This is a genomic window from Streptomyces sp. NPDC102283 (genome assembly GCF_044766265.1).
Lineage (GTDB): Bacteria > Actinomycetota > Actinomycetes > Streptomycetales > Streptomycetaceae > Streptomyces.
Map to the genome: position 1 here is coordinate 316,982 of NZ_JBIWLQ010000002.1, position 55,165 is coordinate 372,146.

The window sequence follows — 55,165 nt, forward strand, 5'->3', positions numbered from 1 at the left end:
CTGGACAACGAGCGGCCCGCGCACCGGCGCGACGTGGCGGCGTTCCACCTGGACACCTCGCCCGTCACCTGTGGCGCCTACCTCCGCTTCATCGAGGACGGCGGGTACGGCGAGCGGCGGTGGTGGGCGCCCGAGGGCTGGGGCATGGTCCGTGAACACGGCCTGACCGCACCGCTGTTCTGGCGGCGGGAGGCGGGAGCGTGGCTGCGCCGCCGGTTCGGGGTGACCGAGGCGGTGCCGGAGGACGAGCCGGTGCTGCACGTCAGCTGGTACGAGGCGGACGCGTACGCCCGATGGGCGGGACGGCGGCTGCCCACGGAGAGCGAATGGGAGAAGGCCGCCCGCCACGATCCCGCCTCCGGCCGTTCCCTGCGCTACCCGTGGGGCGACGAGGACCCGACGCCGGAGCGGGCCAATCTGGGGCAGCGCCACCTGCGCCCCGCACGCTCCGGTTCGTATCCTGCGGGACGATCGCCCTCCGGGGCGGGGCAGTTGATCGGCGACGTCTGGGAGTGGACCTCCAGCGACTTCCTGCCCTATCCGGGGTTCGTGGCCTTTCCCTACCGGGAGTACTCGGAGGTGTTCTTCGGTCCGGGTCACAAGGTGCTGCGCGGCGGCTCGTTCGCCGTGGGCGAGGTCGCCTGCCGGGGCACCTTCCGCAACTGGGACCTTCCGGTGCGGCGGCAGATCTTCTCCGGGTTCCGCACGGCGAGGGATGCCTGATGTGCCGTCATATCGCTTATGTGGGCGAATCCGTGGCGCTCGGCGACATTCTGCTGCGGCCTCCGCACGCCTTGGTGCGGCAGTCCTGGGCGCCGCGCCGCCAGCGCTACGGCACGGTGAACGCGGACGGTTTCGGGGTCGGTTGGTATGCCGACGGCGATCCGGTGCCCGGACGCTATCGCCGCCAGGGACCGATATGGGGCGACGAGACCTTCACCGATCTGGCCCGGGTGGTCCGCAGCACCGCGCTGCTCGCCGCCGTGCGGGATGCCACCGAAGCGGGTGCGGACGGGGAGGCCGCGGCCGCGCCGTACACCGCCGGGCGGCAGTTGTTCAGCCACAACGGGATGGTGCGGGGCTGGCCCGGATCGCTCGCCGAAGCGGCCGCCGCCCTGCCCGCCGAGAGGCTCCTGGCGCTGGCAGCCCGTAACGACTCGGCGCTGATCTGGGCGCTGATCCGCCACCGGACCGACGCCGGGGACGATGTGCCGCGCGCCGTCGCGGAAACCGTGCGGGAGGTCGCGGCCGCCGCGCCCGGCTCCCGGCTGAATCTGCTCCTCACCGACGGGGAGACGATCACGGCGACCGCCTGGGGCGACACCCTCTGGTACCTCACGACGCCGGGCCGCCGCACCGCGGTCGCCTCGGAGCCGTACGACGACGACCCGCTCTGGCGCGAGGTCCCCGACCACACCCTGCTGGTCGCGACCTCCACGGACGTCCTGCTCACCCCGCTCAAGGAGCCCACCGCGTGAGTCCCTTCCTGCTGACCCGCACCCTGCCGGTGGACGCGACGGACGCGGCGCTGCGCGCCGACGTCCTCAGCGGCCTGACCCGGCATCCCAAGACCCTGCCGCCGAAGTGGTTCTACGACGCCCGCGGCAGCGAGCTGTTCGAGGAGATCACCCGGCTGCCGGAGTACTACCCGACCCGCGCGGAGCGGGAGATCCTCCAGGAGCGTGCCGAGGAGATCGCCGCGGCGTCGGGCGCCCGGACCGTGATCGAGCTGGGCTCGGGGTCGTCCGAGAAGACCCGTCATCTGCTGGACGTACTACCCGGGTTGCACAGCTACGTCCCGGTGGACGTGAGCGAGAGCGCGCTGACCGGGGCGGCCGAGTCGCTGCTCGCCGAGCACCCGGGGCTGTCCGTCCACGCGCTGATCGCGGACTTCACCGGCGGCCTGGCCCTGCCGGGGACACCGGGGCCCCGCCTGGTCGTGTTCCTGGGGGGCACGATCGGCAATCTGCTGCCGGAGGAGCGGGCGGCGTTCCTGCGGTCCGTGCGCTCGCTGCTCTCGCCCGGTGACGCGCTGCTCCTCGGCACGGACCTGGTGAAGGACGAGGAGACGCTGGTGGCCGCGTACGACGACGCGGCCGGGGTGACGGCGGCCTTCAACAAGAACGTCCTGAACGTCATCAACCGTGAGCTGGGGGCCGACTTCCCGCTCGACGACTTCGATCACCTCGCGGTGTGGAATCCGCGGGACCGGTGGATCGAGATGCGGCTGCGGGCCCGCCGGGCGCTGAGCGTCAAGATCCGGGAGCTCGACCTCGTGGTGCCGTTCGAGGCCGGTGAGGAACTGCGTACGGAGGTGTCGTCGAAGTTCCGGCGCGAGGACGTCAGCGAGGAGCTCGCCGCCGCCGGTATGCGGCTGACTCAGTGGTGGACGGACGCGGCGGGGCGGTTCGCCCTGTCGCTGGCCTCTGCCGTCTGACGGGACCGGAGGGGGTCCTCGGGTTCGAGGACGGCCGCTCGTGCTCTGCGGGCCAGGGCGCGGCGGCCGTCGTCGCCGTTCGCGGGGATCGGCGCGAGGACGTCGACCTGGGCGGTGAGCCCGGCCGCCCGCACCACCCGCCACAGGGACGCGGCGAGCGGGTCGGACCCGACGAACGCGACGGCGCCGGCGGCCGGTCCGCAGCGGTGCTCCGCGGTGCGGTAGGCGATGCGGACCGGCCGGACCGTCGCGCCGACGTCGATCGCCGCCTGGAACACGGCGGGCCGGAACGCGCCGCCGTCCCGTCCGCACCAGGTGCTGCCCTCGGGGAAGACCACGACCCGGGAGCCGGAGCGCAGGGCCGCGGCGACGGCCCGTACGGCGGCGGGCAGGGCCCGCAGCCGGTCGCGTTCGATGAACAGGGTGCCGCCGAGCGCGGCGAGGGGGCCGAGCAGGGGCCAGCGCCGGATCTCACTCTTGGCGACCATCCGGCCGGGCAGTGCCGAGGCGATCAGCGGGATGTCGAGCCAGGAGATGTGGTTGGCGACGACGAGTTCGCCGCCCGCGGCGGGTTCCGGAGCGTGCCGCCGGACGGTGACGCGTACGCCGAAGGCCCGGGGGACGGTGTGCGCCCAGCGCCGTGTCAGGCGGCGCCGCGGGGCGGTCCCGAGCAGCCGTACGAGCGGGACGCAGGCCACCCCCAGCAGGACCAGTGCGCAGCCGGACAGCAGCAGGAGGGCGGCGGGCAGCGGAGCGCGTACGGCTCCGGTGTGCCGGGCGCAGCCGTCCGGGGTGCACGGGGCGACGGGCAGCCAGGCGCTCATCGCAACGGGGCGAGGGAGAGGAAGTGGCGCAGGTAGCGCGGGTCGGTGCGGCGCAGCGAGAGCAGGACGTACAGGTCGGCGACGTTGAAGTCGGGGTCGTACGCCGGGGCTCCGCAGACCTGGGCGCCGAGCCGGAGGTAGCCGCGCAGCAGGGGCGGGAGGTCCGCCCGGGAACCGGCTTCCGGGCCGTGCGCGGAGGAGTCCCAGAGGCGGTGCGGGGTGACCCAGTGCTTCTCCGGCGCCAGGTGGCTCTCGCGTACGGTGTTCCAGCTCCGGGCGGCGCTCGCGCCACCGTCGGCCAGCGGGAGGGAACAGCAGCCGGCGATCCAGGTGTGGCCGGTGCGCTCCATGTAGCGGGCGAGTCCGGCCCAGACGAGGGCGATGACCGCCCCGTCGCGGTGTGCGGGGTGGACGCAGGAGCGGCCGACCTCGACGAGGTCGTCGCGGATCGGGGCGAGCCGGGTGAGGTCGAACTCGCTCTCCGCGTAGAGGCGACCGGCGATCCTGGCCCGGTCCGGAGGGAGCAGCCGGTAGGTGGCGACGACCTCGCCGGTGGCGGTCTCACGGACCAGCAGATGGTCGCAGTATGCGTCGAAGGCGTCGCTGTCCAGGCCGGGTTCGGGCCCTTCCAGCCTGGCTCCCATCTCCCCGGCGAACACCAGGTGGCGCAGGCGCTGGGCCGCGGTGACGTCTTCCCGGCAGGTGGCGAGGGAGACCCGGTAGGCCGGCTCCGGGGCGCGGGCTGGACCGGGGGCCGAAACGGACGCGGGGGCGGGAGCGGACGCGGGGGCGGGAGCGGACGCGGGAGCGGGGAGCGGGGCGACGGGCAGCACGGTCATGGCGGTCTCCGGGACGGAAGAGGTGAGGGGCGCTGCCGGGCTGTCGCGGGGTGCGACGGCCCGGCCCCTTACTTCTTCCGTCACCGGCTGGATTCGACGTGACCGCTGTGGGGAGCGGGGATGTGCGACGGCTGAATCCCCAGGGACGCCGTGCCTCGGGGACACCGCGCCCTGTGGACACCGCGCCGCGTTAATTCCGTCCGGGTGGGATCAGCCGCTGCCGGCGAGCATGGCGGTGATGCGCTCGGAGGCGGCCTTGGCCTCGCGGGCCGGGTCGCCGCCTTCGAGCACGGCCGTCATGTAGGGCTTGATCGGGTTCTCCGCCTCGACCCGGGCCCACTGGGACGAGTTGGGGGTGGCCCGGCCGCGGGTGGCGCCTTCGGCCATCGCGGCGGTGCCCTCGTCGCCCTCGATGACATGGGCGAGACTCGGCTTGTTGGGGACGTAGCTCATGCCCCGGGCGAGCTCGGTCTGCCACTTCTCGCTCGCCAGCGCCTTGACGACGGCGATGCCCGCGGTGCGTTCGTCGGCGTCCTTCGGGACGATGAGGTCGGAACCGCCGGTGAACACCGAGCCGGGGGCTTTCGAGGACTTGCCGGGAATGGGGAAGTAGCCGAGCTTTCCCTTGAGTTCGGGATTCTTCTGCTCGATGAGCGCGGCGCTGCCCGGAGTCGAGATGATCTGCGCGACGTCGCCCTTGGCGAAGACGTCGGTCTGCGGGGGCTTCTCCTCGTCGGCATCCGTCGGGCCGTCGCCGAGCGCCTGGAGCTTCTGGTAGAACTCCATGCCCGCCAGGGCCTCCGGAGTGTCCAGCGCACCCTGCCAGTCGCCGCCGTTCTCGTCCGCGAGCTCGCCGCCCTCGTCCCAGATGAAGCCGGCGAGCACGTACCAGTTCTGGCCGGCCAGGTAGATGCCCTGGTTGCCCGCGCTGTTGAGCTTCTCGGAGGCGGCGATCCACTCGTCGCGCGTCTTCGGGACGGAGTCGATGCCCGCCTCCTCGAAGATCTCCTTGTTGTAGATCACCACCCGGTTGGCCGCGTACCAGGGGATGCCGTACTGCACGCCGTTGATGCTGCCGGGCTGGGCCAGGCCGGGCAGCCAGTCCTCGCTGCCCAGGTCGCGCATCGATTCGAGGGTCAGATCGCGCAGACCGCCGCTCTCCGCATACTGAGCGACCTGGGTGTTCCCGACCTCGATCACATCCGGGGCGTCGTCGCCCTCCAGCGCGGAAAGAACCTTGGGGCCGATGCCGCTCCACTCCTGGATCTTGAAGTCCAGCTCGATCGAGGGGTTCTCCTCCTCGTACGAGCGGGTGAACTTGTCCAGGAAGCCGGGCGAGACGCTGTCCTTCATCAGCCAGACAGTCACCGTGCGGTCACCGCTGCCCGAGCCCGGTATGAAGCCGCATCCGCCGAGTGCGACGGACGAGACAAGCGCGATGGCTCCGGCCAGTATGCGGTTCTTCACGTGGTCACCTTCTGCGAAACGGCACAACGAATCGGGACCCGGTGTGGGGGGATTGCGGGCGGCGCTCGCACGGGTGGTTGGCTGAATTTTGGTATGGACCATTCAGTAGGTCAAGGCGGGTGCTCGTCCCGATTCGCCCCACCCTCCCCCTCGCGGGAGGCCTCGGATTGGGGCAACGTGGTCTCAGGAGAGGAGACAAACAATGCCGAATCACACCTATCGGGTCACCGAGATCGTAGGAACCTCCGAGGAGGGTATCGACGAGGCGATCCGGAACGGCGTCGCAAGAGCGGCGGAAACGTTGCACAATCTCGATTGGTTCGAGATTAATCAAGTTCGGGGCCATATCGAGGATGGCCGAATCGCGCACTACCAGGTAGGCCTGAAGGTGGGCTTCCGGCTTGACGAAAGCGCCTGATCAGGTACGCCCCTCGCGTTCCTGGGCATCCTTCAGCGCCGCCGACGGGTCGGCCCAGCGGGCCCGCAACACGGTAAATCCGGCCACCTGGGCCGCGTCGCAGACCAGCTCGTCGTCGTCCACGAGCATGCGCACCTGCTCCTTCCGCCCCAGCCGCCGAAGGACGTCCAGCTTCGTCCGGCGTGCGGGGCGCCGGTCGTCGTTGCGCCGCATGAACAGCGTGCCCTCGGGCAGTTGCTGACGGCTCAGCCAGCGCACGGTGTCGCGACGGCACCGCTCGGGGCGTCCGGTCAGGTAGACGATGCGGCACTCCTCGGCACTCGCGAGCACCATCCGTACGCCCTCCGCGAGCGGCGGATCGTCCGCGGCCGCGGCGAAGAAGCCGGCCCAGTCGCGCTTCGGGCCCTCCAGGAAGTGCTGCCGGTGGGCGGTGTCCGCGAGCGTGCCGTCCAGGTCGAATACGGCCAGCGGCCGTGCGTCGTTGTCCACTCCCCCAGCTTAGGAAGCCCGTCGGTCCCGGCGTCGGCGGTCGCGCGCGAATCCTGGAGGAGCCGCGGCGTTCACGGGAAGCCGGGCGGTGCGGGAATCCTGGGAGAGCGCCGGTGTTGAAGGGAGCGTGAGCTCTGTGATCGCCTCGACCCGCTTCTCCGTCCTGGACCGTTCCCGCACCCGTGAGGGGCACGACGCGTCCCGGGCGCTGCGTGACACCGTCGACCTGGCCCGGGAGGCGCAGAAGCTCGGCTTCCACCGCTTCTGGGTCTCCGAGCACCACGGCGTGCCGGGGGTCGCGGGGTCCGCGCCGACGGTGCTGGCAGCCGCCGTCGCCGCCGCGACCTCCACCATCCGGGTCGGCACCGGCGGGGTGATGCTGCCCAACCACCGACCGCTGGTCGTCGCGGAGCAGTTCGGGGTGCTCGCCTCCCTCTTTCCCGGCCGGATCGACATGGGGCTCGGACGCTCCGTGGGGTTCACCGACGGCGTCCGCCGGGCGCTCGGCCACGGCAAGGAGGACGCCGAGGACTTTCCCGGACGTCTCACCGAACTGCTCGGCTGGATCGACGGCGCCCAGCGGGCCCACCCCGGGGTGCACGCCCATCCGGCGGAGGGACTGCGCATCCCCGCGTACGTCCTGGCGATCGGGGAGGGCGCGTCGGTCGCCGCGGCCGCCGGGCTGCCCCTCGTCATCGGCGATCTGCGCGGCCGGGAGAAGGTGCTGCGCGCCATCGAGGTCTACCGCCGCGACTTCCGCCCCTCCGCCCGCGCCGAGCGGCCCGAGGTGATCGTCGCGGGCACGGTGGCCGTCGCCGGCACCGAGGAGGCGGCCCGTCGGCTGCTCGTACCGGAGGCGTGGGCCATGGCGTACTCCCGTACGCACGGGGACTTTCCGCCCCTGGCCCCGGCCGAGCGCGTCGAGGCCCTCGCCATGACGGCCAAGGAGCGGACGCTGTACGAACGGGGGCTCGACGGCCATGTCCACGGCACGGAGGACCAGGTGGCCGGTCAGTTGGAGCGGGCGATCGAGGAGACCGGGGCGGACGAGGTGCTCGTCACGACCAGTACGCACGACCGGGAGGGTCTAGTGGACTCGCTGCGGCGGCTCGCCCGGATCGCCCGGCTCCGGGACCGGGACGGGCGGGTTCCGGTGCCGAGCCTCGACGTCCGATAGCCGCCGGACCCGACCGCCAGGATCGGGAACGCTGGGGTCATGACGCACTCTCCGACGACGGACTCCCGGGCGGTACTCAGCGCCATGTACACGGCCGAAGCACGTTATCTGGCGGCCGGCGGACCGGGAACGGCCTCCTTCGACCACCTGGCACCCTGCTTCGCCCCCGATGTGGTCCTCCATCAGGCGGCGGGGCTCCCGTACGGCGGAGTCTGGCGCGGGCACCTCGGCCTGGAACGGTTCTTCCTGGCGATGAGCGACACCTGGTCCACGTTCGAGCTGGTGGAACAGGACTTTCTGGCCACCGGGGAGACCTCGGTGGTGCGCACGATCGTCCGCGCCGTGTCCCGGGCGACCGCGCGGGAGCTGACGTTCCCCATCCTGCAGACCCTCACCGTCCGGGACGGCCGGATCACCGAGATTCAGCCGTTCTACTGGGACACCGGAGCCGTCGCCCGCGCCTGCACGCCCTGAGGCGCGCCGCCGGATCCCGGGGGCCCGCCGTCGGCTCCGACGCCTAGAATCGGACTGTTTGTCCTGTCAGGCATCAGAACCCACCCGTACGGAGCCGAGCCCCATGCCCTTCCCCCACGATCCGTACGTCCGGGTGCGCGGCGCCCGCGAGCACAACCTCAAGAACGTCCGGGTCGACATCCCACGCGACACCCTGACGGTCTTCACGGGCGTGTCGGGGTCCGGGAAATCCTCGCTCGCCTTCGGGACCATCTACGCGGAGGCCCAGCGCCGCTACTTCGAGTCCGTGGCCCCCTACGCCCGGCGGCTGATCCATCAGGTGGGCGCGCCCGCCGTCGGGGAGATCACCGGGCTGCCGCCCGCCGTCTCGCTGGAGCAGCGGCGCTCCGCCCCGGGGGCCCGCTCGTCCGTCGGGACGGTGACGACGCTCTCCAACTCGCTGCGCATGCTGTTCTCCCGCGCGGGCGACTATCCGCCGGGCGCCGAGCGCCTGGACTCCGACTCCTTCTCCCCCAACACCGCCGTCGGGGCGTGCCCGGAGTGCCACGGGCTGGGCCGCATCCACCGGACGGACGAGGAGTTGCTCGTCCCGGACCCCTCGCTGTCGATCCGGGAGGGGGCGATCGCCGCGTGGCCCGGGGCGTGGCAGGGCAAGAACCTCCGCGATGTGCTGGACGCGCTGGGCCACGACGTCGACCGGCCGTGGCGCGAGCTGCCCGGAGAGGACCGGGAGTGGATCCTGTTCACGGACGAGCAGCCGGTGGTGACGGTGCATCCGGTGCGGGACGCGGGCCGGATCCAACGCCCGTACCAGGGCACGTACACGAGCGCGCGGCGCTATGTGCTGCACACCTTCGCGGACACCAGGAGCCGGGCCCTGCGGGCGAAGGCGGAGCGGTTCTTGACCAGCGCCCCGTGCCCGGTGTGCGGCGGGAGCCGGCTGCGGCCCGAGGCGATGGCCGTGACCTTCGCGGGGCGGACCATCGCCGAGCTGGCCGGGCTGCCGCTGTCCGCGCTGGCCGAGGTGCTCTCCGGTGCGGGGTCGGGCGGTGAGGAGACGGCCCGGGTGCTGACAGGCGATCTGCTGGCACGGATCGGGACGGTGACGGAGCTGGGGCTCGGCTATCTGAGCCTGGACCGGACGGCCCCGACGCTGTCCTCGGGAGAGCTGCAACGGCTGCGGCTGGCAACGCAGTTGCGGTCGGGTCTCTTCGGCGTCGTCTACGTCCTGGACGAGCCGTCGGCCGGGCTTCACCCGGCGGACACCGAGGCGCTGCTCGGGGTGCTGGGCCGACTGAAGGAGGCCGGGAACTCGGTCTTCGTGGTGGAGCACCAGATGGACGTGGTGCGGCGGGCTGACTGGCTGGTGGACGTGGGCCCGCTGGCCGGGGAGCACGGCGGGCGGGTGCTGCACAGCGGGCCGCCCGAAGGACTGGCCCGGGTGCCGGAGTCGGCGACCCGGCGGTTTCTGTTCGAGGAGGGGCCCGTGCCGCTACGGGAGCCGCGCACGCCGACCGGGTGGATCCGGCTGACCGGCGTGGAGCGGCACAATGTGCGGGGCGTGGACGCGGCGTTCCCGCTCGGGGTGTTCACGGCGGTGACCGGGGTGTCCGGCTCGGGCAAGTCGACCCTGGTCGGCCAGGTGCTCGCCGGGGTGCTGGCGGACCGGCAGGCGGGCGAGGAGGCCGGGCCGGGTGAGCGGTACTGCGCGGCGGCCACCGGTCTGGAGGCGGTCGACCGGCTCGTCCAGGTCGACCAGAAGCCCATCGGCCGTACGCCCCGGTCCAATCTGGCCACGTACACCGGTCTCTTCGACGCCGTGCGGAAGCTCTTCGCGCGGACGGGGACGGCGCGGGAGCGCGGCTACGGCGCGGGGCGCTTCTCGTTCAACGTGAGCGGCGGCCGGTGCGAGACCTGCCAGGGCGAGGGGTTCGTCTCGGTGGAGCTGCTGTTCCTTCCGAGCACCTACGCGCCGTGCCCGGACTGCCACGGCGCGCGGTACAACCCGGAGACCCTGGACGTCACCCTCGACGGACTGACGATCGCCCAGGTCCTGGATCTGACCGTGGAGTCGGCGGCGTCCTTCTTCGCCGGGACGCCGGCCGCCGAACGCGCGCTGACCACCCTGTTGGACGTGGGCCTCGGCTATCTGCGGCTCGGCCAGCCCGCCACGGAGCTGTCCGGCGGCGAGGCGCAGCGCATCAAGCTGGCGGCGGAGCTCCAGCGCACCCGGCGCGGGCACACGCTGTATCTGCTGGACGAGCCGACGACGGGGCTGCATCCCGCCGATGTGGAGGTGCTGATGCGGCAGCTGCACTCCCTGGTCGACGCCGGGGGCACGGTGGTGGTCGTGGAGCACGACATGGCCGTGGTGGCGGGCGCGGACCATGTCGTCGACCTGGGGCCCGAGGGCGGTGACCGGGGCGGCCGGATCGTCGCGGCGGGCACGCCGGCGGAGGTGGCGGGCGTCGCGGGGAGTCGTACGGCGCCGTATCTGGCGAAGGCCCTGCGGCGCTGACCCGGCGGCGGGCATCGCGTCGATCCCGTACGGCTCCGGAACCGTACGGGATCAACGCCGGGATCAACTCCCTTGTCAGCGGCGGACCTTGCGGGTCGCCCGCAACCACTCCTTGTTCATCGCGGCGATCGAGGGCAGCGGGATGCCCTTCGGGCAGGCCGTGGCGCACTCGCCGGTCAGGGTGCAGCCGCCGAAGCCCTCGTCGTCCATCTGGGCCACCATGTCCAGGACGCGGGTCTCGCGCTCGGGTGCGCCCTGCGGCAGGACGTTGAGGTGGTTGACCTTCGCCGAGGTGAACAGCATCGCCGAGCCGTTGGGACAGGCGGCGACGCAGGCTCCGCAGCCGATGCACTCGGCGTGCTCGAAGGCGAAGTCGGCGTCCGGCTTGGGCACCGGGGTGGCGTGGGCGTCCGGGGCGGTGCCGGTGGCGGCGGAGATGTAGCCGCCGGACTGGATGATCCGGTCGAACGAGGAGCGGTCCACGACCAGGTCCTTGATGACCGGGAAGGCGGAGGCCCGCCAGGGTTCGATGTCGATCGTGTCGCCGTCGGCGAAGGACCGCATGTGGAGCTGGCAGGTGGTGGTGCGTTCCGGGCCGTGGGCGTCGCCGTTGATGACGAGGCTGCACGCGCCGCAGATGCCCTCACGGCAGTCGTGGTCGAAGGCGACCGGCTCGTCCCCGGCGAGGGTGAGTTCCTCGTTGAGGGTGTCGAGCATCTCCAGGAACGACATGTCGGCGGAGATGCCGTCGACTTCGTAGGTGGCCATGGCGCCGGGCGTCTCGGGGTTCCGCTGGCGCCAGACGCGCAGGGTGAGCTTCATGCGTAGCTCCGCTGGGTGGGGTGGACGTCACTGAAGACGAGGTCTTCCTTGTGCAGGACGGGGGCGCCGCCGGTGGCGGTGAACTCCCAGGCGGCGGCGTAGGAGAACTCCTCGTCGCGCCGCTCGGCCTCGCCGTCCGGGGTCTGGGACTCCGCGCGGAAGTGGCCGCCGCAGGACTCGGCGCGGTGGAGGGCGTCGAGGCACATGAGCTCGGCGAGCTCCAGGTAGTCGACGATGCGGTTCGCCTTCTCCAGCGACTGGTTGAACTGTTCGCCGGTGCCGGGGACCCTGATGCGGCGCCAGAACTCCTCGCGGATCTCCGGGATCTTCGCGAGCGCCTTGCGCAGACCGTCCTCGGTGCGGGCCATCCCGCAGTACTCCCACATGAGTTCACCGATCTCGCGGTGGAAGGAGTCGGGGGTGCGGTCGCCGTCGACGGAGAGCAGCAGGTTGATCCGGTCCTCGGTCTCCGCCACGGCCTCCGCGACGGCGGGGTGCGCCTCGTCCACGGTATCGGTGTGCGGATTGCGGGCGAGGTAGTCGTTGATCGTGGAGGGCAGGACGAAGTAGCCGTCGGCGAGGCCCTGCATCAGGGCGGAGGCGCCGAGGCGGTTGGCCCCGTGGTCGGAGAAGTTCGCCTCACCGATCGCGAACAGGCCGGGGATGGTGGTGGAGAGGTCGTAGTCGACCCACAGGCCGCCCATCGTGTAGTGCACGGCGGGGTAGATCCGCATGGGGACCGTGTAGGGGTCCTCGTCGGTGATCCGCTGGTACATGTCGAAGAGGTTGCCGTACTTGGCTTCGACGGCCTTGCGGCCCATCCGGCCGATGGCCTCGGCGAAGTCCAGGTAGACCCCTTGACCGCCGGGGCCGACGCCGCGCCCCTCGTCGCAGACGTTCTTGGCGGCGCGGGAGGCGATGTCGCGGGGCACCAGGTTCCCGAAGGCGGGGTAGATCCGCTCCAGGTAGTAGTCGCGCTCGTCCTCGGGGATCTTGTTGGCCGGGCGGTCGTCGCCCTTGGCCTTGGGGACCCAGATGCGGCCGTCGTTGCGGAGCGACTCGCTCATCAGCGTGAGCTTGGACTGGTGGTCGCCGGTGCGCGGGATGCAGGTGGGATGGATCTGGGTGAAGCAGGGGTTGGCGAAGTACGCGCCGCGCCGGTGCGCGCGCCAGACGGCGGTGGCGTTGGAGTTCATGGCGTTGGTCGACAGGTAGAAGACGTTGCCGTAGCCGCCGGTGGCCAGGACGACCGCGTCGGCGAAGTAGGTGTCGATCTTCCCGGTGACCAGGTCGCGGGCGACGATGCCGCGCGCCTTGCCGTCGACCACGATCAGGTCCAGCATCTCGGTGCGGGCGTGGAGTTCGACGCCGCCCGAAGCGATCTGCCGGGACAGTGCCTGGTAGGCGCCGAGGAGGAGTTGCTGTCCGGTCTGGCCGCGCGCGTAGAACGTGCGGGAGACCTGGACACCGCCGAAGGAGCGGTTGTCGAGGAGGCCGCCGTACTCGCGGGCGAAGGGGACGCCCTGGGCGACGCACTGGTCGATGATCTCGACGGAGATCTGGGCGAGCCGGTGGACGTTGGACTCACGGGCGCGGAAGTCGCCGCCCTTGACGGTGTCGTAGAACAGCCGGTGGATGGAGTCGCCGTCGTTGCGGTAGTTCTTCGCGGCGTTGATGCCGCCCTGGGCGGCGACCGAGTGGGCCCGCCGGGGCGAGTCCTGGAAGCAGAACTGGACGACGTGGTAGCCCTGTTCCGCCAGAGTGGCGCCGGCCGCTCCGCCGGCCAGCCCGGTGCCGACGACGATGACGGTGTGTTTGCGCCGGTTGGCGGGGTTCACGAGTTTCGCTTGGAAGCGGCGGGTGTCCCAGCGTTCGGCGACGGGGCCCTCGGGGGCCTTCGTGTCGGCGAGGGGCTCGCCCGTGCCGTACTGCGTGTAGTCGGGCATGTCAGCTCACCACTCCGGTCATGACGGCGACGGGTACGGAGATGAAGCCCACCGTCAGCACCGCCGCGAGGAGGTTGGCGAGGGTCTTCAGGATGCGGTCGCGGGTCGCGTTGCCGACGCCCAGGGTCTGCGCGGCGCTCCAGAAGCCGTGCTGGACGTGCAGGCCCATGGCCAGCACGGCGACGATGTAGATGACGTTGCCGTACCAGGTCGAAAAGGTGTCGATGACGTTCTGGTAGGGGTGCCCGGCCTCGAAGCTGGTGTGCACGGTGCCGGTCGTCAGGTCGAGGATGTGCCAGACGATGAAGAGCGCGAGGATGATTCCGCCCCAGCGCATGGTCCGGGTGGCGTAGCTCGAGCGGGGCCGCTTGTGGACGTATTTGGCCGGGCGCGCCCGGATGTCGCGGCGGCTCAGTTGGTACGCGCAGACGCCGTGCAGCACGACGGCGGCCACCAGTCCCACCCGGACGATCCAGAGCGCCCACTCGTGGTGCAGTACCGGCTCGCCCATGGTGCGCAGCCAGTGGGCGTACCCGTCGAACTCACCGGGTCCGAAGAAGATCTTCAGGTTGCCCACCATGTGGGCGACGAGATATCCGAGCATGACCAGACCGGTCACGGCCATGATCGTCTTCTTGCCGACGGTCGAGTCCCAGAGCGTACGCGTCATCGACGGCCGTCGGTCCGTCCGCGTTGCCAATGCCATGGACACGACGGTAGGGGCGAAGGGCCCGATCAGTCCAAGACATGGCCCACCTGATCTCCATAGGTGTTCACTATCGATCGACGGTATCGTCGGATGGTGCACTTCCAACAGCTCACCTACTTCGTGGCCGTCGCCGAGGCCCGGCACTTCACCCGGGCCGCCGAGGCGGTGCACGTGTCGCAGCCCTCGCTCTCCCAGCAGATCCGGGCGCTGGAGACGGAGCTGGGCGCCGATCTGTTCAGCCGGGCCCGGGGCAACATCGCCCTCACCGACGCCGGCGAGGCCCTGCTGCCGCTCGCCCGGCGGATCCTCGCCGACGCGGAGACGGCACGGCAGGAGGTCCAGGAGCTGGTCTCGCTGCGCAGCGGCCGGGTGCGGCTGGGGGCGACGCCGAGCCTGTGCACCGGGCTGCTGCCGGACATGCTGCGCGCCTTCCACGACCGGCATCCGGGGGTGCGGCTGCTGCTGGAGGAGGGCGGCTCGCACGACCTCGTACGTCAGCTGGCGCGGGGAGCGCTCGATCTGGCGCTGGTGGTGCTGCCCCTGCCGGCCGCCTCGCCCGCGCTGACCACGGTGGAACTGCTGCACGAGGACCTGGTGGTGGTGTCCTCCGCCGAGGAGCCGCCCCCGGGGCGGGGCGGCCGGATCCGGATCGCGGATCTGGAGGGGGCGCCGCTGGTGATGTTCCGGCACGGGTACAACCTGCGGGAGCTGACCCTGGCCGCCTGCCGCGCGGAGGGCTTCGAGCCCACGTTCACCGTCGAGGGCGGCGAGATGGACGCGGTGCTCGGTTTCGTACGGGCGGGACTCGGCATCGCCGTGGTGCCGAGCATGGCCGCCGCCCGGGCGGGCCACGACCTGCGGAGGACTCCGCTGGCCGGCGCCGGGCTGCGGCGCACGATCGCTCTCGCGCACCGCAGCGACGTGGCCCCGCCCCGGGCCGCGCGCGAACTCCAGCGGATGCTGCTGGAGCACCGGCCGGCCTCCGGCTGACCGGCCGACGCCTCCCGCCGACCGGCCGGGGCACGAAGGACCCTCCGCGCCCCGGCCGGGCTCAGACCGCGTCCGCCAGCAGCAGGGCGTGGATGCGGTCGGGGGCCCCTGGGCGGGCGTAGTACCAGCCCTGGGCGGTGTCGCAGCCCAGCAGCCGCAGCTGCTCGGCCTGGGCGCCCGTCTCCACGCCCTCCACCGTGACGGCCAGCTCCAGGCTGTGCGCCAGCGACACGATGCCCTCGACGATCTTCAGATCGACCGGGTCCGCCGGGTGCTGCTGCATGCCCCGGGTGAAGGAACGATCCAGCTTGAGCACGCTCACCGGCAGCCTGCGCAGGTTCGCCAGGTTCGAGTAGCCCGTGCCGAAGTCGTCGAGCGCGATGTCGACGCCCATCTCCGCGAGCTGCCGCAGCGGCTTGAGGAGATCGTCGTCGGCGCCGATCAGGGCGGACTCGGTCACCTCCAGGCAGAGCGCGCCCGGCTCGAGACCGGAACGTTCCAGTACGTCGACCGTCTCGGCGACGAGACGGGGGTGGTGCAGCTGGGTCGGCGAGAGGTTGACGTTGATCCGCAGCGGTCCTCCGTCGCTGTGCCGCTCCTGCCAGAAGTTCGCCTGCCGTACGGACTCCTCCAGCACCCAGCGCCCGAGCGGCACGATGAGCCCGGTGTGCTCGGCGAGCGGAATGAACCGGTCGGGGCCCAGCACCCCGTGCTGCGGATGGCACCACCGTACGAGCGCCTCGGCACCGTGCACCGTGCCGTCGTCCATGTGCACGAGCGGCTGGTACTCGATGAAGAACTCGCCCCGGTCCAGGGCGGCCGGGAGCGCGGTGGTCAGCCCGTGCCGGGTGATGGCGCGCGCGTCGGCCTCGGCGTCGGCGAGCTGGTAGCGGTTGCCGCCCGCCGCCTTGGCCCGGTACATCGTGATGTCGGCGCTGCGCAGCACCTCGGCGGCGCTGCGCTCCCCGGAGGGTCCCTCGACGACGCCGATCGAGCCGCGGACGGTCAGCTCGCGGCCGTCGAGGCGGATGGGCGAGGCGAGCGCGTTCAGGATGCGGCCGGCCAGTTCGTCCACCTCCTCGGCGGTGTCCGGTCCCGTGGTCAGCGCCACGAACTCGTCGCCGCCGAGCCGGGCGACCATCTCGCCGGGCGCGGTGGCGCAGCTCTGGAGCCGGTCGGCGACCTCGACCAGGAGGCGGTCGCCGGCGGCGTGGCCGAGGCTGTCGTTGATGGCCTTGAAGCCGTCGAGGTCCAGATAGCAGAGGCCGAAGCGGATCCCCTCCTGGGCGGCGAGTGCCTTCTCCAGACGCTCGAAGAACAGGGTCCGGTTGGGCAGCCCGGTGAGCGCGTCGTGGGTGGCCTCGTAGCGCAGCCGCAGATTGAGCAGCCGCCGCTCGGTGGTGTCCTCCATCAGCGCGAGCTGGTACTCGGGACGGCCTTCGGAGTCCCGCAGCAGCGAGACGGTGAGGTTGGTCCACAGGACGGTGCCGTCGTTGCGGTAGTACGCCTTCTCGACCCGGTAGTGGTCGCGTTCGCCGCGTACCAGCTCGTCGTAGAACTTCCACACCTGCGGCGAGTCCTCGGGGTGGACCCACTCGTTCACCCTGTGGCTGCGGACGTGGTTCTCCAGCCCGCCGAACATCTTGGTGAGGGTGTCGTTGATCTCCAGGATGTTGCCGTCCAGGTCGGCGACGCCGATGCCGATGGCGGCGTCCTTGAAGACCGCGCGGAACCGGGCCTCCGTCGCGTGCAGGGCCTGTTCGGCGTCCGAGCGGGCGGTCAGCGCCGAGCGGGCGATGGCCTCCTGCTCGGCGAGCGTGCGCTCGCGCAGGGCCCCGGTGAAGCCGGCGGCGAGGGTGTGCTGGATGCGGGCGCAGCGGGCCCGGCCGTCCTCGGTGGACAGCACGCCGGGCCCGTTGCCGCCGCAGTACAGGACGAGGTAGGAGTCGACGACGCCGAGCGTGGAGCTGAGGGCGTCCGGGTCGGTGCAGTGCGCGTCGATCAGGGCCTCGCCGATCCGCTGGGCGGGCGAGGCGTCGAAGGGATGGGCGTGCAGGATGCCGTTCAGCTCGCGTGCCAGGGGCAGCAGATGCTGTTCGAACTCCGGCCGGGTGAGAGAGGTGGCCGTCAGAGGGAAGATGGCCCGGCTCCAGATTCTGGCGAATCTCCGGAGACGGCCTTCCGGACCGTCGGGTTCCGCGTCCGGTTCCCCGGACGCCTGGGCGGGAATGGTCACGCCTTGCGCCCGACCCCTGCGAAGCCCGAGAAGGCGTACGGGTCTTCCTGCTCCGGCGCCTGCGGGGTGTCGGGCCGCCATTCCGGCATCGACACGAGGCCCGGCTCGACCATCTCGTAGCCCTCGAAGAACCGGCCGATCTCCTCGCGCGAGCGCATGATCAGCGGGTTGCGGATGTTCCGGTAGACGCCGACCGTGCCGGCCGCGTCCTCCTTGGGCAGCGGGATGCCCTCGTACGAGGCATGGGTCAGGACGATCAGGCTGCCGGGGGCCAGTGACTCGCGCAGTTCGGCGACCGCGGCGCGCGGGTCGTCGGCGTCCTCGACGAAGTGGAGCACCGCGACCAGCAGCAGGGCCACCGGCCGGTCCAGGTCGAGCAGTCCGGTGATCTCCGGGTTCGCCAGGATCTCCTTGGGGCGGCGCAGGTCGGCGGCGGCGATGACCGCGCGGTCGTTGCCCTCCAGGACGGCCTGACTGTGGGCGACGGCGACCGGGTCGTGGTCGACGTAGGCCACCTTGGCCGCCGGGTCGGCGGCCTGCGCGACCTCGTGGACGTTGCCGAAGGTCGGTATGCCGGAGCCGATGTCCAGGAACTGGTCGATGCCGATGTCGACGGCATGGCGGACGGCCCGGCGCATAAAGGCGCGATTGGCCTGCATGATCTTGGGAAGACCCGGGAGGAACTCCATGGCCTTGCGCGCGGCTTCCCGGTCCACCTCGAAATTGTGCGATCCGCCCAGATAGAAGTCGTACATGCGAGACACGCTTGGCACCGAAATGTCAATGCCCTGCGGTGCCCAGGCGGGACGCTCCATCGATGTCTCCAACAAGTCGCCACGGCGATCCGGCCATGTTCATGGTCAGTGTTGACCAGAGGCTACTGATCGGCCGCCAAGAGAGCGAGTGGAAACGGAAATTAGCGATCCGTTATTGGTCACACTCCGGTGGCATCCACGGCCGGTCCGTCGCTGCGCGTATGCGTACCGCGACGGACCGGCACTCCGGACGCCGTTTCCCGGCGGTTCGGGGCCACTTGGGGCTCCTGGGCGATGGCCCACCGGCCCGATTACCGGAAAACGCCGACCAGTTAGGAATCGGGGAAACGGCGTACCAGGTACCGCCGACCTCTTGTCCGTCGGTGTCGCCGGGCTTGGTGTCGTTCGCGAAGGCGCGGATGGGCCGGCAGTCGATGGTCTGCCGCTCGACGCCGTCGGGGCGGTCGAAGGGGACGAATCCCTTCACCGCGACACCACCCACCGCTTTTTGGCCAGGGGAGCCACTACCGGCCACTCCTTGAGGCAGTCGCCCGTGTGCGCGGTCCTCAACGGCCGGGCCATGTCCTTGGTGAAGCGGTAAACAGGCATACCGCGGCTGTCCACCACGATGTCGCCGGGTTCCGGGTCCTCGCGGACCGAAAGGCCGGCGGGATCGGGCAGGGTCGGCGAGATCGGCCGGTACCGGTACATCGGCCTGTCGTCGACGATGAGTTGGCTCGTGCCGTCGCCGCGGGCGACCTCTCCCAGCACTCGGAGAGGCGCCGGCCGCGGTGGGACGCCGACGGGTTCGCGTTCAAGGAGAGGCCCGGAGGAATTCGGCGGTCCGGGGATCGGGGCCCAAACACGAATGGCCCATTAACCGCACGATCAGGCGAATCACCCGCGAGTACCGCGTGTTCCCCGCCGGCGTGGATCATGCTCGCCGTCGTGTACGGATCACGCATCGCGCGGCTCACCACAGCCGCCGCACTTCTCTGGCTGACAGCCGTACCGCTGCCCGCCACCGCCGACAGCTGCGCGGTGGCCTCGATCGGGCAGGGCGACGGCAGTTCCTCGGTCGCCGTGGCGGGGGACGGGGGCTGCGTCGCGGTCTCCGAGCCGCCACCACCGCCACCGCCCGAACCGCCACCACCACCCCCGCCCCCATCCCCTCCTCCTCCGCCACCGCCACCCCCTCCGCCACCGCCACCGCCACCGCCACCGCCGGTGATCGCGGAACCGCCGCCTCCACCCCCTCCCTCTCCTCCTCCGCCGCCCCCGCCCCCCTCACCCGCACCCGCACCCGCACCCGCACCCGCACCCGCACCGCCACCATCACCGCCACCCTCGCCCTCGCCCTCACCGAAGCCGCCGGAGCGGACCGAGCCGCCGCGCCCCCGGCCCGTCGCGCTGCCGACGTACCGCAAACCGACCCGCAAACAGCCGCGGAGCGGACCGTCGCTGGTGTCCCTGACGCTGCTCATCACCGCCCCGGCGGTGTTCGCCGTTGCCGTGCTCCGGCCACGATCATCCCGCTGACCAGGAGAGATGCATGTCCGAATGGCTCGTACTGAGCATTGCCATGGCGTCCGCCTGCGCGGTCGTCCTCACCATCGCCGTCCTGAACAACCGGCGGATCGGGGATGACGACGACCCGTCCGAGACACCCGACGTCATCGAGTACATGACGATGATGATCGGCGTGGTCTACGCGATCGTCCTGGGGCTCGCCATCGCCGGGGTCTGGGAGGGGCGCAGCGCCGCCCAGGAGTCCGTACGCATCGAGGCGCAGGCGCTGCACGAGGTGCGGGCGCGGGCCTCCGTCTATCCGGTGGAGGTCCGCGACCGCATCCGGGCGGACGTCGACGCCTATGTGAACCATGTGGTGCACGACGAGTGGAAGGTGATGTCCGAACACAACACGCTCACCGAGCGTGGCACCGAGTTGCTGGACAAGGTACGGGCGGACGTCACCGACTACGTGCCCAGGACCGATCACGAGGGGCAGGCCTATCAGCCGCTGGTCGACCAGGTGGCGGCGGCGGACGACGCCCGCAGCACGCGCGCGCAGAACGCCGGGGCGACGATGCCGGGAGTCGTCTGGTTCGGGCTGATCATCGGGGCGCTGGTGACCGTAGGGCTGATCTTCACCCTCCAGATCCGCAGAACGTTCCGCGAACTGCTCCTGGCCGGCCTGTTCAGCGCGTTGATCGCCTTCCTGCTCTTTCTGATCTGGGACTTCGACGCGCCCTTCGGCCGGGGCATCTCTGCCACCGCGGACCCGTTCCTCGACATGTTCCCGGGGGCCGCCCGCTGAGGCCCGCGTCCCCGGGCGGCGGGCGGGGCGATGAGCCGGCCGGGGGACACCGCTGACCCATTCGCCGGACCCCGATCGCGTGCCGGGACGACCGCTCCTAGCGTGTCGGGCATCGAGGTGCATTTTTCCTGCTATGTGGAAATTGGTTCCGCAGCTGCCCCTCGGGGAACCCGGAGGATCCACCATGCGCGCGATACGTGTCGCACCGCTCGCCCTGCTCGGCGCCAGTGCTCTGACGCTGCTGGCCCCGTCCGCCGCCCACGCCGCGCCGGACGGGGCGACCAGCACGTTCAATCCGACGATCGCCCCGTCGGTCATCGCACCGGGCGGCCGGGTCACCCTCGGCGCCGGCGGCTGCACGGGCGAGACGACCGTCACCTCGGGCATCTTCGACACCACCACCATCCCGAGCGGCTCCACGACGGCCACCGCCACCATCGACACGGCCGCCCGCCGGGGTGCCGTGTACGCGGTGACGTTCGCGTGCGGCTCCACCGGCACCTCCCGGAACGTCAACCTGACGATCACCGGCGGCGCCACGAGCACCCCCACCCCGACGCCCACCACCGTTCCGACCGCCAGCTCGACGGCCCTCGTGCCGGGCGGCGTGCGCGGCGGCCTCGGCGGGAGCTCCGCCTCCACCGACACGGTGGAGGTCGCCGCCGGAGGGGCCCTGGTGGTCACGGCCGCCGCGGGCGCCCTCTACTTCGCACGCCGCCGTAGCGCCGACCGCCACCACTGACCGCGAGCATGCGGCGCACGGCAGTCGCCCCGGGTCCTGGTCCAGGACTCGGGGCGACGGGCGTATCGGGCCGGGCGGGAGGTTCGACGCCTTAGAACGCCGCATGGCTCGTCTGCCGACGCCGGACGAGGAAGACCGCGCCGCCGACGGCCGCCGCGGCCACCAGACCGCCGCCGACCTGCATCTCCACGGAGCTCGGACCCATCGAGCCGCCGAGCCCGCCCTGCGCGCCGTTGCCGGCGAGCACGGTGAACTTCTGCGTCGCGATCCGGTCGTTGTCACTGCACTTCACGGAGAGGTGGTACTGACCCGGCGTGGTGTTGTTCCGGACCCGGGCATGGGCGAAGTTGGTGCCGTCGCCCGGCGAGAGGGTGGTCGTCGGGAACGCGTTCGACCAGACCTTGCCGCCGTGACCGCAGCCCTGCGCGGTGATCTTCAGCGTGCCGCCCTGGTGGACGGACTGAGGATTGACGGCGACGTTGACCGGGCCGTTGGTGGCGGCGGCCATGGGGGCCGCGAGCCCGACGGCCGCGAAGGCGGTCGCGGTGACCGCGAGAGCGCGTGAAACACGCATCGTGTGAACCTCCAGCGGGAAACGCCCCCGGGGGCTTGTCCCCCGGGCTGGATCGACGAGAACGCCTCCCATGACGAACACTCACCAGCGGATCGTTGAATCGCACTTCGGTGTTGCTCCACCCCGGTGACGCGACACGCCGTACGAAAACCCGCGAAGCTGACGGAGTCGCAGGTCACAGACCATCAGAACTTTTATCTGCTCATTACTCCGATGGGCATTCATCCGGCAGGGGCCCGATCCCGCCCGCCACCCGTTCGCCCCTCCCTGATCGCCGCCCCGACGCGGCGCCCTTAGCGTTCACAGCGTCGCGACGAAGGGAGAGCCATGGGCCGGGACTACGTTGGCGCCGAGCGGACCAGACGTGTGCCATGGGGTGCGGTCGCCCTGGTACTGCTCAGCGGCCTCGCCCTCATGCGCAACGGCACGGAGTTCGGGGAGGCGGGCCCTCCGCAGCCCGCGGCGGCCGCCTCGCTGGACCTGGGCAAGGATGCCGCGGGGCCGCCGGTGGAGGGCGAACCGGTGCAGCCCCTGCCGTACGCGCCCGCCTCGCGCGTGAAGATCGGCTCCATCGACGTGGACGCACCCGTCATCGACGTCAACCTGGACGCCAACGGGTGGATCGACGCCCCGCCCGCCGAGGACCCCAACCTCGCCGGCTGGTACCAGAACGGCATCGCCCCCGGCCAGCGCGGCACCGCCGTGGTCGTCGGCCACGTCGACAACAGGTCCGGGCCCGCGGTCTTCTACGGCCTCGGCTCGCTCCAGAAGGGACACCGGGTCGAGGTCGCCCGCTACGACGGCCGGGTCGGGATCTTCGAGGTGTACGGGGTGGAGGTCTTCTCCAAGAACGACTTCCCCGGCCCCAGGGTCTACGGCGACACCGGCCACGCGGAGCTGCGGGTCATCACCTGCGGCGGAGGCTACTCCAAGGCGGGCGGCTACGACGGCAACGTGGTGGTCTTCGCCCGGCTCGTGGACACCCGCTGACAGCGGCGCTCCCCGCACGACGGCGCCCCGGCGGCCACGAGGATCCCAGGAATCCGCCGTGGCCGCCGGGGCGCCGTCGTGCGCGCACGCGTGCCGCGGCTCAGAGGCGACGCGGCACGGTGATGCGGTAGCCGGAGTCCAGCAGCCGGGGAAGGTAGCGGCGCAGGGCCGCGACACTCTGCGAGCGGTCGCCGCCCGCGTCGTGCGAGAGGACGACGACGCCGGGCGCCGCTCCGTCCAGCACCCGGCGGACGATCGTGCCGGTGCCCGGCGCCTTCCAGTCCAGCGTGTCCACGGTCCAGGCCATGGGCTCCATGCCCAACTCGGCCCCGATCTCGAAGGAGTTGCGGTTCCACGCGCCATAGGGGGCGCGGTACCAGAGCGGCGGGGCCCCGAGCGCCCGGTCCACCACCTCGCTGGTGCGCCCCAGTTCGTCGCGGATCGCGGGGCGGGAGAGCTTCGGGATCAGTGGGTGCGACCAGGAGTGGTTGCCCACCACATGCCCGTCGTCGGCCATCTCGCGCAGCAGGTCCGGGTTGCCGTCGGCCATCTCTCCGCAGACGAAGAACATCGCGCGGACCCGGTGCTCGCGGAGAGTGGCCAGGATGTCCGGGGTGTAGAGCGGGTCGGGGCCGTCGTCGAAGCTGAGGACCATCGCATGCCCGATGTCGGGGAGATGCTCGAAGGGCCGGACGCGCACGGGCGGCCTGGCCGGTGCGAGGCGGGACGGGGTGTTGGCCGTCATGGGTTCGAGCCGGTACGGGGAGGGTCGGCCGCGGACCTGTCCCGGAGGTCCCGCGGCCGCTGCGGGCGGGGTGTCCGCGGCCCGTACGGGGCGGCCGGGCGCCGATGCGGGGGCGGCGGCGATCAGATGCACGGCAGTGGCGGTTCCGAGGCCGAGGGCGACCCTCAGCAGGGTGCGGCGCTCGGTGCCGGTGTGATCACTTCTCATGGCCAACTGCTCGCACGGCCGGACGTCCACTCCGGCCGCCGACACCGGATGATGACCGTTTTGTACACGATCGACGCAGTATGTTCATCTCCATTCGGTGCGGTCGGCGGCCCGGAACCTCCCCTCCGGAAGGAGCCGATAGCCTCGGAGCCGTGACAGAGCAGCAGCCTCATCGGTTCGAACGCGGCACGGACGGCCCCAAGGTGATCGTCGCGGGGCTCGACGGCTCCGATTCGTCGATGCGCGCGGCGGCCTACGCCGCCGGACTGGCCCGTCGGCAGAACGCCGTGCTGGCCCTGGTGTACGTCCAGCCCGTCCTGACGGCGGGCGCGGCGCTGGGCGTGCCGGTGGGCGACACCACGGGCGAGGTCGCGGAGGACCTGGTCTCCGAGATCCGCGCGGCGACCGAGCGCTTCGGCGACGCGTGGGACATGCGCTGGGAGTTCCACACCTTCCGGGGCGACCCCTACAACGGGCTGGTGACGGCGGCCGACGAGCTGAAGGCGGACGCGGTGGTGGTCGGGGCGTCGGAGTCGGCCGGGCACCGCTTCGTCGGCTCGGTGGCCGTGCGCCTGGTGAAGGCGGGGCGCTGGCCGGTCACCGTGGTGCCCTAGGGAGCGTTCACTTGCCCATGAGGAGCCCGTCTCCCTCCGCTCCCCGACCGAGGACGACGGCGCGGATGCGATCGCGGACCTCACGGAGGTGCTCTGCTCCGTCGTCGAGGGAGGCGTTGAGGTTGACGGCGCGTCCGGTGACGGTGTCGTACCACTGCGGGACGAACTCGGCCTTCTTCACCGTCCAGCGCCCGCCGGGTTTCGCGGGCGGCGCGAAGGTGAAGCGGCCCATCGAGCTCTGGTTGCCGCGCGGGTCCTGGACGCCCTCGTAGTTGATCATCGCTCCGGCGATCTGGTCGCCCATGCCGTAGACGACCCAGGTGCCGTTGACCTTCTCGTACGCCTGCGGCACATGGGCGTGTGTGCCGGCGAGCAGATCGATGTCGGGGCGGCCGCCGTCGGCGGACGCGGTGAGCCGCTCGGCCAGCTCCAGCTGCCGGGCGTCGGGCTCGTCCTGCCATTCGGTGCCCCAGTGGATGGAGAGGACGACGACATCGGCGCCGGCCCGCCGGGCCGCCCTGGCCTCCTCGATGATGCTGCGCTCGTCGGTCACGTTGACCGTCCAGGGTCGGTCGGCGGGCACCGGGATGTCGTTGGTGCCGTAGGTGTACGCGAGGTGGGCGACCTTGGCCGCGCCCTTCCCCGGCCCGGCGGGCAGGATGGTGGGCCGGGCGGCCTCGGCGGCGGTGCGGGCGGAGCCGGCGTGCCGGATGCCGGCCTCGTCGAGCGCGCCGAGCGTGCGCGCGACCCCCTCGGCCCCGTCGTCGAGGGTGTGGTTGGAGGCGGTGGAGCAGGAGTCGAACCCGGTGGTGCGCAGGGCCGCGGCGACCTCGGGCGGCGACTTGAAGCTCGGGTAGCCGGTGTAGGGGCCGCCCTCCTCGCCGTACACCGTCTCCATGTGGCAGAACGCCAGGTCCGCGCCGGAGACGACCGGGGCGACGCCCGCCAGCATCGGGGCGAAGTCGTAGCCGGCGCCGCCCGCGTCGGCGGCGGCCCGGTCGATCACGGAGGAGTGCGGCAGGACGTCGCCCGCGGCGAGAAGCGTGAACGGGCGGGGCCCGTCGGCGTCCTGGCCGCCGGCGCCCCGGGCGGCGGCGGGGTGTCCGCTCGGCGCGGGGGCCGTGGGCTGCTGCCCGGTGCAGCCGGTGGCCACGGCGAGCAGGAGGGCGATGGCCGCCACGGTGCCCGGTCGGATGCGCTGCGTCATCTGCTCGACTCCATGTTCGGATGATTACGACCATCCGACTACACAGATCTTCATACCGGATAAGCAAGAAGCATTGCCGCATACCTAGCTGAACTGGTCGTACCGGCCGACCCCGACGGCCCCTCGACCGCTCACCGCACCATTCGCCGCACTGAGCGACCGCTCGTCGCACGCCTCGGCGCACCGCCTGTTCCCGCGCCGCCGAATGCGTTCGTATACGCCAAGTCGGCAACGAGGCCGCCAGGGGCCGCGGCGGGAGAGGGCGTTCATGAAGACCACCACGACGACCGACGAGCGGACCCTCGCCGAGTTGCAGAGGGAACACGGCCCCGCGCTGTTCCACTTCCTCCTCGGCCTGACCTTCGGGGACCGGCAGCGGGCCGAGGACCTGGTGCAGGAGACCCTGGTACGCGCCTGGCAGCATCCCGAGGCCTTCGACGCGCCCTACGACTCGATGCGGCCGTGGCTGTTCACCGTGGGCCGCCGCCTCGCCATCGACGCGCGGCGCTCCCGGCAGGCCCGCCCGGTCGAGGTCAGCGACACCGTGCTGGAGAGCACCCCGGACGCCCTGGACACCGCGGACTGCGCCGTCCGCGCCCTGGACGTCCGCGAGGCGGTCCGCACGCTCAGCCCCGAGCACCGCGCCGTCCTGGTGCAGATCTACTTCCGCGGGCTGAGCGTCGGCGAGACGGCCGAGGCGCTCGGCATCCCCGCCGGGACCGTCAAGTCCCGCTCGTACTACGCCCTGCGGGTCCTCGCGCGGACGCTGCCCGGCTACTCACGCAGGTCCTCCGCCCGGAGCAGCGCCAGCAGGGCGGAGGCCTCGGCCACCTCCACGTAGATCCGGGCGCACGCGTCGCACCCCCGGAGGTGGCGGGCGACCCTGCGGGTCTCCTCGGCGTCCAGGGCCTCCAGGACATAGGCGCCCAGCAGCAGGCGCATATGCGGGTCGTCGCCGGGGTCGACACTCATTCACTGCCTCGCATCTCCTGGGCGATCCTCCCCTTCTGCCCACGCGGGGCGCCCGCCCCCGGTTCAATGCTGCGTGAAGCCCGGCACCGAGCAAGGAAAGAGGCGAGACGGGATGCGTCCCGAGGATACGGATGGGACCGGTGGGAACGGTCTCCGGGTACCGATGACCTGGCTGTCCACCGAGTACCTCGCCGACGACCTGTTACGGACCGGCGATCTGATGGAGCCGACGACCCTGGAGTTCCGGGCGGGGCGCGAAGCCTTCGCGCTGACGATGTTCCTGTGCGGAATCCCCCATGACGCCGCCGCTCCCCGGCCGCTGCCCGAACCGCGGGTCGACGAGCTGCGGACGCTCACGGCGTACGGGTGCGCCTGGCGTGCCTGGATCTGCGAGCGGCTGGCGGAGGCGGGACGGAGTACCGAGCCCGGCGACCCCGATCTGTCGCTGGCGCGGGCGGCCTGGCGGTGGCTGGAGGAGACCGAACTGCTCGCGGCGGACCTGGACGCGATCGGTCCACCACCGTGGGACGCCCCGGCCGACCGGGCGGGCGATCAGGAGGTCCGTGTCTGGACGCCCGCCTGGCAGTTGGGACTGCCGCTGGTACACCTGGCCGTCCATCTGTGCTGAGCCCTGCTTCACGAACCGTGCACCCCGGCACGGTACTTGGGCAGCCGCAGCGTGATCTTCATCCCGGCCCCGACACCTGTCTCGATGACCAGGCCGTAGTCGTCGCCGTAGACCTGGCGCAGCCGCTCGTCCACGTTGAGCAGCCCGATGCCGGTGGAGGCGCCGCCCTCGCCTCGCAGGATCTGCCGCAGCCGCTCGGGGTCCATGCCGGTCCCGTCGTCCTCGACGACCACCTCGGCCTCCGAGCCGGCGTCCAGGGCGCTGATGCTGATACGGCTGCGGGTGACCGCTCCTTCGAGGCCGTGCTTGACGGCGTTCTCGACCAGCGGCTGGAGGCACAGGAACGGCAGCGCGACCGGCAGCACCTCGGGGGCGACCTGGAGGGTCACGGAGAGGCGTTCACCGAACCGGGCGCGGACGAGGGCCAGATACTGGTCGATGGAGTGCAGTTCGTCCGCGAGGGTGGTGAACTCCCCGTGCCTGCGGAACGAGTAGCGGGTGAAGTCGGCGAATTCCAGCAGCAGTTCGCGAGCCTGTTCGGGGTCGGTCCGGACGAACGAGGCGATGGCGGCCAGTGAGTTGAAGATGAAGTGCGGGGAGATCTGCGCCCGCAGGGCCTTGATCTCGGCCTCGATGAGCTGGGTGCGGGAGCGGTCCAGCTCGGCCAGCTCCAACTGGACGCAGACCCAGCGCGCCACCTCCCCCGCGGCCCGGGCCAGCACCGCCGATTCGCGCGGGGCGTAGGCGACGAGCGCGCCCAGGACCCGGTTCTCGACGGTGAGAGGGACGGCGACAGCCCAGCGCAACGGGCAGTCGAGGTCGGCGCAGCCGCTGTCGAAGGCGGTGCGGCGGCCGTCGTCCAGCAGCACCCTCAGGTGCTCCATGACGTCCTTGCCGTGGTGGTGCCCGGCGCCGTCCCAGACCAGCACCCGGTCCCGGTCGGTAAGGCAGAGGGCGTCGGTGCCGAGGAGGGAGCGCAGCCGACGGGCGGCGCGCCGGGCGCTCTCCTCGGTGAGGCCGGCCCGCAGCGGCGGGGCGGCCAGCGACGCGGTGTGCAGGGTCTCGAACGTGGCGTGCTCGACGGGCGTGCCGACATCGCTGGGGCGCAGCGGCCGGGCGGTGCGGCGGCCCAGCAGATACCCGGCGCCCAGCAGCAGCGCGGCCGTCACGACGAGAACGGCGATCGTGGCCCCGGTCATCGTTCCCGTCCCGCGGCGGAGCGCGGCGAGGAGAGTGCCTCGGGGAGGTGGAAGCGGGTCATGGCGGCGTTGGTGCCCGGGGGTATCCGCCCCGGTGTGGCGAGCGAGACGAGGATCATCGCGAGGAACCCCACGGGGACGGACCAGACGGCGGGCCAGGCGAGCAGGGCGTGCGGCCAGCCCGGCGGGCGTACGGCTCCGCTGACGGTGATGGCCACCGCGAGGAGAGCGGAGCCGCCGCCCAGCAGGAGCCCCGCGACGGCCCCGGGCGGGGTGAGCCGCCGCCACCAGATGCCGAGGACGAGCAGCGGGCAGAAGGAGGAGGCGGAGACGGCGAAGGCCATGCCGACCGCGTCGGCCACCGGCACTCGGCTCACCAGCAGGGAACCGGCGAGCGGCACGGCGATGGCGAGGACGGTGGCGAGCCGGAAGTGGCGTACCCCGCGGGAGGGCAGGACGTCCTGGGTGATGACTCCGGCGACGGCCATGGTGAGCCCGGACGCGGTGGACAGGAACGCGGCGAACGCCCCGCCTGCGATCAGGGCCCCGAGGAGATCGCCGCCGAGCCCGCCGATGAGCCGGGCGGGCAGCAGCAGGACGGCGGCGTCCGCGTCTCCCCCGTACCGCAGTTCGGGCGTGTAGAGCCGGCCGAGCGCGCCGTAGATCGGCGGGAGCAGGTAGAAGAGTCCGACCAGGGCGAGGACGGCGACGGTGGTGCGGCGGGCGTCGCGGCCGTTGGGGCTGGTGTAGAAGCGGACGACGACGTGCGGCAGGCCCATGGTGCCGAGGAAGGTCGCCACGATCAGCCCGTAGGTGGCGTACAGCGGATGGTCGGCGCGGAAGACGGCGAGCTGGTCGTCGAAGCTGACCCGGGGCCGGCCGTCGCCCTGCCAGGCGAGGACCAGGAAGAGGGCGGGGACCAGGAGGGCGGTGAGCTTCAGCCAGTACTGGAAGACCTGGACGAAGGTGATGGAGCGCATGCCGCCCGCGGCGACGGCGGCGGTCACGACCGTGGCGACGAGGACGTCGCCGAGCCAGCCGGGGGCGCCCGTGAGGATCTTGAGGGTGAGTCCGGCGCCCTGGAGCTGCGGCACGAGGTAGAGCCAGCCCGCGCCGACGACGAGCGCGCTGACCAGTCTGCGGACCTTCCGTGATTCGAGCCGCCCCTCCGCGAAGTCCGGCAGGGTGTACGCCCCCGAGCGGCGCAGCGGGGCGGCGACGAAGACCAGGAGCACCAGGTATCCGGCGGTGTAGCCGACCGGATACCAGAGCATGTCGGGGCCGTGGACGAGGACGAGCCCGGCGACGCCGAGGAAGGAGGCGGCGGAGAGGTATTCGCCGCTGATCGCGGCGGCGTTGAGGCGGGGCCGCACGGTGCGCGAGGCGACGTAGAAGTCGGAGGTCGTCCGGGAGATGCGCAGGCCGAAGCCGCCGACGAGGACGGTGGCGAGGACGACGAGGGCGACCGCCACCCAGGACGCCGTGTGGTCGGGGGTGCTCACGGGGCGGGGCGGCCCTCCACCAGCCGGGCGAAGTCGCGTTCGTTGCGCTCGGCCCTGCGGACGTACCACCAGGCGGCCAGGGTGAGCGGCGGGTAGGTGGCGAAGCCGAGCACCGCCCAGACCAGGGCGGAGCTGTTCAGCGCGGCGAAGAGGAGCGGCAGGGTGCCCGCGACGAGGGCGAGGACGCCGAAGACGGTGAGCCCGGCGCGCAGTTGGCCGCGCATCAGCGATCGCACATAGGCGCCGCCGAGTGCGGTCTGCTCGTCGATCTCCGACTGGGTGCGGTAACGGGGCAGCGGGCGCACCCGCCGCGGCTCCCCCGTGACCACTTCGCGCCGGGGCGATGGCTCTGCGGACATGGGCTCGGAGTCTAGGCGTCGGCGGGCCGTGCTGGGAAGGGTTCGGAGAAGGACTCCCCAGGTCAGCGGCGGCCTCACGGCTGTGGTCAGCGGCCGCCCTGGCGCATCAGGAGATCGCGCAGGGCGCGGGTGTGGCGGCGGCTGACGGCCAGCTCCGCCGCCCCGATGCGCACGCTCATACTGCCCGCGTCCAGGCGCAGCTCGTCGATCCGGCCGAGTGCCACGAGGTGGCGGCGGTGGATCCGGACGAAGCCCCGGGAGCGCCAGCGCTCCTCCAGGGTGGTGAGCGGGATGCGGACGAGGTGGCTGCCGGTGGCGGTGTGCAGACGGGCGTAGTCGCCCTGCGCCTCGGCGTACGCGATCTCGTCGATGGGGATGAAGCGGATGACGCCGCCCAGTTCGACCGGGATCTGGTCGCCCGCGCTGTCGTGGACGGGTGCGGACCGGTCCCCCACCTGCTCGGCGACCCGGCGGACGGCCTCGGCGAGGCGTTCGCGGCGGACCGGTTTCAGGACGTAGTCGACGGCCTTGAGGTCGAAGGCGTGGACGGCGAAGCCCTCGTGCGCGGTGACGAAGACGATGAGCGGGGGCGCGGCGAATCCGGCGAGGAGCTGGGCGACGTCGAGTCCGGTGAGACCGGCCATGTGGATGTCGAGGAAGACCACGTCGATCGCGGACGGGTCGTCGGGGCCCGCGTCCACCGCGCCGCCGATGCGGCGCAGTGCCTCGGTCGCGCCGGTGGCGCCCTCGGCGCTGCGGACACGGGGGTCGGCGCGCAGGAGGTAGAGAAGTTCCTCCAGGGCGGGTTGTTCGTCGTCGACGGCGAGTACGCGCAGCATGAGGCCGGAGTTTAGGGGGTACGGAGGGCGATGGCTCGGGTGATGCGTGGCTTGTTCCCGTACCGCAGTGCAGCGGACGACCGAACCCCGGTCCGAGTGCGGCCCTGGCAGGAGGCCCGACGGCGGGTGGTCCCGCACCGGGGCCGGAGCCGCGACATCTCACTTCAGGAACTTCGAGAGCCTCCGGTCGGCCAGTGGTCTGCCGCCGGTCTGGCAGGTGGGGCAGTACTGGAGCGAGGAGTCGCTGAAGGAGACCTCCAGGATGGTGTCCCCGCAGACCGGACAGGCCTCTCCGGTACGCCCGTGGACCCGCATCCCGGTCTTCTTCTCGGCCTTGAGCTTTCCCGCCTCCACCCCGCCGGAGCGGGCGACGGCGTCCTGGAGCGTGGTACGCAGGGCGGTGTACAGGCGGGTGACGTCGTTCTCGTCGAGGTCGGCGGTCCGTTTGAACGGGGACATCTTCGCGACGTGCAGGATCTCGTCGCTGTAGGCGTTGCCGATGCCCGCGATGAGCGACTGGTCGCGCAACGCGCCCTTGATCTGGCGGCGCTCCCCGGCGAGCAGCGCGGCGAACGCGTCGCGGTCGAAGGCGTCGGCGAGGGGGTCCGGGCCGAGGCGGGCGATTCCGGGGACGTCCAGGGGGTCGTGGACGAGGTGGACCGAGAGGCGCTTCCTGGTGCCCATCTCGGTGAGGTCGAAGCCGTCGCCGTCGACGGTCACCAGGCGCAGGGCGAGGGGTCCTTTGCCGGGTCGGGGCGGAGCGGCCGGGAAGGAGTCCTTCCAGCGGAGCCAGCCGGCCCGGGCGAGGTGGGTGCACAGGTGGAGCCCGCCCGCCTCGATGTCGAGGAACTTGCCGCGCCGGGCGACCGAGGTGACGGCCGTGCCCTCCAGGGCGGTCAGCGGCGGGTCGTACGTCTTCAGGACGCTGATCGCCAGCGGGAGGACGCGGACGATCTCCTTGCCGACGAGGTGGTCGTCGAGGAAGACCCGCAGGGCTTCGACTTCGGGCAGTTCGGGCATGGTTCCAGAGTGCCGCAGCCGGTGGGCGGCTGCCTGTCAGGACACCGGAGCGCGGTCCGTGCCGGTGATGACGGCGTACAGCTCCGTGAACTCCTCCTCGACCGCGGCGGCGAGCCGGTCGAGGTCGGGCAGCGCCTTGCCGTCGGCCACCAGCCCCACGTGCACCCGTCCGCCGTAGGTGGTCAGGGCCACCGCCAGGGACTGGCCCCGGGCCAGCGGCGCCAGGGGATAGAGGGCGGTCAGCGGGCATCCGCCCAGCGAAAGCGCGGAGCGGGGCAGCGGCACGCTGGTGACCAGCACGTCGAACAGCACGCGGGCGGCGTTGGCGGCCAGCGGCGCGCCGAACCGGTGGGCCAGCGGCGGCAGTTGGTCGGCCAGTACGGCGACGGCCCCCGCACCCTTCAGAGGGCCGGCCGCCTTGTTGCGGTCCATCGCCGTCCGGACCGCCCGGAGCCGCTCGCGCGGGTCGGCCGCGGTGACCGGCAGGGCGAGCAGATAGGCGGAGAGCCGGTTGCCGGTGGCGGAGGCGCCACCGGGCCGGCGGCGGGAGACGGGGACCAGGGCGCGCGGGTCGGCGACGGGCAACTGCTCGCCGCGCCCGGCCATCCAGCGTCGCAGCGCCCCGGCGACGACGGCGAGGAGGACGTCGTTGGCGGTGCCGCCCTCGGCCCGCCGGATCCGCTGGAGGTCCCCGGCGTCGAGGTCGGCGGTGGCCAGACGGCGGGTGCCGCTGGAGGGCGCGGTGAAGGCGGTCGTGGCGCGCAGGTCGAGGCGGCCGGCGCGGACGACGGAGGCCCCCACGCCGAGCGCCCGGCCGACCTCGCCGATCCGGCCGAGGGCCGTGCCCGCCATTTCCCGGGGGTCGGGCAGCCAGGAGCGGGGCGGGACGGCGGGACGGCCCCGGACAGCGGTGCGGGCGCTGGTGACGGCGGCGATCTCGTCGAAGATCCCGGCCCCGATGGCGACCGCCCGCATCCCGTCGGCCAGGGCGTGGTGCAGTTTGACCAGGACGGCGAAGGGTGTGCCCGCCGCGCCGCCGATGAGGTACATCCGCCAGGGTGGCAGGCCGCGCCCGAGTGGCCGCTCCATCAGTTCGCCGGCCAGTCGGCCGGCGCCGGCCATGAAGTCGTCGTCGTCCACGACGACGTGGCTGACGTGCCGGTGCACGTCGAAGTCCTTGTCCACCGTCCAGGCCTTGCCGCCGACCGGCAGCAGGACGTCCCGTACGCACATGCGCAGCCGGGGGATCGCGGCGGCACGGGTTCCGAGCAGGTCGAGGATCCTCCCCGGAGCGGCGCCGGGCGCCGGTGCGAACACGGCGAGCGCGCCGAGGTGCATCGGATGGGCGTCCGATTCGAGGTGCCAGAAAGCGAGATCGAGCGGGGCGAGGAGCTCGGTACCCAACGGGGGCCTCATGTCGTCGATGGCGGCAGGGCCGGGGTGCGGCCGGTCTCCCGCAGTCAATCCTTAGCGGTCGATAACGGTCAAGCACAGACATGTTACGTACTGTTACGCCACTGTGCGGAGTTCAGCGGGCCGGAATGAGGAACTCGCACCACACGCATTTGCCGCTGCCCCGGGATTCCACGCCCCAGACGTCGGCCAGTCGGTCGACCAGCATCAGGCCGCGCCCCGACACTCCCGACTCCCCCGCGTCGCGGCGTCGGGGCAGTGCGCTGGAACGGTCCTCGACGTCGACGCGCAGCCGTCGCTCGGTTCCGGCGAGCACCCGGATCGTCACGACGGCGCCGCCGTCGGTGTGCATGAGCGCGTTGGTGATCAGCTCGTCGGCCGCGAGCTCGATCTCGTCGGCCCGGTCCTTCGCTCCCCAGGCCCGGACCGCGGCCCGGATCATGTGCCGGGACGAACTCAGCGCCTCGGGGTCGTTCTGGGCGACGTGCTGCTGGAGCCGGCCGCCCGGCTGCGGGGCGTGCGCGGCCCTGCGGCGGAGCAGCAGGACCGCGACGTCGTCCTGGCCTCCGCGCTCGTCGACGGCGTCGCAGAGCTGGTCGGCCAGCTTCTGGAGGTCCTGGGGGCCGTTGGTGACGAGGCCGGTGAGCAGTTGCATGCCTTCGTCGAGGTCGGAGCCGGGCAGCTCGACGAGACCGTCGGTGAACAGGATCATCGTCTGGCCGGGGTCCAGCTCGACCGTGCCGACCGGGTACTCCAGCCGGCCGAACTCCGCCGAGAGGCCGAGCGGCAGGCCGCCCTCGGACGGCATCCTGCGGCAGCTCCCGTCCACGTCCCGCACCAGCGGGTCGACGTGTCCGGCGCGGACCAACTGGACGACGCCGGTGGTGAGGTCGACCTCGGCGTAGGTGCAGGTGGCGAAGCGGTCGGTGTCCAGCTCGTGGAGGAAGACGGAGGCGCGCGCCATGACCGTGGCGGGGCTGTGCCCCTCGGCGGCGTACGCGCGCAGGACGATCCTGAGCTGCCCCATGACGGCGGCGGCGTGCGTGTCGTGCCCCTGCACGTCCCCGATGACGGCGCCGACCCGGCCGCCGGGCAGCGGGATCAGGTCGTACCAGTCGCCGCCGATGTCACGGCCGAGGCGGGCCGAGCGGTAGCGGACGGCGACCTGCGCCCCGGGCACGGCCGGGATCCTGCGCGGCAGCATCGCCTGCTGGAGACCCTCGGCGAGGTCGTGCTCCTGTTCGTAGAGCATCGCACGCTGGAGGCTCTGGGCGATCGAGGTGCCGAGGGCCATCAGCAGATTGCGCTCGTCGGCGGTGAAGCCCCCCTTGTCCCGGTAGAGGAGGCCGAGTGCGCCGATCGGGCGGGCCTGGGCGATCAGCGGCATGTAGGCGGCGGAGGTGATCCCGAGGTGGCTGATGTCGGGCCACAGGATCGGGTAGGAGGCGGCGAAGTCGTCGGCGGACTCGATGAAACGGGGGGCCAGGGTGCGCACCACTTCGCTCATCGGGTACTGCTCGTCCACGCGGGTGTACCGGGTGCCGGGGACGTACGCGCCCTCGGGGCCGTCGGCCACCAGGTGGATGCGGCCGGACTCCAGCAGGCCCACGACGAGGCTGGTGGCCCCGAGGTGGGCGAGCCCCTGGGAGTTCTTGAGGACGGCGATGACGTCCTTGACCGTACGGGCGTGGGCGAGCGCGGCGGTGGTGCCCTCGACCAGGCTGGTGCGCCGGCGGCGCTCCTGGTCCAGCTCGCGCCGGGCGGTGGAGTCGGCCAGTTCCTGGGTGGCGTCGCGGACGATTCCGATGATGCGGTGCGGGCGGCCGGTGCCGTCCCGGCGGACGAAGCCCTGGGTGTGGGTCCAGCGCAGCGTGCCGTCCCGCCGCAGGATGCGGAAGTACGCGCCGTAGTCGCTGCGCCCGCTCTTCAGGGCCTGCGAGACCATCCCGTCCAGACGCTGGGCCTCGTCCGTCGGCACGCGCGGCGCCAGCGAGGCGGGCCGGTCGTCGTACTCGTCCGCGGTCAGGTCGAACACGTCGAGTGCCGCCCGGTCCATGTGCATGAGGCCGGTGTCGAGATCCCAGTCGAAGCTGCCCATACGGTTCAGGGCGAGGCTGAGGTCCGGGTGGGCGGGCCAGTCGTCGGGGAGTGACAGGGCACCCGCTACCCGATCATCCATGTGGGCCACTCTGCCACCATTTATCCGATTCCTCTTGTCCGATTCCTTGATCGGACCGCAGGGCGCCGGGCCGGCGCCCTGCGGATTCCACCGTGGTGCGAGAGCCCCCGGCTCCCGGGTCCGGTCAGCCGGCGAACACGTCGTCGAGGCCCGCTTCCATGGGCTCGTCCGGCCCGGTGGGGCTGTCCGGCCCGGAGGGGTCATCGGGTCCGGTGGGGTCACCGGGCCCGGTGGGCTCGTCCGGCTCCGCGGGGAAGACCTGGGTCGGCTCCGGTGCGATGTCCGGGTCACCCTCCTCCTCGTACTCCCACGGCCCCTCCGGCGGGGTGTCGCCGAAGTCGTCGGACGGCTCCGGAGGGCCGGGGTCGGTGGGCCCCTCCGGCTCAGAGGGGCCGGAGGGAGTCGGGTCGGACGGTGCGGGATCCGGGGGTGCGGATTCGGAGGGGCGGCCCGGCGACGGGAAGAGCAGGTCGGCGTCGGGCTCGAACGGCGGCGGGTCGTCCGGGGTACGGTCACGGCCGCCGCTGTCGCCCACGGCCCGCTCGATCCAGCTGTTGTCGTCGACGTTCACGATGATCAGGCTGGTGGCCGCCTTGACGCCCGGCTCGACGGCCACGATGCGCGCGGGGTCGTAGCCGGGCCAGCGCTCCCCCCGGTGGGCGACCTTCCCGTCGGCGACCACGGGCGGGCCCAGCGGGTTGCCGCAGACGCAGCGGACGCGGGGCATCCCCCGGCTGTCGACCAGGACGGCGGTGCCCGCCTGGAGCACGGCCTGGAAGGCGGTGGCCGAGCCGGCGCTGTAACCGTGATTGGCGACCTGCGCGTCGGCGCGCAGGACCACCGGGGTGAGGGACTTCAGGTAGCCCGGGATCTGCACGGCCTCGATGCCGGACGCGTCGGCGAAGGCACGCGCCTTGCCCTCGTCGTCGGCCAGGAGAGAGGCCTGCCGTTCGACGTCGCAGGCGGCGACCGACCGGGTGCCGCCGTAGAGCCCGGGGACGGCGCCGGAGATCGGATGGACCGTCCGGGTGGCGGAGGTCGGTTCGGCGTCCGGCGCTCCGGTGGAGGACGGGGAGGCCGCCGTCCGCGCCGTGGAGGCGGTGAACGGACCGGGGCCGGGAGACGCGAGCGACTGGAGGAGGACGTCCTTGGCCTCCGCGGTGCCCGTGGTGCCCTTCGCCGTACGGTCACCGCCTTCGCCGCAGCCGGATACGGCGAACAGCGCCCCGGCGGACAGCGCGGCGAGCGCGGTACGCCGGATACGTCCTGGTGAGCGCACAGAGCTCTCCTGCCTGTCCCTGGGGAACGGATGGGTGTCACCATCTGTGCCGCACCGAACACGGTCCCGCAAGCGGACACCCACCCACCGACCCCGTCTTGAACGCGTTCAATGAACCCTCTATTCTCACTCTCGGAACTTGAACGCGTTCAATACAAGGGGAGCCGTGTCCGCACTGGTCAACGCCGTCGTGATGCTGGGCATGCTCGTCGTCGTGCCGGCGGGGCTGCGGCTGACCGGACAGCGGGAGCTGGACCGGATCCGGCGGCTCTGGCCCCTGTTCGCCGCGCCGGGCGCGGTCGCCCTCTGGCTGCCGCGGTCCACCGCGGCCACGGCGCTCGCCTGCTGCTACGCACTGGGAGCCGCCCTGCTCGCCCTGCACGCCCCGCGCCGGGCGGCCCGCGGCAGGGACCTCGACCCGGCGGGGATCGCGCTGGTCACCCCGGCCGTCGCCGCCATCGCCCTGGTCGCCGAACGGTCGGGGCACGAGCTGTTCGGGTTCGGCCTCGGCATCCTCGCGCTGACCGTGCCGCACTTCCACTTCGCCGGGTTCGCCGCCGCCCTGATCGCCGGACTGGTCTGCCGGGTCTCGGACGGTCCGGCGGGCCGCTTCGCCGCGCTGAGCGTGCCGCTGGGTACCCTGTTCGTCCTCGTCGGGTACTTCATCGGTGACTGGGCCGAACTCGCCGGGGCCCTCGTCCTCACCGCCGGCATGTGGACGGTCGGCCTGCTGACCTGGCGCATGGGGCGCGCCGACGGCCGGGACCGGACGACGCGGATCCTGCTGCTCGCCTCCGCCGCCGTCCTGGTGGCGACGATGCTGCTGGCGCTGAGCTGGGCGCTCGGCGAGGCGACCGGACTACCCCACCCCACCCTGACCTGGATGGCCGCCACCCATGGGCTGGGCAACGCGCTGGGCTTCGCGCTCTGCTCGCTGCTGGCCTTCCGGCGCATCCGCACCGAGGAACCCCACCGCACCCAGGGACCCGACCGCACCGGAGGCAGGACCGCATGAGCACGCTCACCTACCCGGAGGTCGGCGCGACCCGCCTCGGCCCGCTCCCTCGTGGCTACCACCACCTCCACCACCGCACCCGGATCGGCCGGGGCGCGGCGGACTTCTCGGCCGCCGGGGCGGCGGTGACCGAGTGGCGGATGCACCGCGCCTCGGGCGCTCGGGTGGAGGCCCCGGCGCGGCGCGCGGAGCCGGGCGGCAGCGTCCGGGTCTCCCTGGGCCTCGGGCCGCTGCGCTTCACGGCGCCCTGCGAGGTGATCTGGACGGCGTACGAGGAGGACGGCCGCACCGGCTTCGGCTACGGCACCCTCGCCGGGCATCCGGAACGCGGCGAGGAGTGCTTCGTGGTGGATCTCGCGGACGACGGCGCCGTGTGGTTCACGGTGCTGGCGTTCTCGCGCCCCGCGTCCTGGTACGCCCGGCTCGCCGGACCGCTGGTGCCGCTCGTACAGCACTGGTACGCCCGCAGACTCGGCCGTACGCTGCGCCGGATCGTCGCCGCGAGCTGACCCGCCCCGCCACGACCGGGAGGGCCCGGGGCCGCACCCTGGCCGATACTGGCAGGAATGGAATGGTTCACCGCGGACGGCTACTGGCTCAGCCGGCTGATCTTCCAGCGGGCTCTGGCGGTGGTCTATCTGGTCGCCTTCCTCTCCGCCGCGCTCCAGTTCCGGGCGCTGATCGGCGAGCGCGGCATGCTGCCCGTTCCCGAGCTGCTGCGGCGCACGCCCTGGCAGGCCGCCCCGGGGCTCTTCCGGCTGCACTACTCGGACCGCTTCTTCGCCGTCGTCGCCTGGAGCGGCTGCGCCGTCTCGGTGGCCCTGATCGCCGGTCTCGACGGCCTGCTGCCGCTGTGGGGCGGCATGCTGCTCTGGGCACTGCCGTGGGTGCTGTACCTGTCGATCGTCCAGGTCGGACAGGTCTGGTACGGGTTCGGCTGGGAGTCGCTGCTGCTGGAGACGGGGTTCCTGGCGGTCTTCCTCGGCACCGGGGACACGGCCGCGCCGGTGCTGGTGCTGTGGCTGCTGCGGTGGCTGCTGTTCCGCGTGGAGTTCGGCGCGGGGCTGATCAAGATGCGCGGTGACGCGTGCTGGCGGGAGCTGACGTGCCTGGACTTCCACCACGAGACCCAGCCGATGCCAGGGCCGCTGAGCTGGTTCTTCCACCATCTGCCCGGACCCGTGCACCGGATCGAGACGGCCGCCAACCACCTCACCCAGTTGCTGGTGCCCTTCCTGCTGTTCACCCCGCGACCGGTGGCGAGCGCGGCTGCCGGTCTGATGGTCCTCACCCAGCTCTGGCTGGTCCTGTCGGGGAACTTCGCGTGGCTGAACTGGCTCACCATCGCGCTGGCGCTCTCCGCGATCGACTGGACTCCCGTGGCCGGGCCGCCACCGGAGCAGGCCGCCCCGCCCCTCTGGTACGAGGTGGTCGTCATCGCGGTCACCGCGCTGGTGCTGGTGCTCAGCTACCGCCCGGCGCGCAATCTGCTCTCGCGACGGCAGGCGATGAACCGGTCCTACGATCCGCTGCACCTGGTCAACACCTACGGGGCGTTCGGCTCCATCAGCCGGATACGGCTGGAGGTCGTGGTGGAGGGCAGCGCCGATCCGGTGGCGCACGAGGGAACCGAGTGGCGGGAGTACGGCTTCCGCGGCAAGCCGGGCGATCCGCGCCGCATGCCGGGCCTGTATGCCCCGTACCATCTGCGGCTCGACTGGATGATGTGGTTCGCGGCGCTCTCCCCCGCGTACGCCCGCTCCTGGTTCGGGCCCTTCGCCGAGCGGCTGCTCGACGGTGACCGGGACACGCTCCGGCTGCTCGGCCGCAACCCGTTCCCCGACGGGCCGCCCCGGCAGGTGCGCGCCCGGGTGTTCCACTACCGGTTCACCGGACTCCGGGAGCTGCGGGCCACCGGATGCTGGTGGCGCCGCACCTACGTCCGGGAATTCCTGCGGCCCGTCTCCCGGCCGCTGCCGCCGGAGCGGGAGGGCGGGGAGACGGGCCGCGGAACGCGCTGAGCGGTCAGTCGATGCCGGGCAGGATGTGCGGCTCGGCGAGGTCGTCCTCGTACCCGGCGAGCCGGATCGGGGCGGATCTGGCCCAGACCTCGATGTTCCGCAGCTTCTCGGGGCGGCCGGGCCGGCCCGTGTTCCGTTCGGCGGGGCGCATTTCGCGCTCGGTCAGTTCCGGTGTCGTCACCGCGCACTCCTTCGTGTCGCGTCGCCCGGGGCTCGCCGTCGCTCCGGCGGCGATGCCGGGGCGCGACCGCCCCGCGCGGGGCAGGGGTTGGGATATGTCGGTCGCGGTGGCGCCGGTTCGGGGCGGAACAGCGGCCGGGTTACCGACCATGTCCCAGGACGGTCGGGGAACCTTCGTGGGCTCCTCGATGGCGTCCGTTCGCCTCAGCGTAACCAAATGAGCGCCGCTGCGCTCGATAGAACGTGTGCGGTAGGTCACTTTCGGCCACCGGGTACAGCGAAAGCCCGGCCCAGGAACCATCCTGGGCCGGGCTTTCGGCCGCCGCACGGGGCCGTCCGGACGTTTGGGCCGTTCGGGTTACCAGTTGGCGGGGGCGTAGTCCTTGAGGAAGCAGCCGTAGAGGGCCTCGCCGCCCTCACCGCGCACGATCGGGTCGTAGACCCTGGCCGCGCCGTCGACCAGGTCGAGGGGCGCGTGGAAGCCCTCCTCGGCGAGGCGCATCTTGTCCGGGTGCGGGCGCTCGTCCGTGATCCACCCGGTGTCCACGGCCGTCATCAGGATGCCGTCCTTCTCGAACATCTCCTGGGCGCTGGTGCGCGTCAGCATGTTGAGCGCGGCCTTGGCCATGTTGGTGTGCGGGTGGCCCGCGCCCTTGTAGCCGCGACTGAAGACGCCCTCCATCGCCGAGACGTTGACGACGTACGCGTGCTTCGCGGCAGTCGCCGCCATCGCCGGGCGCAACCGGCTGATCAGGATGAACGGCGCGGTGGAGTTGCAGAGCTGGACTTCGAGGAGCTCGATCGGCTCGACCTCCTCCACCGTCTGGATCCAGCTGTTGCTGTCGTGCAGGTCCGGGACGAGGCCGCCCGCGTCGATCGCGGTGCCCGCGGCGATCCGGGCCGGCGAGGCGGAGCCGGTGACCAGGGCGAGGTCGGTGACCTCCTGGGCGCTCAGCCCCTCCTTGCGGGCGGCGGGCAGGGCGGCGACCCGGTCGACGGTGCCGCTGCCGAAGGTGCCGATGACCTCGGCGACGGGCAGTTCACCCGCGGGCAGCGGGGCCGACTCGGCGTTGACCAGTTCGCTGTAGGCGCCCGGGGAGCGGCGCACGGTCTGGGCCGCGTTGTTGATCAGGATGTCCAGCGGGCCCTCGGCGGCGACCGAGTCGGCCAGCGCGACGACCTGCGCCGGGTCGCGGAGGTCGATGCCGACGATCTTCAGCCGGTGGATCCACTCGTCGCTGTCCTCCATCGCCTTGAAGCGGCGGATCGCGTCGTTGGGGAAGCGGGTGGTGATGGTGGTGTGCGCGCCGTCGCGCAGCAGCCGCAGCGCGATGTACATACCGATCTTCGCCCGGCCGCCGGTGAGCAGCGCCCGGCGACCTGTCAGGTCGGTCCGGGCGTCGCGGCGGGAGCGGTTCTCCTTGGCGCACGCCTGGCAGAGCTGGTGGTAGAACGCGTCGACCTCGACGTACCGCGTCTTGCAGATGTAGCAGGACCGGGGCCGCTGGAGGATGCCCGCGATCTCGGCCTGGGCGGAGGAGGAGGGCAGCACGCCCTGCGTCTCGTCGTCGATGCGTTCGGCCGAGCCGGTCGCCGTGGCCTCGGTGACCGCCCGGTCGTGGGCGGTCTTCGCCGCGCGGCGCTCCTGGCGGCGGCGCTGCTTCACGGTCCGGTAGATCCCGGCCGTGGCCCGGCGGACGGCGACGGCGTCCGGGTGGTCCACCTCGATCCGGTCCAGCTCGTCGAGCACGCTCAGGCAGACGGCCAGCCGCTCCGGGTCGATGCCGGGACCGAACTCCACGATTCCGGGAGCGAGCTCCGGGCTGTCCTGTGTCACCGTCATTGCCGTTCCTCTGTCATCTTCTCGCCGCGGGTGATCGATCACCCGCGGCCGCCGTACCCGGATCAAGTTTGCCATGGGCGGGTCACTGCTCCGTTCGGGCGAGGAGCGGTGCCGGAAAAGGCCGGAGCACCGGGCCGGAGAGGATGTCGGGGAAGTCGATCGAAGAAATCTGAAAAAGAAGTGCATGACTTCTCGAAGCCCGGGCAGACGACCGTCCGACACACTGGGTAGCAGGGAGGGCGACACCATGACGACCATGTCGGCGCGAGCCACCGGAACCACGACGCCGCTGAGCGACGGCCGGATCGGCATGCAGGCAGCGGACGTCTCCGGCGACCTGCCGTGGATCGAGAACGCCGGGAAAGTCGCCCCGCAGGACGCCCGGGCCCTCTCCAAGATCTTCTTCGACCGCCTCCAGACGCTGGAGGAGGGCACCCACGAGCACCAGTACGCGCGCAACACCCTGATCGAGATGAACCTCTCCCTCGTGCGCTTCGCCGCCTCGCGGTTCCGCAATCGCGGGGGTGACGACACCGAGGACATCATCCAGGTCGGCACGATCGGCCTGATCAAGGCGATCGACCGGTTCGACCTGTCCCGCGAGGTCGAATTCGCCACCTTCGCCGTGCCGTACATCGTCGGGGAGATCAAGCGCTTCTTCCGCGACACCACCTGGTCGGTGCATGTGCCGCGGCGCCTCCAGGAGCTGCGGGTGGACCTCGCCAAGGCGAAGGAGCAGCTCTCCGCGGAGCTCGACCGCGACCCCACCGTCAAGGAGCTGGCCGCCCACCTCGACCTCCCCGAGGAGGAGATCATCGAGGGCCTCGTGGCCGCCAACGGCTACTCGGCCGGCTCGCTCGACACCCCTTCCGCGGACAGCGACTCCGGCCAGGAGCAGCGGGCGTACGCCGATGTCCTCGGCGAGGCCGACCCGGGCATGGAGACCGTCGAGAACCTGCACACCCTGGCACCGCTGCTGGAGCAGCTCGACGACCGGGAGCGCCGGATCGTGCAGATGCGGTTCGGGGCGGAGATGACGCAGTCGCAGATCGGTGCGGAGCTCGGTGTGTCCCAGATGCATGTGTCGCGCCTGCTCAGCAGGATCGTGCAGCAGCTGCGCAAGGGCATGAGTGTCGAGGCGTGAGACCCCGCGAACCGTTCGGGTCCCGTCCCGAATCCGAAGCCGTCCGCCCTTCCGGGCGGGCGGCTTCGTGCCGTGCGCTCACGAGGCCCGTCACCGACCGGCCTCGTCGCTCGCCTATCATTTATGACGATCAGGCCGGACGCACCGTGCCGTGGCGTGAGAGGGTGAAGGCTTGACCGAGTCGCCCGTGGGCACATCTCCGAGTCCTGTGGGCATCCCCAGCATCCCCACCCAACAGGTCGGCATCCCCCACCACCCCGAACCACCGCTGTGGAACCTCGACGCGACGATCCTCCTGGTGGAGGACGACGCGGGTGACGCGCTGCTCGTCGAGGAGATGCTCTCGGACAGTGAGCTGGACTCCGCCCTCACCTGGTGCAAGACGCTGGGCGAGGCCCGTACGTTCCTGCGCACCTCCACCGCACCGGTGTGCGTGCTCCTCGACCTGCATCTGCCCGACGTCCACGGCCTGGACGCCGTGCGCCAGATACTGGAGACCGACCGCGAGGCCGCAATCGTCGTCCTCACCGGACTGGAGGACTCGGGCACCGGACTCCGTGCGGTCGCCGGAGGCGCCCAGGACTACCTGGTCAAAGGCCGTCTGGGCCCCGAGATCCTCGCGCGCGCGATCCGCTACGCCCTGCAGCGCAAGGAAGTGGAGCGGGCTGCCGCGGCGTTGCGTGCCAACCAGCTGATGGCTCAGGAGAATGCCCGGCTGGAGCGCGGGCTGCTGCCCGTCCCCCTGCTGCGGGACGACCGGTTCCGGGCCCGCGCCCGGTATGAGCCGGGGCGGGTGCACGGGCTGCTGAGCGGTGACTTCTACGACGTCGTGCAGACCTCGGACGGCACCGTCCACGCGGTGATCGGCGATGTGTCCGGGCACGGCGCCGCCGAGGCGGCACTCGGCGTATGCCTGCGGGTGGCCTGGCGTACCGCCGTGCTGTGCGGTACGTCACAGCCGGAGCAGATAGCTCTGCTGGAGGAGATCCTGGTCGCCGAGCGCTCGGACTCGCATGTGTTCGCCACCGTCACCTCGCTGGTTTTCCCGCCCGGACAACGGCACGCGCTGATCCTGCGGGCCGGTCATCCCGGCCTGCTGCTGCGTGAGGGCACGGAGGTGACCTGGGTCGAGCCCGAGGGCGGCATGGCGCTCGGGCTGCTGCCCGGGTTCGGCCGGTGGCCGACGGTCGACATCCCGCTGGCGCCCGGGGCGGGTCTCGTGCTCTTCACGGACGGGCTCTTCGAGGGGCGCGACGGGCCCGACAGCCGTCTCGGCGAGGAAGGGCTGCTCGCGATGGCCCGGGCCAACGGGCACTTGTCGGCCCGCTCGTTCGTCGACGCCCTGGTCGCCGGGGCCGCGGAGGGGGCCGCCCCCTACGGCGGCCTCGCGGACGATGTGGCCGTGCTGCATCTTGGCTGGGGATCGGAATCCGATGAACGGTGACATGACGAAAGAACCGGCTCCGGGCGGCCTCGCCGCGCGGCTGTCGGTGCAGAACTGGGTCCATCTCATACTCGGCGGATTCGTCGTGGTGGTCTGTGCCTGTCTGGTGATCGGCGGGCTCGTGCTGGCCCGGATCTCCGACCGTACGACCGAGTTGGTGGACCGTATCCAGCCCGCCAGGTCCGCGTCCTTCCAGCTCCAGAACTCGCTGCTCGACCAGGAGACCGGGATCAGGGGGTTCGCGCTGACCGGCGACGACTCCTTCCTCGAACCGTACGAGGCCGGCAAGGCCGCCGAACAGGACCGTCTCGCGCAGGTACGGCGACTGGTGGGTCCCGGCACCCGGTACGCCGACGACCTCGACGCCATCGCCGCCGCCGCCGAGAAGTGGCGGCGGAGCAAGGCCGAGCCGCTGATCGCGACGGTCCGGGCGCAGGGGCCGAGCAAGGCCGCCACCTCCGCCCAGTTGCAGCGCAGCAAGGCCGACTTCGACCAGCTGCGGCAGGCGTACGGTGCCCAGCAGGGGCATCTCGCCGAGGCGCGCGACCAGGCGCGAACCGACCTCGGCTCGGCGCGGACCACCCGCGACCGGGTGGTGATCGCGCTGGTCACCGTCTTCGTGCTGACCGTCGCGGCGCTGAGCCTGCTGCTCCACCGAGTGGTGGGCGTTCCGCTGAACCGGCTGCGCGCCGCATCCGACCGCGTCAGGGCGGGGGCCTTCGGAACGCGGATCGAGATCAAGGGGCCGTCCGACGTCCAGGCCGTGGCCTGGGCCGTGGAGGACATGCGGCGGCGGCTGGCCGACGAGCTGGCCGAGGCGCAGAGCCGAGAGGCCCTGCTCGCGGAGCAGACGGAGGAGCTGCGCCGTTCCAACTCGGAGCTGGAGCAGTTCGCGTACGTCGCCTCGCACGACCTCCAGGAGCCGCTGCGCAAGGTCGCGTCCTTCTGCCAGCTGCTGGAGAAGCGGTACGGCGAGGAGCTCGACGAGCGCGGCAAGCAGTACATCGCCTTCGCCGTGGACGGCGCCAAGCGGATGCAGGTCCTCATCAACGACCTGCTGACGTTCTCGCGGGTGGGGCGGGTGCAGGAGAGCTGGAAGCCGGTCGATCTGGACCGGGCCCTGGACCGCGCCCTGGGCAATGTGACCCTCGCGATCGAGGAGTCGGGGACGGCGATCGAGCGGCCGGATTCCCTGCCCGAACTGCTCGGGGACGCGACCGCCCTCACCATGGTCTGGCAGAACCTCATCGGCAACGCGGTGAAGTTCCGCCGGGAGGGCGTCCCGTGCCGGATCTCGGTCTCCTGCGTACGCGAGGACGAGGACTGGCACCTGACCGTGTCGGACAACGGGATCGGGATCGCGCCCGAGTTCGCGGACAAGGTGTTCGTCATCTTCCAGCGGCTGCACGCCCGTGACGAGTACGAGGGCACGGGCATCGGCCTCGCGCTCTGCCGGAAGATCATCGAGTTCCACGGTGGCCGGATCTGGCTGGAGCCCGAACCGGACGAAGGCACCCGCATCCACTTCACCCTGCCCGTGGCGCCCGAGGCGCCCACCCACACCACGGCGGAGCTGCTCGCTCCCGCCCTGCTCACCAGCCAGCCGGGAGATCCTTCGTGAACACCCCTGTCCAGCCCATCGAGGTCCTGCTCGTCGAGGACGACCCCGGCGACGAGCTGATGACCCGTGAGGCCTTCGAGGACAACAAGATCCGCAACACCCTGCACGTCGTGCGGGACGGGCAGGAGGCGCTCGACTTCCTCTACCGGCGCGGCGAGTACACCGAGGCCCCCCGCCCGGACCTGGTGCTGCTGGACCTGAACCTGCCCAAGTACGACGGCCGACAGGTGCTGGAACAGATCAAGAGCGACCCCGAGCTGGCCCTCATCCCCGTGGTCGTGCTCACCACGTCCTCGGCCGAGGAGGACATCCTGCGCAGTTACAAACTCCACGCCAACGCGTACGTGACGAAGCCGGTGGACCTCGACCAGTTCATCGCCGCGGTGCGCCAGATCGACGAGTTCTTCGTGACCGTGGTGCGGCTGCCCGGACGTGCGTAGTATCGGTCCGGATCTCCTGGAGTGGGATCGTTCGCCAGGGGTAGACGAATGGCGGAAAAGGTCTCCGACCTCACTGCGGCGCCCTGGCTGGAGCACATGAACGAACAGGTCACCTCCCCACCCGAAGAACCGGGTCAGGGGCTGGCTGCCGCCGAGGTACCGCCTTCCTCCGAGGTACTGCTCAGCGCCGAGGTCTTCGACGGCGAGCCGGGCTGCATCGCGCTGGCCCGTGCGCTCGCGAGCCGCTTCCTGACGCGGCTCGCGGTGGAGTGCCTCGCCCCGATCGGCGAGCACACGCGCAGCGACCTGATGCTGGCCGTGAGCGAGCTGGTCACCAACGCCGACCGCTACAGCCACGGCCCCTACCTCCTGGAGCTGGAGGGCAACGCGCAGCTCATCAGCGTCACGGTGTACGACAGCAGCACCGCGATGCCCGTGCTGTACGCCCCCGACCCGTCCCGCCTCGGCGGTCACGGCATGGAGATCGTGGTGGCCCTGTGCGACCGGCTCACGGCCGAGCGGGTGCCGGTGGGCAAGCGGATCCGGGCGGAGTTCCAGCTCAGCACCTGAGCCCGGTCGGCGGCCCCTGGGACTTGTTTCGAAAGTTCCGCCTGCTCGGCGGCGCCTGGCACTTCCCCAAGCTCTCGGCCTCGCTCGAGCAGGGGAGGCCCCATCCCTCGCCGCGTTGTCGGGATCACCCCGATACAGCCGGTATCGGGGCGACCCTCCGCCTTGCGATCGCACGCACCGGACGCCGCCGAGCCCGCCCTCCGGGCGGACGGCGCCACTTTCGCAACACGCCCTGGGCGTCCAGCACCGCGGTGGCCTCGATCTCCACCAGGTGTTCGGGGATGTCCAGGGCCGCGACGCCCACCAGGGTGTCGGGTGCTTCGGGCGTGATGCCCAGCCTCGCGGCGGCCCGGGACACGCCCTCCAGGAACGCGGGCATCTTCCCGGGCGTCCAGTCCACGACGTACACGGTCAGCTTCGCCACGTCGTCGAAGGTGCCGCCGACCGCGGCGAGGGCCGTGCCGATGTTCACGCAACACCGCTCGACCTGCGCGGCGAGGTCACCCTCGCCGACGGTGGCGCCCTCAGCGTCCCAGGCGACCTGCCCGGCGACGAAGACCAGCTTCGATCCGGTCGCGACCGACACCTGCCGGTAGGCGCCGATCTCCGGCAGGGCCTGCGCCGGGCGGTCCCTGTGATGTGCGACTGGACCCATGAGCACATCGGCCACATCGAGGCCTCGCGCCGCGCCTTCGAGACGGTCTAGGCCATGCCCCGGGCCTCCGGGCGGCCGAACCAGTCCAGGCACAGGACCAGCGCGTCGTCGAGCGTCTCCGTGCCCCGGTACTCCGCCAGTTCGCCGAGTATCGCGCGCGGAACGATGGCGGCCGGCAGCAGCCGTGTCGACTGGATGGCACGGGCCAGCGAGCGTTCCCCGTACGCCTCGCCGAGCGGGGACACCGCCTCGTAGACGCCGTCGCTGAGCAGCAGCAGCCGGTCTCCGGGCTCGACGTGGAACTCCTGGACCGTGTACTGCGACTCCTCGAACATGCCGAGCGGCAGCTGCGCTTCCAGGTCGATCCGGCGGACCTCCCGGCCGCGCTGCATCCACAGCTGCGGCGATCCCGCGTCGACGACGCCGACCTGTCCGGTCGCCAGCTCGAAGCGGAGCAACAGGGTGGAGACGTGGGACGCGCCGCGGTGCTGGTCGTAGAGGGCCTGGTCGGCCAGGGCCGCCTGGTCGGCGATGCCGATGCCGGCCCGACGGGCGTTGCGCAGGGCGTTGACGGCGAGATTGGTGAGAAGGGAGGCCTGTATGCCCTCGCCCATGCCATTGGTCACCGCGAGGGTCAGCTCGTCGGCGTCGGCGGCCCAGTCGAAGTTGTCGCCGTGGATGGCGTACGCGGGCTCCAGCTGGGCCCCGATCGCGAACTCGGCGGCGGTGCAGGCGCGGGCGGGCAGCAGCTGCCACTGCATCTCGGCGGCGAGGGTGAGGCGGGTGGTGCGCCGGGCTCGCTGGTACAGGTCGGTGTCCCGCTCGGCGACGAGGATCTCGTGGCCCAGCAGGTCGGCCATGTGGGTCAGCTCGCCGACCAGCTGCGGGGTGGACAGGGCCTGGGGCAGCCGGACGGTGAGGATGCCGAGCCGTTCGCCCCGTACGGTCACGGGCAGGTAGTGGTCGACGGCGTCGTCGTGCCGGACCTGTTGTTCACGGGGCTCCTGGCTGCCGAACGCCCGGCCCTCGGGGCTGTTGTGGAGGGACAGCGGCTCGTTCTCGTCGTCGGGCCGGTCCAGGGATTTGAGGACCCGCAGACCGTAGTCGGCGAGGTGGAGGTCGACCGCGAGGGCCCCGTAGGCGCTGCTGAGCTCGGTCCGCAGGGTGGCCAGCAGGGCGTGCGGCGCCGCGGCCCGTACGGCGGCCTCGATGTCCGTTCGTCTGTTCACGGTCTCTCGCGCAATCTTCGTCCTGCGACGTGGTAAGGGCCGGAGCCGGGCTGACAAGCAGGCCTGCCGGGTGACACAGTGGCTGAATGCCCCACCGAGGATTTCGCCCGAGCAGTCGCGAACAGGCGTCCGCCGACGCCGTCGCCGCCTCGGAGCTGCTGGAGGTGTTGTGGGGCCGGGGTCAGGAATCGGCCGCTTCGGGAACCGTATCGCCCTCCCAGCTCCGTGCCCTGCTCGTGATCGAGAAGCAGGAGGGCACCAATCTGCGGGCGTTGGGTGAGGCCCTGGGCTCGCGTGCCCCCTCCGTCAGCAGGCTCTGCGACCGGATGGAGGCGATGGGGCTCGTCCAGCGTGCGCCCAGTCCGACCAGCCGTCGCGAAGTGGAACTGCGACTGAGTCTGCGTGGTCGCACCCTTCTGGAAGAGTACCGGGCCCTGCGCGCCGGCGAACTGAACGCCGTGCTGGAGCGGATGGGTCCCGCCGCCCTCGCCGCCCTCGCCGAGGGCCTCGCGGCCTTCCACGCCGCCGCTTCGGAGCGCCTTTCCCCGCAAAGGGATACGGCCGCCTCCCCACTCCGCGATGATGTCGCGGACAGCGCCTAGCTCCATTCAGCTCCTGCTTCCGCATCCATCGGTTCGCCGCCCTTCGGCAGGTCGGCCGAGCAACCGCCTGGGATCAGATTGTTACCCAATGGAGAATGTTGTCAAATGGCAACTGTTACTTCTATCGTTACCCCGTACCCCGCCCCGACCAGGGACGGAACCATGTCGGCCCGTCCGGCGACACGGCTCTCCGCCCCTTCCGATCGATCCGCCCGAGGTGCCTTCCGTGCTTTCATCGCCCAACGAAGACAGAGCCGTCAGAATCACCACCCGACAGGAACGGGACGCATCGGTCCTCGCCGTGTCGGGTGACCTCGATATCGACAGCGTCGCACCGTTGGGCCTCGCCCTGACCGCGGCGGCCGACAACGGCTCCGGCCCGGTCGTCGTCGACCTCTCCGGCGTCGGTTTCGCGGACTCGACGACGGTGAATGTGCTCCTCCAGGGACACACCGCGCTGGGCGGCCGGCTGCGGCTGGCAGCCCCGTCGCCGTTCATGCGCCGCCTGATCGAGATGATCGGCCTCGACAGCGCCCTGCCCGTCCTGCCGTCCGTGGACGCCGCCATCGACGCCGTACTGCCTTCCTGACGGTCCCTGACCGGTTACGACGGGACGGCTACCGCCCCTTGGCACTCTGTCCGGGCGCCCGGTCGAACACACAGTCCCCGCACAGCCCGCCGCCGGGGCACCGGTAGTACAGGCAGCAGCTGCGCCGCCGGAACGCGGGCCCGTGCGGGGTTCCGGTGCCGCGCAGCGCCTCGTCGTCGAAGAGCTCGGCCGCCAGGGCGCGGGCCCGTGCGGCCACGTCCGGCCGGTCGTGGGCGCGCGCGAAGGTGACGAGTTCGCGCACGGCTCCGGCGAGCGCGGACCCCGCGTTGCCCCGCAGCAGCTGCGGGGAGATGGTGCAGTCGCGCCGGAACGCCTCGGACAGCGGGTCCAGATGCCCGTACTGGACCTCCTCGCGGATCCGGGCCGCCGTGCCGGGCAGCTCGGCCGTCCCCGCGAGCCACAGGTCGTCCGGCGAGGTGGCCGACGGGTCCCAGTGGAGGGCGCCGGGCGTCAGGGCGGGGAGCCGCCCGAAGAGCGCGGCCGGGCCCAGCGCGAGGGACCAGAGCCGGGCGGCGAGACCGAGGTGGGCGATGGAGGCGGCGACCCTGCGCTCGGGAGCCGCGAGGCGTGCCGCGACCTTGTCGACACGCATGGCGAGAGGACCGTCGTCCCCCGCGTACAGCTGCTCCAGCGGACGGTGCCCACCGCCCGGCACCGGGGTGGTCCGCAGCGCGAAGAATCCCCCGACCGACGCCAGTAGCACCAGGTCCATGCCCTGCTCCCCCTCGGTTCCCGGCCCGCCTCCGGGCCGCTCCGGTGACCGGCCGCCGGACACCGGCGGTGTCGCCCTCGCGGCTCACCGTATCCGCCGGGCGACAACTTCTGACGGCTGGGGGCGAGAGGACTACCGTCGGGAGGAGGACGTCGGTCCGTCGGGCGTACTACTGGGGCAGTAGGCCGAAGTGCAGTCTCAAGGACGACGACGTGGGGCCCCGGACGGGACATCGTGGTGTACATGAGCTCCCTTGCGCTGTCCGTGCTGCTGTCACTGGTCTCCGCGGTCGCCTACGCGGCCGGGGCGATCATCCAGGAGCGCGTGGCCGCGACCGGTGACAACGCGTGGCAAGCCCTGCTGCGCAACGGTGTGTGGTGGGCCGCCGTCCTCCTCAACGGGACCGGGGCGCTCCTGCACGTCGTGGCGCTCGCCTACGGCCCGCTCAGCCTGGTCCAGCCGCTCGGCGCGCTGACGATCGTCTTCGCCCTGCCGATGGCGGCCCTGTTCGTCGGGCGGAGGGCGGGGGCGACGGCCTGGCGCGGCGCCCTGATGGCGACGGCCGGTCTCGGCGGGCTGCTGGCGCTCACGGGGAACGCCGAGCCGCACACCCTGAACGGTCCCGAACAGGCGCTGCTCGCCTCGGTGACGTTCGGGGCCGTCGGCGCGATCGTCGTCCTCGCCCGTACGCTGCGCCGCCCGGTCCTGCGCAGCATCGTCCTCGCCACGGGCGCGGGCGCGGCCTTCGGCATGGCCTCGGTGTTCACCAAGACCGTGGCCGTGGAGTGGACGTCCGGTTCGCTGCGCTCGGGCGCACTGCCGCTGCTGGTGATCGCCGGGCTCGCGGCGGCGGGCCTGTTCCTGTCCCAGGCCGCCTACCGGGGCGCGGGCCTCACCGCTCCGCTCGCGACGGTGACGGTGGTCAACCCGGTGGTGGCCGCCGCGATCGGCATCAGCCTGTTCGGCGAGCACTTCCGTCTCGGCCTCCCGGGCACCGTCCTGGCCCTCTCCTGCGGGGCGCTGGCCGCCGGCGGCCTGATCATGCTGACGCGGGAGCGGCTGCGCACGGAGCACGCCGAGGAGCCGCGTACGGACGCCGGGGCGGAGGCTCCCTCCTCGGCGTCACCGGTCGTGCCGGAAGCGGCGTCGGGGCGGGTGCCCGTGACGCGGTCGCCGTCGCCCCTGCCGCCGGGGCAAGCGGTGCCGCAGGTGGAGTTCGGCACGCCGGGCCCGCTCACGAAGCAGCGACGGCGCGGCGGAGCCACCCTGCGGCGCTCCCGCTCCGACCGGACGGTTCAGACCCTGACCCCGCCTGCCCGGAGGTAGGCGAGCGGGTCGACGTCCGAGCCGTAGCCGGGGCCCGTGCGGATCTCGAAGTGCAGGTGCGGGCCTGTGCTGTTGCCCGTGGAGCCCGAGCGGGCGATGCGCTGTCCGCCGGAGACCGACTGCCCCGCGCGCACGTGGAGCGCGGAGAGATGGGCGTACTGGCTGTACTTGCCGTCGCTGTGCCGGATGACGACCTCGTAGCCGTACGCTCCGGCCCAGCCGGCCGAGACGACGCGGCCCGGGGCCACCGACTTCACCGATGTCCCGGTGGGCACCGGGAAGTCCACTCCGGTGTGATAGCCGCTGGACCAGCCGCCGGCCTGCCGGTAGGGGGTACCGGTGCCGGCGGAGACCGGGGCGCTGAAACCGGAGTGCTTCACCGCGCGCTCCGGAGCGGGGCGCTCCTTCTTCGGCGCTTCCCTCTTCGGCGCTTCCTTCTTGGGCTCTTCCTTCTTGGGCGCCTGCTGCTTCGGGGCCGCCTTCTCAGGGGCCCGCTGTTTCGGGGCTTCCTTCTTCGGCGCGGCCTGTGCGGGCGCTTCCTTCTTGGGCTCGGCCTTGCGCTGGTCCGCCTTCTTCGCCTCGGGCGTCGCCGCCGGAGGCTTCGGGGCGGTCTTCCGCGCGGGCTGTCCGGAGCTGTTCCCCTCCCCCGCCTTCGGCGCCCGGCTCTGGTCGAGGCTCAGCCGCTGCCCGGGGAAGATCAGGTCCGGGTCGCCTCCGACGACGGTGCGGTTGGCCGCGTAGAGGCCCTGCCAGCCGCCGCGCACCCGCTGGGCGGACGCGATCCCGGAGAGGGAGTCGCCGCTCGCGACGGTGTACGAGTCGCGCTTGCCCGGCACATGGGTGGGCGTCGCCTCGGCGGGACGGGTCACCGGCTGCCGGGGCGGCGCGCTCTGCGGCGCCGCGGCCCGGACCGGCCGGCTTCCCGCGCTCTGCGTGTCGGTCTCCGCCTCCGGGGCGGCCCCGGGCGCGTCCCCGCCCCGGGTGAGCCCCGCCTGTACGGAACAGGTGGGCCAGGCGCCGGGGCCCTGGCCGTCCAGCACCTTCTCGGCGACGGCGATCTGCTGGTCCCGGGTGGCGAGGTCGGCGCGCGGCGCGTACTGCGTGCCGCCGAAGGCCGACCAGGTGGAGCCGCTGAACTGCAGGCCGCCGTAATAGCCGTTGCCCGTGTTGACGTCCCAATTGCCGCTGGACTCGCAGGCGGCGACCTTCTCCCAGACCTCGACCGGCGCGGCCCCCGCCGACGCCGCGGTGATGAGCGGAAGGGCGAGGCCCGCGCCGCTCGCCGTCACCGTGAGCGAGGCACGGTTGATCCGGCTCGGCTGGTATCTGCGGTGCCGTCCGTTCGCGGCCATACGTGGCTCCCCCACTGGCTTCGGGTCATGTCGCAAAGGGCAACGTAGGTCCGCACAGTGACTGATCACAAGCAAAACGTGATACTCGGCCGCCGCCGCGCCGGTGCGTGGCCGGATTCCGACCCCCGGGCAGCCCGGCAGCCCTCCCGGCCTCCCGATCTCCCGACCGGTGCCGACCTCCGCCCCGCCCGGACGCGTTCCTCTGTCCGGTGCGATGGAGAGCGCTCTCCGTGGGTGCTATAAAGGCGCTCATGACGGATGATCCGCGCTCGGCCGGAGCGCCCACCCTGGAGGACGTGGCGCGGGCGGCCGGCGTCTCGCGCGCCACCGTCTCCCGGGTCGTGAACGGGGTGCGCAATGTGGACCCGGTGATCCAGGAGGCCGTGCGGCGGGCGGTCTCCGTGACGGGCTACGCCCCGAACCGGGCGGCCAGGTCCCTGGTGACCCGGCGGGCCGATGCCATCGCCCTGGTGGTCTCGGGCGCGGGCGTCGAGCCGGAGGCGGCCCGGCAGGACTCCGCGACCGGAGCGTCGGGGGACGGGAAAGAGGATGAGGACAAGGGCGGGACCGGGGCCCGGTCCGGGGGCGAGGCGTCCGGGAAGGACCGGGCCGGCAGCGGCGGTTCCGGGTCCTTCACCGCGCAGGTGTTCGCCGACCCGTTCTTCGGCCGGGTGGTGACCGGGGTGGTCGACTACCTGCGTCCGCGCGGGATGCACCCGGTGCTGATGTTCGCGGAGACCTCACGGGCACGCGAGGAGGTGGTGGCGTACCTGAGGCAGGGCAGTGCGGACGGGGCCCTGGTCGTCTCGACGCACGCCGAGGACCCACTGCCCGCACTGATCGCGGACGCCGGCCTGGCGGCTGTCCTGTACGCGCGCCCGGCGCGGCCGGTCCAGGTCAGTTATGTCGACCTCGCGCACCAGGACGGGGCCCGGCTGGCGGCCGAGCATCTCCTGGGCCGGGGCTGCCGCCGGATCGCGACGATCAGCGGCCCGCTGGACGTACCGGCGGGCCAGGCCCGTCTGACGGGCTTCCGGGACGCCATGGCGCGCCACGGGCATCCGTACATCCCCATCGCCGAGGGGCGGTTCACCCAGGAGAGCGGGGAGGCGGCGATGGAACGGCTGCTGGCGGAGCATCCGGACGTGGACGGTGTCTTCGCCGCCAACGACCTGATGGCCCTCGGAGCCTGCCACGTCCTGCGGGAGCACGGCCGCTCGATTCCGGGAGACGTGGCGGTGGTGGGCTTCGACGACAGCAGCGCGGCCCTGGCCTGCCGCCCTCCGCTGACCACGGTCCGCCAGCCGGTGGAGGGGATGGCCGCCGAGATGACGCGCCTGCTGCTGGACCGGCTGGCCCGGCCGGACGGTCCGGTGACCTCCGTGATCTTCGAACCGGAGCTGGTGGTACGGGGATCGGCCTGATCCGGTGGATGCCCCCGAGGCAGGTCCCGCACGGCCGCCCGGCCCGGCGGGCGCGGGTGCGCGGCCCGACGGGCATGGGTGCGCGGCCCG

The 55,165-nt window shown here is 72.1% G+C and carries 52 protein-coding genes and 2 pseudogenes (1 of these 54 only partly in view); 26 read left to right on the top strand and 28 right to left on the bottom strand.

Going from position 1 to position 55,165, the window contains the following annotated elements; translation table 11 throughout:
- The 3 genes in view from egtB to egtD are tightly spaced (each overlapping or abutting the next) and all read left to right on the top strand, a layout consistent with a single transcriptional unit that may run on beyond the window.
- Positions 1-723: the 3' portion of an ergothioneine biosynthesis protein EgtB gene (gene egtB, locus ACIRJT_RS05840; RefSeq protein WP_403905013.1), read on the top strand. The gene continues 681 nt to the left of window position 1, outside the view; only the last 723 of its 1,404 coding nucleotides appear in the window; its start codon lies off the left edge, out of view; the stop codon is at positions 721-723.
- Entirely contained in the window at positions 723-1,478 is a 756-nt protein-coding gene (egtC, locus tag ACIRJT_RS05845) for an ergothioneine biosynthesis protein EgtC (RefSeq protein ID WP_403905017.1), read from the top strand. Before egtB ends, egtC begins: the two co-directional genes overlap by 1 nt.
- Complete coding sequence (gene egtD, locus ACIRJT_RS05850; protein WP_403905019.1) at positions 1,475-2,437, top strand: L-histidine N(alpha)-methyltransferase; 963 nt, start codon at positions 1,475-1,477, stop codon at positions 2,435-2,437. The genes egtC and egtD overlap by 4 nt, the downstream gene beginning before the upstream one ends.
- On the opposite strand, the gene ACIRJT_RS05855 is transcribed toward egtD, so the two are convergent.
- The 3 genes from ACIRJT_RS05855 to ACIRJT_RS05865 all read right to left on the bottom strand — a co-directional run bounded on the left by ACIRJT_RS05855 (position 2,380) and on the right by ACIRJT_RS05865 (position 5,567).
- On the bottom strand, positions 2,380-3,261 hold the full coding sequence (locus ACIRJT_RS05855; protein ID WP_403905022.1) for a lysophospholipid acyltransferase family protein: 882 nt from the start codon (positions 3,259-3,261) through the stop codon (positions 2,380-2,382). The two genes, egtD and ACIRJT_RS05855, sit on opposite strands and share 58 nt — an antisense overlap.
- A complete protein-coding gene (locus ACIRJT_RS05860) occupies positions 3,258-4,100 on the bottom strand; it encodes a GNAT family N-acetyltransferase (protein WP_403905470.1) in 843 nt (280 codons plus the stop codon). Before ACIRJT_RS05860 ends, ACIRJT_RS05855 begins: the two co-directional genes overlap by 4 nt.
- A gap of 210 nt (positions 4,101-4,310) precedes the next feature.
- Entirely contained in the window at positions 4,311-5,567 is a 1,257-nt protein-coding gene (locus ACIRJT_RS05865) for an extracellular solute-binding protein (RefSeq protein ID WP_403905025.1), read from the bottom strand.
- A gap of 202 nt (positions 5,568-5,769) precedes the next feature.
- Between ACIRJT_RS05865 and ACIRJT_RS05870 the strand changes: the two genes are divergently transcribed.
- Positions 5,770-5,985: a dodecin gene (locus ACIRJT_RS05870; protein ID WP_371627302.1), complete on the top strand. Its 216-nt coding sequence runs from the start codon at positions 5,770-5,772 to the stop codon at positions 5,983-5,985.
- On the opposite strand, the gene ACIRJT_RS05875 is transcribed toward ACIRJT_RS05870, so the two are convergent.
- Positions 5,986-6,474 (bottom strand): hypothetical protein, encoded by a 489-nt coding sequence (locus ACIRJT_RS05875; protein WP_403905027.1) that lies wholly within the window; start codon positions 6,472-6,474, stop codon positions 5,986-5,988.
- A gap of 127 nt (positions 6,475-6,601) precedes the next feature.
- Between ACIRJT_RS05875 and ACIRJT_RS05880 the strand changes: the two genes are divergently transcribed.
- The 3 genes from ACIRJT_RS05880 to uvrA all read left to right on the top strand — a co-directional run bounded on the left by ACIRJT_RS05880 (position 6,602) and on the right by uvrA (position 10,643).
- Entirely contained in the window at positions 6,602-7,651 is a 1,050-nt protein-coding gene (locus ACIRJT_RS05880) for an MsnO8 family LLM class oxidoreductase (protein ID WP_403905030.1), read from the top strand.
- Positions 7,652-7,690: 39 nt separating this feature from the next.
- Positions 7,691-8,125 carry a nuclear transport factor 2 family protein gene (locus ACIRJT_RS05885; protein ID WP_403905032.1) on the top strand — a complete coding sequence of 145 codons (435 nt, stop codon included), beginning with the start codon at positions 7,691-7,693 and terminating at the stop codon, positions 8,123-8,125.
- 103 nt (positions 8,126-8,228) lie between these two features.
- Positions 8,229-10,643: an excinuclease ABC subunit UvrA gene (gene uvrA, locus ACIRJT_RS05890; protein ID WP_403905035.1), complete on the top strand. Its 2,415-nt coding sequence runs from the start codon at positions 8,229-8,231 to the stop codon at positions 10,641-10,643.
- A gap of 75 nt (positions 10,644-10,718) precedes the next feature.
- On the opposite strand, the gene ACIRJT_RS05895 is transcribed toward uvrA, so the two are convergent.
- The 3 genes from ACIRJT_RS05895 to ACIRJT_RS05905 are packed head-to-tail and all read right to left on the bottom strand — an operon-like array spanning position 10,719 to position 14,081.
- On the bottom strand, positions 10,719-11,465 hold the full coding sequence (locus ACIRJT_RS05895) for a succinate dehydrogenase/fumarate reductase iron-sulfur subunit (RefSeq protein WP_403905038.1): 747 nt from the start codon (positions 11,463-11,465) through the stop codon (positions 10,719-10,721).
- Positions 11,462-13,411 carry a fumarate reductase/succinate dehydrogenase flavoprotein subunit gene (locus tag ACIRJT_RS05900; RefSeq protein WP_403905041.1) on the bottom strand — a complete coding sequence of 650 codons (1,950 nt, stop codon included), beginning with the start codon at positions 13,409-13,411 and terminating at the stop codon, positions 11,462-11,464. The genes ACIRJT_RS05895 and ACIRJT_RS05900 overlap by 4 nt, the downstream gene beginning before the upstream one ends.
- 1 nt (position 13,412) lies before the next feature.
- A complete protein-coding gene (locus ACIRJT_RS05905) occupies positions 13,413-14,081 on the bottom strand; it encodes a succinate dehydrogenase cytochrome b subunit (protein ID WP_403905473.1) in 669 nt (222 codons plus the stop codon).
- Between the two features lie 132 nt (positions 14,082-14,213).
- Between ACIRJT_RS05905 and ACIRJT_RS05910 the strand changes: the two genes are divergently transcribed.
- Positions 14,214-15,110: a LysR family transcriptional regulator gene (locus ACIRJT_RS05910; RefSeq protein WP_403905475.1), complete on the top strand. Its 897-nt coding sequence runs from the start codon at positions 14,214-14,216 to the stop codon at positions 15,108-15,110.
- 61 nt (positions 15,111-15,171) lie between these two features.
- Here ACIRJT_RS05910 and ACIRJT_RS05915 read toward each other — a convergent pair whose 3' ends face one another.
- From ACIRJT_RS05915 to ACIRJT_RS05925, 3 genes and pseudogenes are all read right to left on the bottom strand, one after another.
- A complete protein-coding gene (locus ACIRJT_RS05915) occupies positions 15,172-17,346 on the bottom strand; it encodes a putative bifunctional diguanylate cyclase/phosphodiesterase (protein ID WP_403905043.1) in 2,175 nt (724 codons plus the stop codon).
- The gene (locus ACIRJT_RS05920; RefSeq protein ID WP_403905045.1) at positions 17,343-18,161 is read right to left on the bottom strand and encodes an SAM-dependent methyltransferase; all 819 of its coding nucleotides are present in this window, start codon (positions 18,159-18,161) and stop codon (positions 17,343-17,345) included. Before ACIRJT_RS05920 ends, ACIRJT_RS05915 begins: the two co-directional genes overlap by 4 nt.
- A gap of 280 nt (positions 18,162-18,441) precedes the next feature.
- Positions 18,442-18,779 (bottom strand): annotated as a pseudogene (locus ACIRJT_RS05925) (hypothetical protein); the annotation flags it as partial.
- A gap of 874 nt (positions 18,780-19,653) precedes the next feature.
- Here ACIRJT_RS05925 and ACIRJT_RS05930 point away from each other — a divergent pair.
- Both ACIRJT_RS05930 and ACIRJT_RS05935 read left to right on the top strand, forming a co-directional pair.
- Positions 19,654-20,418 (top strand): DUF4239 domain-containing protein, encoded by a 765-nt coding sequence (locus ACIRJT_RS05930; protein WP_403905048.1) that lies wholly within the window; start codon positions 19,654-19,656, stop codon positions 20,416-20,418.
- A gap of 184 nt (positions 20,419-20,602) precedes the next feature.
- Positions 20,603-21,160: a hypothetical protein gene (locus ACIRJT_RS05935; protein WP_403905050.1), complete on the top strand. Its 558-nt coding sequence runs from the start codon at positions 20,603-20,605 to the stop codon at positions 21,158-21,160.
- 91 nt (positions 21,161-21,251) lie between these two features.
- Here the strand turns inward: ACIRJT_RS05935 and ACIRJT_RS05940 are convergent, their stop codons facing one another.
- Complete coding sequence (locus tag ACIRJT_RS05940; RefSeq protein ID WP_371627291.1) at positions 21,252-21,734, bottom strand: hypothetical protein; 483 nt, start codon at positions 21,732-21,734, stop codon at positions 21,252-21,254.
- 327 nt (positions 21,735-22,061) lie between these two features.
- Here ACIRJT_RS05940 and ACIRJT_RS05945 point away from each other — a divergent pair, with 327 nt between their 5' ends.
- Positions 22,062-22,724, top strand: coding sequence for a class F sortase (locus ACIRJT_RS05945; protein WP_403905053.1), 663 nt, complete (start codon positions 22,062-22,064; stop codon positions 22,722-22,724).
- Between the two features lie 100 nt (positions 22,725-22,824).
- On the opposite strand, the gene ACIRJT_RS05950 is transcribed toward ACIRJT_RS05945, so the two are convergent.
- Complete coding sequence (locus tag ACIRJT_RS05950; protein ID WP_403905057.1) at positions 22,825-23,676, bottom strand: polysaccharide deacetylase family protein; 852 nt, start codon at positions 23,674-23,676, stop codon at positions 22,825-22,827.
- A gap of 152 nt (positions 23,677-23,828) precedes the next feature.
- On the opposite strand from ACIRJT_RS05950, the gene ACIRJT_RS05955 reads away from it, so the two are divergent.
- Complete coding sequence (locus tag ACIRJT_RS05955; RefSeq protein ID WP_403905060.1) at positions 23,829-24,290, top strand: universal stress protein; 462 nt, start codon at positions 23,829-23,831, stop codon at positions 24,288-24,290.
- A 7-nt stretch (positions 24,291-24,297) separates the two neighbouring features.
- On the opposite strand, the gene ACIRJT_RS05960 is transcribed toward ACIRJT_RS05955, so the two are convergent.
- The gene (locus ACIRJT_RS05960) at positions 24,298-25,497 is read right to left on the bottom strand and encodes a CapA family protein (RefSeq protein ID WP_403905063.1); all 1,200 of its coding nucleotides are present in this window, start codon (positions 25,495-25,497) and stop codon (positions 24,298-24,300) included.
- A 268-nt stretch (positions 25,498-25,765) separates the two neighbouring features.
- On the opposite strand from ACIRJT_RS05960, the gene ACIRJT_RS05965 reads away from it, so the two are divergent.
- On the top strand, positions 25,766-26,338 hold the full coding sequence (locus ACIRJT_RS05965; protein ID WP_403905066.1) for a sigma-70 family RNA polymerase sigma factor: 573 nt from the start codon (positions 25,766-25,768) through the stop codon (positions 26,336-26,338).
- Here the strand turns inward: ACIRJT_RS05965 and ACIRJT_RS05970 are convergent.
- Positions 26,272-26,469, bottom strand: coding sequence for a zf-HC2 domain-containing protein (locus tag ACIRJT_RS05970; RefSeq protein ID WP_403905069.1), 198 nt, complete (start codon positions 26,467-26,469; stop codon positions 26,272-26,274). The two genes, ACIRJT_RS05965 and ACIRJT_RS05970, sit on opposite strands and share 67 nt — an antisense overlap.
- A gap of 112 nt (positions 26,470-26,581) precedes the next feature.
- Here ACIRJT_RS05970 and ACIRJT_RS05975 point away from each other — a divergent pair, with 112 nt between their 5' ends.
- Positions 26,582-27,097, top strand: coding sequence for a hypothetical protein (locus ACIRJT_RS05975; protein WP_403905072.1), 516 nt, complete (start codon positions 26,582-26,584; stop codon positions 27,095-27,097).
- Positions 27,098-27,105: 8 nt separating this feature from the next.
- Here ACIRJT_RS05975 and ACIRJT_RS05980 read toward each other — a convergent pair whose 3' ends face one another.
- The 8 genes from ACIRJT_RS05980 to ACIRJT_RS06015 all read right to left on the bottom strand — a co-directional run bounded on the left by ACIRJT_RS05980 (position 27,106) and on the right by ACIRJT_RS06015 (position 36,887).
- Positions 27,106-28,296, bottom strand: coding sequence for a sensor histidine kinase (locus tag ACIRJT_RS05980; RefSeq protein ID WP_403905075.1), 1,191 nt, complete (start codon positions 28,294-28,296; stop codon positions 27,106-27,108).
- The gene (locus ACIRJT_RS05985; protein ID WP_403905077.1) at positions 28,293-29,798 is read right to left on the bottom strand and encodes a cation acetate symporter; all 1,506 of its coding nucleotides are present in this window, start codon (positions 29,796-29,798) and stop codon (positions 28,293-28,295) included. The genes ACIRJT_RS05980 and ACIRJT_RS05985 overlap by 4 nt, the downstream gene beginning before the upstream one ends.
- On the bottom strand, positions 29,795-30,157 hold the full coding sequence (locus tag ACIRJT_RS05990; protein ID WP_047180039.1) for a hypothetical protein: 363 nt from the start codon (positions 30,155-30,157) through the stop codon (positions 29,795-29,797). The genes ACIRJT_RS05985 and ACIRJT_RS05990 overlap by 4 nt, the downstream gene beginning before the upstream one ends.
- An 86-nt stretch (positions 30,158-30,243) precedes the next feature.
- The gene (locus ACIRJT_RS05995) at positions 30,244-30,996 is read right to left on the bottom strand and encodes a LytR/AlgR family response regulator transcription factor (protein ID WP_403905079.1); all 753 of its coding nucleotides are present in this window, start codon (positions 30,994-30,996) and stop codon (positions 30,244-30,246) included.
- 159 nt (positions 30,997-31,155) lie between these two features.
- The gene (locus ACIRJT_RS06000; protein ID WP_403905081.1) at positions 31,156-32,016 is read right to left on the bottom strand and encodes an Fpg/Nei family DNA glycosylase; all 861 of its coding nucleotides are present in this window, start codon (positions 32,014-32,016) and stop codon (positions 31,156-31,158) included.
- Positions 32,017-32,052: 36 nt separating this feature from the next.
- Positions 32,053-33,420, bottom strand: a complete 1,368-nt coding sequence (locus ACIRJT_RS06005) for a wax ester/triacylglycerol synthase family O-acyltransferase (RefSeq protein ID WP_403905084.1) — start codon at positions 33,418-33,420, stop codon at positions 32,053-32,055.
- Positions 33,421-33,544: 124 nt separating this feature from the next.
- A complete protein-coding gene (locus tag ACIRJT_RS06010) occupies positions 33,545-35,608 on the bottom strand; it encodes a SpoIIE family protein phosphatase (RefSeq protein WP_403905087.1) in 2,064 nt (687 codons plus the stop codon).
- 124 nt (positions 35,609-35,732) lie between these two features.
- The gene (locus ACIRJT_RS06015) at positions 35,733-36,887 is read right to left on the bottom strand and encodes a DUF6777 domain-containing protein (RefSeq protein WP_403905089.1); all 1,155 of its coding nucleotides are present in this window, start codon (positions 36,885-36,887) and stop codon (positions 35,733-35,735) included.
- Between the two features lie 166 nt (positions 36,888-37,053).
- On the opposite strand from ACIRJT_RS06015, the gene ACIRJT_RS06020 reads away from it, so the two are divergent.
- From ACIRJT_RS06020 to ACIRJT_RS06030, 3 genes are read left to right on the top strand one after another with little or no spacing between them, the layout of a single operon-like run.
- A complete protein-coding gene (locus tag ACIRJT_RS06020; protein ID WP_403905092.1) occupies positions 37,054-37,902 on the top strand; it encodes a YndJ family protein in 849 nt (282 codons plus the stop codon).
- Complete coding sequence (locus ACIRJT_RS06025; protein WP_403905095.1) at positions 37,899-38,411, top strand: DUF1990 family protein; 513 nt, start codon at positions 37,899-37,901, stop codon at positions 38,409-38,411. The genes ACIRJT_RS06020 and ACIRJT_RS06025 overlap by 4 nt, the downstream gene beginning before the upstream one ends.
- Positions 38,412-38,468: 57 nt before the next feature.
- Positions 38,469-39,923 (top strand): lipase maturation factor family protein, encoded by a 1,455-nt coding sequence (locus tag ACIRJT_RS06030; RefSeq protein WP_403905097.1) that lies wholly within the window; start codon positions 38,469-38,471, stop codon positions 39,921-39,923.
- A 4-nt stretch (positions 39,924-39,927) separates the two neighbouring features.
- On the opposite strand, the gene ACIRJT_RS06035 is transcribed toward ACIRJT_RS06030, so the two are convergent.
- On the bottom strand, positions 39,928-40,104 hold the full coding sequence (locus ACIRJT_RS06035) for a hypothetical protein (RefSeq protein WP_158000642.1): 177 nt from the start codon (positions 40,102-40,104) through the stop codon (positions 39,928-39,930).
- Between the two features lie 357 nt (positions 40,105-40,461).
- The gene (locus ACIRJT_RS06040) at positions 40,462-41,946 is read right to left on the bottom strand and encodes an SDR family NAD(P)-dependent oxidoreductase (RefSeq protein ID WP_403905099.1); all 1,485 of its coding nucleotides are present in this window, start codon (positions 41,944-41,946) and stop codon (positions 40,462-40,464) included.
- A 247-nt stretch (positions 41,947-42,193) separates the two neighbouring features.
- Here ACIRJT_RS06040 and ACIRJT_RS06045 point away from each other — a divergent pair, with 247 nt between their 5' ends.
- The 5 genes from ACIRJT_RS06045 to ACIRJT_RS06065 all read left to right on the top strand — a co-directional run bounded on the left by ACIRJT_RS06045 (position 42,194) and on the right by ACIRJT_RS06065 (position 47,165).
- Entirely contained in the window at positions 42,194-43,090 is an 897-nt protein-coding gene (locus ACIRJT_RS06045; RefSeq protein WP_403905101.1) for an RNA polymerase sigma factor SigF, read from the top strand.
- A gap of 208 nt (positions 43,091-43,298) precedes the next feature.
- Positions 43,299-44,534 carry a PP2C family protein-serine/threonine phosphatase gene (locus ACIRJT_RS06050; RefSeq protein ID WP_403905104.1) on the top strand — a complete coding sequence of 412 codons (1,236 nt, stop codon included), beginning with the start codon at positions 43,299-43,301 and terminating at the stop codon, positions 44,532-44,534.
- A gap of 1 nt (position 44,535) precedes the next feature.
- Positions 44,536-46,155 carry a CHASE3 domain-containing protein gene (locus ACIRJT_RS06055; protein WP_403905107.1) on the top strand — a complete coding sequence of 540 codons (1,620 nt, stop codon included), beginning with the start codon at positions 44,536-44,538 and terminating at the stop codon, positions 46,153-46,155.
- Positions 46,152-46,595: a response regulator gene (locus tag ACIRJT_RS06060; protein WP_003964619.1), complete on the top strand. Its 444-nt coding sequence runs from the start codon at positions 46,152-46,154 to the stop codon at positions 46,593-46,595. Before ACIRJT_RS06055 ends, ACIRJT_RS06060 begins: the two co-directional genes overlap by 4 nt.
- Before the next feature lie 96 nt (positions 46,596-46,691).
- Positions 46,692-47,165, top strand: a complete 474-nt coding sequence (locus ACIRJT_RS06065; RefSeq protein ID WP_403905477.1) for an ATP-binding protein — start codon at positions 46,692-46,694, stop codon at positions 47,163-47,165.
- A 238-nt stretch (positions 47,166-47,403) separates the two neighbouring features.
- Here ACIRJT_RS06065 and ACIRJT_RS06070 read toward each other — a convergent pair.
- Together ACIRJT_RS06070 and ACIRJT_RS06075 are read right to left on the bottom strand one after the other, a co-directional pair.
- A pseudogene (locus ACIRJT_RS06070) lies at positions 47,404-47,820 on the bottom strand (RidA family protein); the annotation flags it as partial.
- 47 nt (positions 47,821-47,867) lie between these two features.
- On the bottom strand, positions 47,868-49,049 hold the full coding sequence (locus ACIRJT_RS06075; RefSeq protein ID WP_403905109.1) for a PP2C family protein-serine/threonine phosphatase: 1,182 nt from the start codon (positions 49,047-49,049) through the stop codon (positions 47,868-47,870).
- 86 nt (positions 49,050-49,135) lie between these two features.
- Here ACIRJT_RS06075 and ACIRJT_RS06080 point away from each other — a divergent pair, with 86 nt between their 5' ends.
- Both ACIRJT_RS06080 and ACIRJT_RS06085 read left to right on the top strand, forming a co-directional pair.
- Positions 49,136-49,651 (top strand): MarR family winged helix-turn-helix transcriptional regulator, encoded by a 516-nt coding sequence (locus ACIRJT_RS06080; RefSeq protein WP_402013266.1) that lies wholly within the window; start codon positions 49,136-49,138, stop codon positions 49,649-49,651.
- 226 nt (positions 49,652-49,877) lie between these two features.
- Positions 49,878-50,240 (top strand): STAS domain-containing protein, encoded by a 363-nt coding sequence (locus ACIRJT_RS06085; RefSeq protein ID WP_403905112.1) that lies wholly within the window; start codon positions 49,878-49,880, stop codon positions 50,238-50,240.
- Positions 50,241-50,268: 28 nt separating this feature from the next.
- Here the strand turns inward: ACIRJT_RS06085 and ACIRJT_RS06090 are convergent, their stop codons facing one another.
- Positions 50,269-50,973 (bottom strand): (2Fe-2S)-binding protein, encoded by a 705-nt coding sequence (locus tag ACIRJT_RS06090; RefSeq protein ID WP_403905115.1) that lies wholly within the window; start codon positions 50,971-50,973, stop codon positions 50,269-50,271.
- Positions 50,974-51,216: 243 nt separating this feature from the next.
- Here ACIRJT_RS06090 and ACIRJT_RS06095 point away from each other — a divergent pair, with 243 nt between their 5' ends.
- Positions 51,217-52,299, top strand: a complete 1,083-nt coding sequence (locus ACIRJT_RS06095; protein WP_403905118.1) for a DMT family transporter — start codon at positions 51,217-51,219, stop codon at positions 52,297-52,299.
- Here ACIRJT_RS06095 and ACIRJT_RS06100 read toward each other — a convergent pair.
- Entirely contained in the window at positions 52,269-53,651 is a 1,383-nt protein-coding gene (locus ACIRJT_RS06100; protein WP_403905121.1) for a transglycosylase family protein, read from the bottom strand. The genes ACIRJT_RS06095 and ACIRJT_RS06100 overlap by 31 nt on opposite strands.
- Before the next feature lie 251 nt (positions 53,652-53,902).
- On the opposite strand from ACIRJT_RS06100, the gene ACIRJT_RS06105 reads away from it, so the two are divergent.
- Positions 53,903-55,075, top strand: coding sequence for a LacI family DNA-binding transcriptional regulator (locus tag ACIRJT_RS06105; protein ID WP_403905124.1), 1,173 nt, complete (start codon positions 53,903-53,905; stop codon positions 55,073-55,075).
- The last annotated feature ends 90 nt before the right edge of the window (positions 55,076-55,165 follow it).

Excerpts from the sequence above, each read along its gene's own strand:
- ACIRJT_RS06030 (WP_403905097.1), top strand. The coding sequence starts at position 38,469 with ATGGAATGGTTCACCGCGGACGGCTACTGGCTCAGCCGGCTGATCTTC.
- ACIRJT_RS05980 (WP_403905075.1), bottom strand. The coding sequence starts at position 28,296 with ATGACCGGGGCCACGATCGCCGTTCTCGTCGTGACGGCCGCGCTGCTG.
- ACIRJT_RS05945 (WP_403905053.1), top strand. The coding sequence starts at position 22,062 with ATGGGCCGGGACTACGTTGGCGCCGAGCGGACCAGACGTGTGCCATGG.
- ACIRJT_RS06040 (WP_403905099.1), bottom strand. The coding sequence starts at position 41,946 with ATGACGGTGACACAGGACAGCCCGGAGCTCGCTCCCGGAATCGTGGAG.
- egtC (WP_403905017.1), top strand. The coding sequence starts at position 723 with ATGTGCCGTCATATCGCTTATGTGGGCGAATCCGTGGCGCTCGGCGAC.
- ACIRJT_RS05950 (WP_403905057.1), bottom strand. The coding sequence starts at position 23,676 with ATGAGAAGTGATCACACCGGCACCGAGCGCCGCACCCTGCTGAGGGTC.
- ACIRJT_RS05860 (WP_403905470.1), bottom strand. The coding sequence starts at position 4,100 with ATGACCGTGCTGCCCGTCGCCCCGCTCCCCGCTCCCGCGTCCGCTCCC.
- ACIRJT_RS05990 (WP_047180039.1), bottom strand. The coding sequence starts at position 30,157 with ATGTCCGCAGAGCCATCGCCCCGGCGCGAAGTGGTCACGGGGGAGCCG.
- ACIRJT_RS05995 (WP_403905079.1), bottom strand. The coding sequence starts at position 30,996 with ATGCTGCGCGTACTCGCCGTCGACGACGAACAACCCGCCCTGGAGGAA.
- ACIRJT_RS05930 (WP_403905048.1), top strand. The coding sequence starts at position 19,654 with ATGTCCGAATGGCTCGTACTGAGCATTGCCATGGCGTCCGCCTGCGCG.
- ACIRJT_RS05900 (WP_403905041.1), bottom strand. The coding sequence starts at position 13,411 with ATGCCCGACTACACGCAGTACGGCACGGGCGAGCCCCTCGCCGACACG.
- ACIRJT_RS05855 (WP_403905022.1), bottom strand. The coding sequence starts at position 3,261 with ATGAGCGCCTGGCTGCCCGTCGCCCCGTGCACCCCGGACGGCTGCGCC.
- ACIRJT_RS05885 (WP_403905032.1), top strand. The coding sequence starts at position 7,691 with ATGACGCACTCTCCGACGACGGACTCCCGGGCGGTACTCAGCGCCATG.
- ACIRJT_RS05920 (WP_403905045.1), bottom strand. The coding sequence starts at position 18,161 with ATGGAGCGTCCCGCCTGGGCACCGCAGGGCATTGACATTTCGGTGCCA.
- ACIRJT_RS05975 (WP_403905072.1), top strand. The coding sequence starts at position 26,582 with ATGCGTCCCGAGGATACGGATGGGACCGGTGGGAACGGTCTCCGGGTA.
- uvrA (WP_403905035.1), top strand. The coding sequence starts at position 8,229 with ATGCCCTTCCCCCACGATCCGTACGTCCGGGTGCGCGGCGCCCGCGAG.
- ACIRJT_RS06095 (WP_403905118.1), top strand. The coding sequence starts at position 51,217 with ATGAGCTCCCTTGCGCTGTCCGTGCTGCTGTCACTGGTCTCCGCGGTC.
- ACIRJT_RS06090 (WP_403905115.1), bottom strand. The coding sequence starts at position 50,973 with ATGGACCTGGTGCTACTGGCGTCGGTCGGGGGATTCTTCGCGCTGCGG.
- ACIRJT_RS05935 (WP_403905050.1), top strand. The coding sequence starts at position 20,603 with ATGCGCGCGATACGTGTCGCACCGCTCGCCCTGCTCGGCGCCAGTGCT.
- ACIRJT_RS06025 (WP_403905095.1), top strand. The coding sequence starts at position 37,899 with ATGAGCACGCTCACCTACCCGGAGGTCGGCGCGACCCGCCTCGGCCCG.
- ACIRJT_RS05960 (WP_403905063.1), bottom strand. The coding sequence starts at position 25,497 with ATGACGCAGCGCATCCGACCGGGCACCGTGGCGGCCATCGCCCTCCTG.
- ACIRJT_RS06100 (WP_403905121.1), bottom strand. The coding sequence starts at position 53,651 with ATGGCCGCGAACGGACGGCACCGCAGATACCAGCCGAGCCGGATCAAC.
- ACIRJT_RS05965 (WP_403905066.1), top strand. The coding sequence starts at position 25,766 with ATGAAGACCACCACGACGACCGACGAGCGGACCCTCGCCGAGTTGCAG.
- ACIRJT_RS05905 (WP_403905473.1), bottom strand. The coding sequence starts at position 14,081 with ATGACGCGTACGCTCTGGGACTCGACCGTCGGCAAGAAGACGATCATG.
- ACIRJT_RS06055 (WP_403905107.1), top strand. The coding sequence starts at position 44,536 with ATGACGAAAGAACCGGCTCCGGGCGGCCTCGCCGCGCGGCTGTCGGTG.
- ACIRJT_RS06065 (WP_403905477.1), top strand. The coding sequence starts at position 46,692 with ATGAACGAACAGGTCACCTCCCCACCCGAAGAACCGGGTCAGGGGCTG.
- ACIRJT_RS06045 (WP_403905101.1), top strand. The coding sequence starts at position 42,194 with ATGACGACCATGTCGGCGCGAGCCACCGGAACCACGACGCCGCTGAGC.
- ACIRJT_RS05895 (WP_403905038.1), bottom strand. The coding sequence starts at position 11,465 with ATGAAGCTCACCCTGCGCGTCTGGCGCCAGCGGAACCCCGAGACGCCC.
- ACIRJT_RS06105 (WP_403905124.1), top strand. The coding sequence starts at position 53,903 with ATGACGGATGATCCGCGCTCGGCCGGAGCGCCCACCCTGGAGGACGTG.
- ACIRJT_RS05870 (WP_371627302.1), top strand. The coding sequence starts at position 5,770 with ATGCCGAATCACACCTATCGGGTCACCGAGATCGTAGGAACCTCCGAG.
- ACIRJT_RS05970 (WP_403905069.1), bottom strand. The coding sequence starts at position 26,469 with ATGAGTGTCGACCCCGGCGACGACCCGCATATGCGCCTGCTGCTGGGC.
- ACIRJT_RS05940 (WP_371627291.1), bottom strand. The coding sequence starts at position 21,734 with ATGCGTGTTTCACGCGCTCTCGCGGTCACCGCGACCGCCTTCGCGGCC.
- ACIRJT_RS06000 (WP_403905081.1), bottom strand. The coding sequence starts at position 32,016 with ATGCCCGAACTGCCCGAAGTCGAAGCCCTGCGGGTCTTCCTCGACGAC.
- ACIRJT_RS06010 (WP_403905087.1), bottom strand. The coding sequence starts at position 35,608 with ATGGATGATCGGGTAGCGGGTGCCCTGTCACTCCCCGACGACTGGCCC.
- ACIRJT_RS06080 (WP_402013266.1), top strand. The coding sequence starts at position 49,136 with ATGCCCCACCGAGGATTTCGCCCGAGCAGTCGCGAACAGGCGTCCGCC.